57 protein-coding genes and 2 riboswitches (1 of these 59 running past the window's edge) are annotated in these 55,769 nt (G+C 70.8%); of the genes, 35 read left to right on the top strand and 22 right to left on the bottom strand.

All coding sequences use genetic code 11. The features are described from left to right. The 3 genes from ACFPQ9_RS11930 to ACFPQ9_RS11940 all read left to right on the top strand — a co-directional run. The coding region (locus ACFPQ9_RS11930; protein ID WP_380851068.1) for a cytochrome c oxidase subunit I at nt 1–687 on the top strand (687 nt) is incomplete at its 5' end. Further along, the gene (locus tag ACFPQ9_RS11935; protein WP_380851071.1) at nt 684–1,082 is read left to right on the top strand and encodes a cytochrome c oxidase subunit 4; all 399 of its coding nucleotides are present in this window, start codon (nt 684–686) and stop codon (nt 1,080–1,082) included. The genes ACFPQ9_RS11930 and ACFPQ9_RS11935, both read left to right, overlap by 4 nt. Nucleotides 1,083–1,212: 130 nt before the next feature. Then, the gene (locus tag ACFPQ9_RS11940; RefSeq protein ID WP_380851074.1) at nt 1,213–2,475 is read left to right on the top strand and encodes a L,D-transpeptidase; all 1,263 of its coding nucleotides are present in this window, start codon (nt 1,213–1,215) and stop codon (nt 2,473–2,475) included. A gap of 98 nt (nt 2,476–2,573) precedes the next feature. On the opposite strand, the gene ACFPQ9_RS11945 is transcribed toward ACFPQ9_RS11940, so the two are convergent. Next, nucleotides 2,574–2,975: a response regulator gene (locus ACFPQ9_RS11945; RefSeq protein ID WP_380851077.1), complete on the bottom strand. Its 402-nt coding sequence runs from the start codon at nt 2,973–2,975 to the stop codon at nt 2,574–2,576. Between the two features lie 145 nt (nt 2,976–3,120). Here ACFPQ9_RS11945 and ctaE point away from each other — a divergent pair, with 145 nt between their 5' ends. The 6 genes from ctaE to ACFPQ9_RS11975 all read left to right on the top strand — a co-directional run bounded on the left by ctaE (nt 3,121) and on the right by ACFPQ9_RS11975 (nt 10,223). Then, a complete protein-coding gene (ctaE, locus tag ACFPQ9_RS11950; RefSeq protein ID WP_380851080.1) occupies nt 3,121–3,741 on the top strand; it encodes an aa3-type cytochrome oxidase subunit III in 621 nt (206 codons plus the stop codon). 79 nt (nt 3,742–3,820) lie between these two features. Next, entirely contained in the window at nt 3,821–4,633 is an 813-nt protein-coding gene (qcrC, locus tag ACFPQ9_RS11955) for a cytochrome bc1 complex diheme cytochrome c subunit (RefSeq protein WP_380851083.1), read from the top strand. Then, entirely contained in the window at nt 4,630–5,679 is a 1,050-nt protein-coding gene (qcrA, locus tag ACFPQ9_RS11960; protein ID WP_380851086.1) for a cytochrome bc1 complex Rieske iron-sulfur subunit, read from the top strand. Before qcrC ends, qcrA begins: the two co-directional genes overlap by 4 nt. Continuing rightward, nucleotides 5,676–7,313: a cytochrome bc1 complex cytochrome b subunit gene (gene qcrB / locus ACFPQ9_RS11965; RefSeq protein ID WP_380851089.1), complete on the top strand. Its 1,638-nt coding sequence runs from the start codon at nt 5,676–5,678 to the stop codon at nt 7,311–7,313. The genes qcrA and qcrB overlap by 4 nt, the downstream gene beginning before the upstream one ends. Before the next feature lie 140 nt (nt 7,314–7,453). Then, nucleotides 7,454–8,518, top strand: coding sequence for an anthranilate phosphoribosyltransferase (gene trpD, locus ACFPQ9_RS11970; protein WP_380851092.1), 1,065 nt, complete (start codon nt 7,454–7,456; stop codon nt 8,516–8,518). A 75-nt stretch (nt 8,519–8,593) separates the two neighbouring features. Next, nucleotides 8,594–8,710, top strand: a riboswitch (SAM riboswitch). 145 nt (nt 8,711–8,855) lie between these two features. Next, entirely contained in the window at nt 8,856–10,223 is a 1,368-nt protein-coding gene (locus tag ACFPQ9_RS11975; RefSeq protein WP_380851095.1) for an aminotransferase class V-fold PLP-dependent enzyme, read from the top strand. Here ACFPQ9_RS11975 and ACFPQ9_RS11980 read toward each other — a convergent pair. From ACFPQ9_RS11980 to ACFPQ9_RS12010, 7 genes are all read right to left on the bottom strand, one after another. Further along, the gene (locus ACFPQ9_RS11980) at nt 10,178–11,365 is read right to left on the bottom strand and encodes a glycerate kinase (RefSeq protein ID WP_380851098.1); all 1,188 of its coding nucleotides are present in this window, start codon (nt 11,363–11,365) and stop codon (nt 10,178–10,180) included. The two genes, ACFPQ9_RS11975 and ACFPQ9_RS11980, sit on opposite strands and share 46 nt — an antisense overlap. 115 nt (nt 11,366–11,480) lie before the next feature. Further along, nucleotides 11,481–12,893, bottom strand: coding sequence for an SLC13 family permease (locus tag ACFPQ9_RS11985; RefSeq protein WP_380851101.1), 1,413 nt, complete (start codon nt 12,891–12,893; stop codon nt 11,481–11,483). Between the two features lie 57 nt (nt 12,894–12,950). Continuing rightward, a complete protein-coding gene (locus tag ACFPQ9_RS11990) occupies nt 12,951–13,613 on the bottom strand; it encodes a response regulator transcription factor (protein WP_380851104.1) in 663 nt (220 codons plus the stop codon). Continuing rightward, complete coding sequence (locus ACFPQ9_RS11995; RefSeq protein ID WP_380851107.1) at nt 13,610–15,049, bottom strand: sensor histidine kinase; 1,440 nt, start codon at nt 15,047–15,049, stop codon at nt 13,610–13,612. Before ACFPQ9_RS11995 ends, ACFPQ9_RS11990 begins: the two co-directional genes overlap by 4 nt. 121 nt (nt 15,050–15,170) lie before the next feature. Next, entirely contained in the window at nt 15,171–15,446 is a 276-nt protein-coding gene (locus ACFPQ9_RS12000) for a small secreted hydrophilic protein (RefSeq protein WP_380851110.1), read from the bottom strand. Nucleotides 15,447–15,528: 82 nt separating this feature from the next. Beyond that, nucleotides 15,529–15,810 carry an Lrp/AsnC family transcriptional regulator gene (locus ACFPQ9_RS12005; protein WP_269642305.1) on the bottom strand — a complete coding sequence of 94 codons (282 nt, stop codon included), beginning with the start codon at nt 15,808–15,810 and terminating at the stop codon, nt 15,529–15,531. Then, nucleotides 15,807–16,568: a rhomboid family intramembrane serine protease gene (locus ACFPQ9_RS12010; RefSeq protein WP_380851115.1), complete on the bottom strand. Its 762-nt coding sequence runs from the start codon at nt 16,566–16,568 to the stop codon at nt 15,807–15,809. Before ACFPQ9_RS12010 ends, ACFPQ9_RS12005 begins: the two co-directional genes overlap by 4 nt. A gap of 163 nt (nt 16,569–16,731) precedes the next feature. Between ACFPQ9_RS12010 and ACFPQ9_RS12015 the strand changes: the two genes are divergently transcribed. From ACFPQ9_RS12015 to ACFPQ9_RS12035, 5 genes are all read left to right on the top strand, one after another. Then, nucleotides 16,732–16,971 (top strand): hypothetical protein, encoded by a 240-nt coding sequence (locus tag ACFPQ9_RS12015; RefSeq protein WP_062718960.1) that lies wholly within the window; start codon nt 16,732–16,734, stop codon nt 16,969–16,971. A gap of 37 nt (nt 16,972–17,008) precedes the next feature. Further along, on the top strand, nt 17,009–18,352 hold the full coding sequence (locus tag ACFPQ9_RS12020; RefSeq protein WP_380851118.1) for an NYN domain-containing protein: 1,344 nt from the start codon (nt 17,009–17,011) through the stop codon (nt 18,350–18,352). A 211-nt stretch (nt 18,353–18,563) separates the two neighbouring features. Further along, nucleotides 18,564–19,598 carry a C40 family peptidase gene (locus ACFPQ9_RS12025; RefSeq protein ID WP_380851121.1) on the top strand — a complete coding sequence of 345 codons (1,035 nt, stop codon included), beginning with the start codon at nt 18,564–18,566 and terminating at the stop codon, nt 19,596–19,598. Nucleotides 19,599–19,827: 229 nt separating this feature from the next. After that, nucleotides 19,828–20,841 carry a C40 family peptidase gene (locus ACFPQ9_RS12030; RefSeq protein WP_380851124.1) on the top strand — a complete coding sequence of 338 codons (1,014 nt, stop codon included), beginning with the start codon at nt 19,828–19,830 and terminating at the stop codon, nt 20,839–20,841. Nucleotides 20,842–20,873: 32 nt separating this feature from the next. Beyond that, a complete protein-coding gene (locus ACFPQ9_RS12035; RefSeq protein ID WP_380851127.1) occupies nt 20,874–22,067 on the top strand; it encodes a hypothetical protein in 1,194 nt (397 codons plus the stop codon). 16 nt (nt 22,068–22,083) lie between these two features. On the opposite strand, the gene ACFPQ9_RS12040 is transcribed toward ACFPQ9_RS12035, so the two are convergent. Then, nucleotides 22,084–23,319, bottom strand: coding sequence for a glycosyltransferase 87 family protein (locus tag ACFPQ9_RS12040; RefSeq protein WP_380851130.1), 1,236 nt, complete (start codon nt 23,317–23,319; stop codon nt 22,084–22,086). Between the two features lie 120 nt (nt 23,320–23,439). On the opposite strand from ACFPQ9_RS12040, the gene ACFPQ9_RS12045 reads away from it, so the two are divergent. Then, on the top strand, nt 23,440–24,582 hold the full coding sequence (locus tag ACFPQ9_RS12045; RefSeq protein WP_380851133.1) for a glycosyltransferase family 4 protein: 1,143 nt from the start codon (nt 23,440–23,442) through the stop codon (nt 24,580–24,582). Between the two features lie 104 nt (nt 24,583–24,686). Here the strand turns inward: ACFPQ9_RS12045 and ACFPQ9_RS12050 are convergent, their stop codons facing one another. Further along, nucleotides 24,687–26,483: an AMP-dependent synthetase/ligase gene (locus ACFPQ9_RS12050; RefSeq protein WP_380851136.1), complete on the bottom strand. Its 1,797-nt coding sequence runs from the start codon at nt 26,481–26,483 to the stop codon at nt 24,687–24,689. Nucleotides 26,484–26,779: 296 nt separating this feature from the next. On the opposite strand from ACFPQ9_RS12050, the gene ACFPQ9_RS12055 reads away from it, so the two are divergent. The 6 genes from ACFPQ9_RS12055 to ACFPQ9_RS12080 all read left to right on the top strand — a co-directional run bounded on the left by ACFPQ9_RS12055 (nt 26,780) and on the right by ACFPQ9_RS12080 (nt 32,162). After that, nucleotides 26,780–27,577: a metallophosphoesterase family protein gene (locus ACFPQ9_RS12055; RefSeq protein WP_380851139.1), complete on the top strand. Its 798-nt coding sequence runs from the start codon at nt 26,780–26,782 to the stop codon at nt 27,575–27,577. 144 nt (nt 27,578–27,721) lie between these two features. Further along, nucleotides 27,722–28,162 (top strand): SRPBCC family protein, encoded by a 441-nt coding sequence (locus tag ACFPQ9_RS12060; protein ID WP_380851142.1) that lies wholly within the window; start codon nt 27,722–27,724, stop codon nt 28,160–28,162. 283 nt (nt 28,163–28,445) lie between these two features. Next, nucleotides 28,446–29,621 (top strand): ArsA family ATPase, encoded by a 1,176-nt coding sequence (locus ACFPQ9_RS12065; RefSeq protein ID WP_380851145.1) that lies wholly within the window; start codon nt 28,446–28,448, stop codon nt 29,619–29,621. A 57-nt stretch (nt 29,622–29,678) separates the two neighbouring features. Then, nucleotides 29,679–30,185, top strand: a complete 507-nt coding sequence (locus ACFPQ9_RS12070) for a DUF5304 domain-containing protein (RefSeq protein ID WP_380851148.1) — start codon at nt 29,679–29,681, stop codon at nt 30,183–30,185. A gap of 110 nt (nt 30,186–30,295) precedes the next feature. Further along, the gene (locus ACFPQ9_RS12075; RefSeq protein ID WP_380851151.1) at nt 30,296–31,249 is read left to right on the top strand and encodes an ROK family glucokinase; all 954 of its coding nucleotides are present in this window, start codon (nt 30,296–30,298) and stop codon (nt 31,247–31,249) included. A 151-nt stretch (nt 31,250–31,400) separates the two neighbouring features. Further along, entirely contained in the window at nt 31,401–32,162 is a 762-nt protein-coding gene (locus ACFPQ9_RS12080; protein WP_380851154.1) for an endonuclease/exonuclease/phosphatase family protein, read from the top strand. A 19-nt stretch (nt 32,163–32,181) separates the two neighbouring features. On the opposite strand, the gene ACFPQ9_RS12085 is transcribed toward ACFPQ9_RS12080, so the two are convergent. Then, nucleotides 32,182–32,817, bottom strand: coding sequence for a hypothetical protein (locus ACFPQ9_RS12085; RefSeq protein WP_380851157.1), 636 nt, complete (start codon nt 32,815–32,817; stop codon nt 32,182–32,184). Next, nucleotides 32,810–33,589, bottom strand: a complete 780-nt coding sequence (locus tag ACFPQ9_RS12090; RefSeq protein ID WP_380851160.1) for an alpha/beta hydrolase — start codon at nt 33,587–33,589, stop codon at nt 32,810–32,812. Before ACFPQ9_RS12090 ends, ACFPQ9_RS12085 begins: the two co-directional genes overlap by 8 nt. A 195-nt stretch (nt 33,590–33,784) precedes the next feature. Here ACFPQ9_RS12090 and ACFPQ9_RS12095 point away from each other — a divergent pair, with 195 nt between their 5' ends. The 5 genes from ACFPQ9_RS12095 (at nt 33,785) to ACFPQ9_RS12115 (ending at nt 38,691) form a co-directional block, all read left to right on the top strand. Continuing rightward, nucleotides 33,785–34,504: a lysophospholipid acyltransferase family protein gene (locus ACFPQ9_RS12095; RefSeq protein WP_380852353.1), complete on the top strand. Its 720-nt coding sequence runs from the start codon at nt 33,785–33,787 to the stop codon at nt 34,502–34,504. Between the two features lie 22 nt (nt 34,505–34,526). Further along, entirely contained in the window at nt 34,527–35,756 is a 1,230-nt protein-coding gene (gene macS, locus ACFPQ9_RS12100) for a MacS family sensor histidine kinase (protein ID WP_380851163.1), read from the top strand. Beyond that, nucleotides 35,753–36,445 (top strand): response regulator, encoded by a 693-nt coding sequence (locus ACFPQ9_RS12105; protein ID WP_380851166.1) that lies wholly within the window; start codon nt 35,753–35,755, stop codon nt 36,443–36,445. The genes macS and ACFPQ9_RS12105 overlap by 4 nt, the downstream gene beginning before the upstream one ends. Nucleotides 36,446–36,581: 136 nt before the next feature. Continuing rightward, nucleotides 36,582–37,610, top strand: coding sequence for a 6-phosphofructokinase (locus tag ACFPQ9_RS12110; protein ID WP_380851169.1), 1,029 nt, complete (start codon nt 36,582–36,584; stop codon nt 37,608–37,610). A gap of 85 nt (nt 37,611–37,695) precedes the next feature. Next, entirely contained in the window at nt 37,696–38,691 is a 996-nt protein-coding gene (locus ACFPQ9_RS12115; RefSeq protein ID WP_380851172.1) for a 2-hydroxyacid dehydrogenase, read from the top strand. Here the strand turns inward: ACFPQ9_RS12115 and ACFPQ9_RS12120 are convergent. After that, nucleotides 38,643–40,544 carry an anthranilate synthase family protein gene (locus ACFPQ9_RS12120; RefSeq protein WP_380851175.1) on the bottom strand — a complete coding sequence of 634 codons (1,902 nt, stop codon included), beginning with the start codon at nt 40,542–40,544 and terminating at the stop codon, nt 38,643–38,645. The genes ACFPQ9_RS12115 and ACFPQ9_RS12120 overlap by 49 nt on opposite strands. A 92-nt stretch (nt 40,545–40,636) precedes the next feature. After that, complete coding sequence (locus tag ACFPQ9_RS12125; RefSeq protein ID WP_078516689.1) at nt 40,637–40,693, bottom strand: trp operon leader peptide; 57 nt, start codon at nt 40,691–40,693, stop codon at nt 40,637–40,639. Between the two features lie 103 nt (nt 40,694–40,796). On the opposite strand from ACFPQ9_RS12125, the gene ACFPQ9_RS12130 reads away from it, so the two are divergent. Together ACFPQ9_RS12130 and ACFPQ9_RS12135 are read left to right on the top strand one after the other, a co-directional pair. Continuing rightward, complete coding sequence (locus ACFPQ9_RS12130) at nt 40,797–42,149, top strand: class II 3-deoxy-7-phosphoheptulonate synthase (RefSeq protein WP_380851178.1); 1,353 nt, start codon at nt 40,797–40,799, stop codon at nt 42,147–42,149. A 143-nt stretch (nt 42,150–42,292) separates the two neighbouring features. Further along, nucleotides 42,293–42,526 carry a (2Fe-2S)-binding protein gene (locus tag ACFPQ9_RS12135; protein WP_380852356.1) on the top strand — a complete coding sequence of 78 codons (234 nt, stop codon included), beginning with the start codon at nt 42,293–42,295 and terminating at the stop codon, nt 42,524–42,526. 3 nt (nt 42,527–42,529) lie between these two features. Here ACFPQ9_RS12135 and bfr read toward each other — a convergent pair whose 3' ends face one another. Further along, nucleotides 42,530–43,006, bottom strand: coding sequence for a bacterioferritin (gene bfr, locus ACFPQ9_RS12140; protein ID WP_328428326.1), 477 nt, complete (start codon nt 43,004–43,006; stop codon nt 42,530–42,532). Between the two features lie 175 nt (nt 43,007–43,181). On the opposite strand from bfr, the gene ACFPQ9_RS12145 reads away from it, so the two are divergent. After that, the gene (locus ACFPQ9_RS12145) at nt 43,182–43,814 is read left to right on the top strand and encodes a sulfite oxidase-like oxidoreductase (protein ID WP_380851182.1); all 633 of its coding nucleotides are present in this window, start codon (nt 43,182–43,184) and stop codon (nt 43,812–43,814) included. Between the two features lie 40 nt (nt 43,815–43,854). Here ACFPQ9_RS12145 and ACFPQ9_RS12150 read toward each other — a convergent pair whose 3' ends face one another. The 6 genes from ACFPQ9_RS12150 to thiO all read right to left on the bottom strand — a co-directional run bounded on the left by ACFPQ9_RS12150 (nt 43,855) and on the right by thiO (nt 49,606). After that, on the bottom strand, nt 43,855–44,346 hold the full coding sequence (locus ACFPQ9_RS12150; protein ID WP_380851185.1) for a DUF4396 domain-containing protein: 492 nt from the start codon (nt 44,344–44,346) through the stop codon (nt 43,855–43,857). 76 nt (nt 44,347–44,422) lie between these two features. Continuing rightward, complete coding sequence (locus ACFPQ9_RS12155) at nt 44,423–45,316, bottom strand: deoxyribonuclease IV (RefSeq protein ID WP_380851188.1); 894 nt, start codon at nt 45,314–45,316, stop codon at nt 44,423–44,425. Between the two features lie 57 nt (nt 45,317–45,373). Beyond that, nucleotides 45,374–47,314, bottom strand: a complete 1,941-nt coding sequence (pknB, locus tag ACFPQ9_RS12160) for a Stk1 family PASTA domain-containing Ser/Thr kinase (RefSeq protein ID WP_380851191.1) — start codon at nt 47,312–47,314, stop codon at nt 45,374–45,376. A gap of 118 nt (nt 47,315–47,432) precedes the next feature. Next, the gene (locus ACFPQ9_RS12165; RefSeq protein ID WP_380851194.1) at nt 47,433–48,227 is read right to left on the bottom strand and encodes a thiazole synthase; all 795 of its coding nucleotides are present in this window, start codon (nt 48,225–48,227) and stop codon (nt 47,433–47,435) included. A 3-nt stretch (nt 48,228–48,230) separates the two neighbouring features. Further along, the gene (thiS, locus tag ACFPQ9_RS12170) at nt 48,231–48,443 is read right to left on the bottom strand and encodes a sulfur carrier protein ThiS (RefSeq protein WP_380851197.1); all 213 of its coding nucleotides are present in this window, start codon (nt 48,441–48,443) and stop codon (nt 48,231–48,233) included. Further along, a complete protein-coding gene (thiO, locus tag ACFPQ9_RS12175) occupies nt 48,440–49,606 on the bottom strand; it encodes a glycine oxidase ThiO (RefSeq protein ID WP_380851200.1) in 1,167 nt (388 codons plus the stop codon). The genes thiS and thiO overlap by 4 nt, the downstream gene beginning before the upstream one ends. Further along, nucleotides 49,604–49,715: riboswitch (TPP riboswitch) on the bottom strand. It overlaps the preceding gene by 3 nt. Nucleotides 49,716–49,767: 52 nt before the next feature. Between thiO and ACFPQ9_RS12180 the strand changes: the two genes are divergently transcribed. From ACFPQ9_RS12180 to ACFPQ9_RS12205, 6 genes are all read left to right on the top strand, one after another. Then, nucleotides 49,768–50,118, top strand: coding sequence for an avidin-fold protein (locus ACFPQ9_RS12180; RefSeq protein WP_380851203.1), 351 nt, complete (start codon nt 49,768–49,770; stop codon nt 50,116–50,118). 32 nt (nt 50,119–50,150) lie between these two features. Continuing rightward, nucleotides 50,151–51,368: an NAD(P)/FAD-dependent oxidoreductase gene (locus tag ACFPQ9_RS12185; protein WP_380851206.1), complete on the top strand. Its 1,218-nt coding sequence runs from the start codon at nt 50,151–50,153 to the stop codon at nt 51,366–51,368. A gap of 75 nt (nt 51,369–51,443) precedes the next feature. Continuing rightward, nucleotides 51,444–51,809 carry an Rv2175c family DNA-binding protein gene (locus ACFPQ9_RS12190; RefSeq protein ID WP_380851209.1) on the top strand — a complete coding sequence of 122 codons (366 nt, stop codon included), beginning with the start codon at nt 51,444–51,446 and terminating at the stop codon, nt 51,807–51,809. Nucleotides 51,810–52,193: 384 nt separating this feature from the next. Further along, nucleotides 52,194–52,856 carry a thiamine phosphate synthase gene (gene thiE / locus ACFPQ9_RS12195; protein WP_380851212.1) on the top strand — a complete coding sequence of 221 codons (663 nt, stop codon included), beginning with the start codon at nt 52,194–52,196 and terminating at the stop codon, nt 52,854–52,856. A 177-nt stretch (nt 52,857–53,033) separates the two neighbouring features. Then, complete coding sequence (gene metF, locus ACFPQ9_RS12200) at nt 53,034–53,957, top strand: methylenetetrahydrofolate reductase [NAD(P)H] (RefSeq protein ID WP_380851215.1); 924 nt, start codon at nt 53,034–53,036, stop codon at nt 53,955–53,957. 57 nt (nt 53,958–54,014) lie between these two features. Beyond that, nucleotides 54,015–54,965: an SCO2102 family sporulation regulator gene (locus ACFPQ9_RS12205; RefSeq protein ID WP_380851218.1), complete on the top strand. Its 951-nt coding sequence runs from the start codon at nt 54,015–54,017 to the stop codon at nt 54,963–54,965. 19 nt (nt 54,966–54,984) lie between these two features. Here ACFPQ9_RS12205 and ACFPQ9_RS12210 read toward each other — a convergent pair whose 3' ends face one another. Then, nucleotides 54,985–55,769, bottom strand: partial view of a phytoene desaturase family protein gene (locus ACFPQ9_RS12210; RefSeq protein ID WP_380851221.1) — the 3' portion only. 730 nt of this gene lie beyond the right edge of the window; 785 of the gene's 1,515 nt are visible here — the last part of the coding sequence; its start codon lies off the right edge, out of view; the stop codon is at nt 54,985–54,987.

The following is a 55,769-nucleotide window of genomic DNA, read 5'->3' on the forward strand; positions in this document are numbered from 1 at the left end:
ACGATGTGGAAGGGCTCGTTGTCCTTCGAGACACCGATGCTCTGGGCGGTCGGCTTCCTCATCACCTTCACCTTCGGTGGTCTGACGGGTGTCATCCTGGCCTCGCCGCCGATGGACTTCCACGTGTCCGACTCGTACTTCGTGGTGGCGCACTTCCACTACGTCGTCTTCGGCACCGTCGTCTTCGCGATGTTCTCCGGCTTCCACTTCTGGTGGCCGAAGTTCACCGGCAAGATGCTCGACGAGCGCCTGGGCAAGATGACGTTCTGGACGCTGTTCGTCGGCTTCCACGGCACCTTCCTCGTCCAGCACTGGCTGGGCGCCGAGGGCATGCCGCGTCGTTACGCCGACTACCTGGCGCAGGACGGCTTCACCGCCCTGAACACGATCTCGACGATCAGCTCGTTCGTGCTCGGCGCGTCGCTGCTGCCGTTCTTCTACAACGTGTGGAAGACCGCCAAGTACGGCAAGAAGGTCGAGGTCGACGACCCGTGGGGCTACGGCCGCTCGCTGGAGTGGGCGACGTCCTGCCCGCCGCCGCGGCACAACTTCCTCACCCTGCCGCGGATCCGTTCCGAATCCCCGGCGTTCGACCTGCATCACCCGGAGATCGCGGCGCTCGACCAGCTCGAGAACGCGCCTCACGGTGAGAAGGCTCTGGCTGGTGGCAAGGAGGCCGGCAAGTGAAGACTCAGGGCACGATGTTCGCCTGGCTGAGCGTGTTCATCCTCGCCATGGCGATCGTCTACGGCGTCTGGTCGAAGGAGCCGGCCGGTACCACGGCCCTCTTCCTGGCCTTCGCACTGTGCATCATGATCGGCTTCTACCTGGGCTTCACGGCCCGGCGGGTCGACGCGGGCGCGCAGGACAACAAGGAAGCGGACGTCGCGGACGACGCCGGCGAGATCGGGTTCTTCAGCCCGCACAGCTGGCAGCCGCTCTCCCTCGGGATCGGCGGCGCGCTCGCCTTCCTGGCGGTCGCGGTCGGCTGGTGGCTGCTGTACTTCTCCACCCCGCTGATCCTGATCGGTATCTGGGGCTGGGTCTTCGAGTACTACCGCGGTGAGAACCGCACCCAGTAGCACAAGCTGAGCTCACGGGAGCCCGGACACTCCGCCAGGAGTGTCCGGGCTCCGTCATGTGCCGTAATCGATGTCACCCGTACGTGTCGTCCGGCGCGCCGCCATTGACGTTGCTTCCTAGCGTGAAGCCATGAGCAAAACACCGAGCAAGAGCACCGTCCTGGGCTGCACGCTCCTGCTGATCGCGCTCGGCGCGAGCGCCGCCGCGTGCAGCAGCGACGGCGATCCGCTGTCCGCGGAGCCGTACGACGCGGCCGGCCAGATCGCCTTCAACGGCCCCTCGGGCGACGGCGAGAAAGCCGACCCCGACAAGCCGCTGGAGATCACGGCGTCGAGCTCCGACGGCCGGATCACCGACGTCACGGCCAAGGACGCCGCAGGACGCTACGTCACGGGCGAACTCTCCGCCGACGGCACTCGGTGGCACAGCACCTCCCCGCTGGCCGCCAACGCCCGCTACACCGTCCGCGTGAGCACCGAGGACGAGGACGGCGCCCCCGGCCGCAAGGTCCTCACCTTCGACACCAGCAAGCCGACCAGCAAGAAGCACCTGAAGGTGACGTTCGGCCCCAAGGCGGGCACGTATGGCGTCGGCCAGCCCATCACGGCCGAGCTGAGCCGGCCCGTCAAGGACCGGAACCAGCGGGCGATCGTCGAGCGGTCCCTGCGGGTCGACTCCGTCCCCGCGGTGGACGGCAACTGGCACTGGGTGGACGACAAGAAGCTCCACTACCGGCCCAAGGAGTACTGGCCCGCGGGCGCCACCGTCCAGGCCCGCAGCGACCTGGAGGGCATCCGGATCAGCGACCGCCTCTGGGGCGGCAAGGGCAAGCCCCTGAAGGTCACCATCGGCGACCAGGTCATAGCCGTCACGGACGCGTCCACGCACCAGTTGACGCTCTACCGCAACGGCGAGGAGGTGCGGTCCATACCCGTGACCACGGGCAAGCCCGGCTTCGAGACCCGCAACGGCGTCAAGGTGATCCTGGGCAAGGAGTACTTCGTACGGATGCGCGGCACCAGCATCGGCATCGCCGAGGGTTCCTCGGAGTCGTACGACCTACCCGTCTACTACGCCACCCGGGTGACCTGGAGCGGCGAGTACGTCCACGCCGCCCCCTGGTCGGTCGGCTCCCAGGGCTACGCCAACGTCAGCCACGGCTGCACCGGCATGAGCACCGCCAACGCCGAGTGGTTCTTCGACAACGTGCGCGAGGGCGACATCGTCAAGGTCGTCAACTCGTACGGCAACACGATGGAACCGTTCGGCAACGGCTTCGGCGACTGGAACCTGGACTGGAAGAAATGGCGCAACGGCAGCGCCTTGGTGGCCGGCACACCCGATGGCCCGAGCCCTGCGGAACGAGCCCGTCTGAGGCCGCAGAGCGTCTGAGTCGACCGGGCGGCGGAGCCGACCCGGCAGGGGCGCGGGGAACTGCGCGAACAGCCCCCACCGCCCGCAGCCGCACGATAACGTGCTGAACCGAGCTCTTAGGCGCTCTGCAGCCTCTTCGTGCGCAGCAGCGACGCCAGGGCCTGCGCGAACTCCACGGGCTCCACAGGGAGCGTCACAGCCGCCTCGGCCCGGCTCCACGTGGCCAGCCACGCGTCCTGGGGCCGCCCGATGAGCAGCAGCACCGGCGGGCAGTTGAACACCTCGTCCTTGATCTGCCGGCAGACCCCCATGCCGCCCATGGGCACGGCCTCACCGTCCAGGACGCAGACGTCGATCCCGCCCTTGTCCAGCTCCTTGACGACCGCTGAGGGGGTCGCGCACTCCACGAACTCCACCACGGGGACGTCCGGAGCGGGCCGTCGCCCGGTCGCCAGCCGCACCTGCTCGCGGGTGTTGGAGTCGTCGCTGTAGACCAGCACCGTGGCGGTCGGCTGCATGCTTCCTCCGAGACGTCAGTGTCGAACGGAAAGACCCGATGCGGCGGATGCTACTCCCTTGAACACCACGTCAACACCGGTTCGAACGGCCAAGACACTCCGAACGGCACCCCCCGGAGTGAGGGCGGGATAAGCGACCGACATAATGTCGGTCGTGGCGACAGCAACGACAGTAGAAACCGGGCACGCGCACCCGTCGGTCAACCGGCCGAACCTCACCAGCGTCGGAACCATCATCTGGTTGAGTTCCGAGCTGATGTTCTTCGCGGCCCTCTTCGCGATGTACTTCACCCTGCGATCGGTGACGGGACCCGAGTTCTGGAGTGAGAAGGCCGAGGCCTTGAACTTCCCGTTCTCGGCGACGAACACCACGATCCTGGTGCTCTCCTCCCTCACCTGCCAGCTCGGCGTCTTCGCCGCCGAGCGCGGTGACGTGAAGAAGCTCCGGGGCTGGTTCATCGTCACCTTCATCATGGGTGCGATCTTCATCGGCGGTCAGGTGTACGAGTACACCGAGCTGGTCCGGCACGAGGGCATCTCGCTCTCGTCCGACCCGTACGGCTCGGTCTTCTACCTGACCACCGGCTTCCACGGACTGCATGTGACGGGCGGACTCATCGCCTTCCTGCTGGTCCTCGGCCGTACCTATGCGGCCCGGAGGTTCACGCACGAGCAGGCGACCGCCGCGATCGTCGTGTCCTACTACTGGCACTTCGTCGATGTCGTCTGGATCGGCCTCTTCGCCACGATCTACATGATCAAGTAGCCGGGCCCGATCCCGCGCGCGTTCCACAACGCACCTAACAGAAGCATCGACGCAGAAGATCCTGACACCGGGGTAATCCGTGAAAAAGCTCTCCGCACGACGACGCCATCCGCTGGCGGCGGTCGTCGTCCTACTCCTCGCGCTGGCGTGCACGGGGGGGCTGTACGCCGTGTTCGCTCCCGCGGACAAGGCGCAGGCCGAGGAAACCGCCCAGTCCCTCACCATCGAGGAGGGCAAGAAGCTCTACACCGTCGGCTGCGCCAGCTGCCACGGAACCGATGGTCAGGGCACCTCCGACGGCCCGAGCCTGGTGGGCGTCGGCGCTGCCGCCGTCGACTTCCAGGTCTCGACGGGCCGTATGCCGGCCGCCACCTCCCAGGGCGCCCAGGTCCCGGCGAAGAAGAACATCTACTCGCAGGCCGAGATCGATCAGCTCGCGGCGTTCGTCGCCTCGCTGGGTGCGGGTCCGACCGTCCCCACCGAGGAGCAGTACGGCCCGGAGGGAGCGGACATCGCCAAGGGCGGTGAGCTCTTCCGGAACAACTGCGCCCAGTGCCACAACTTCACCGGCAAGGGCGGCGCGCTGACGAAGGGCAAGTACGCCCCGAGCCTCGAGGGTGTGGACCCCAAGCACATCTACGAGGCCATGCAGACCGGCCCGCAGAACATGCCGTCCTTCCCCGACACCACGCTGTCGGAGCAGAACAAGAAGGACATCATCGCGTACCTGCACGCGGTCAACAGCGACGAGACGGTCAACCCGGGTGGTCTGGAGCTGGGCGGCCTCGGGCCGGTCAGTGAGGGCCTCTTCTCCTGGATCTTCGGTCTCGGCGCCCTGATCGCGGTCGCCATCTGGGTCGCCGCTCGGACCGCAAAGGCCAGGAAGTCATGAGTAGCCAAGACATTCCAGACGAGAACCTGCCGGCTGGGCAGGACGCCACCATCGCGGTAGCGGACGAGAAGGACCCCTTCGCCGACCCCGGACTGCCGCCCCACGAGCACCGGATCCAGGACGTCGACGAGCGGGCCGCCAAGCGGTCCGAGCGCACGGTCGCCCTGCTGTTCACGGTCTCGATGCTCGCCACCGTCGGCTTCATCGCCTCCTACGTGGCGATCCCGCACGACAAGTCGATCTTCGTCTTCCCGATCGGTCACCTCAACGCGCTGAACTTCGCGCTGGGTCTGACCCTCGGTGCGGCGCTCTTCTGCATCGGCGCGGGCGCGGTCCACTGGGCCCGCACCCTGATGTCCGACGAGGAGGTCGCGGACGACCGGCACCCGATCGCGGCCGAGCCCGAGGTCAAGGCCAAGGTCATGGCCGACTTCAAGCAGGGCGCCAAGGAGTCGGCGCTGGGTCGGCGCAAGCTGATCCGCAACACGATGTTCGGTGCGCTGGCCCTGTTCCCGCTCTCCGGTGTCGTCCTGCTGCGTGACCTCGGTCCGCTGCCCGGGACCAAGCTGCGCCACACCCTGTGGTCCAAGGGCAAGCTGCTCGTCAACATGAACACCAACGAGCCGCTGCGTCCCGCGGACGTCGCGGTCGGCTCCCTCACCTTCGCCAAGCCGGAGGGTCTCGAGGAGCACGACCACGACTTCCAGAACGAGATCGCCAAGGCGGCCCTGATGATCATCCGGCTCCAGCCGGACGACATCAAGGACAAGCAGGAACTCGACTGGTCCTACCAGGGCATCGTCGCGTACTCGAAGATCTGCACCCACGTCGGTTGCCCGATCTCCCTGTACGAGCAGCAGACGCACCACGCGCTCTGCCCCTGCCACCAGTCCACCTTCGACCTCTCCGACGGCGCCAAGGTCATCTTCGGCCCGGCCGGTCACCCCCTGCCGCAGCTGCGCATCGGTGTGAACGACGAGGGCTACCTCGAGGCGCTCGGCGACTTCACGGAGCCCGTCGGTCCTGCATTCTGGGAGCGCGGATGAGCACTACAGAGACCACCGAGTCCCGCTCTCGCGGGAAGGCGCCGGCCGGCGAGCGCGTCGCCGACTGGGCCGACGGCCGCCTGGGGATCTACTCCCTGGCCAAGGCCAACATGCGCAAGATCTTCCCCGACCACTGGTCGTTCATGTTGGGTGAGGTCTGCCTCTACAGCTTCATCATCATCATCCTCACGGGTGTGTATCTGACGCTGTTCTTCCACCCGTCGATGAACGAGGTGGAGTACCACGGCTCCTACGTCCCGCTCCAGGGACAGCTCATGTCGGAGGCGTTCAGCTCCACGCTGCACATCTCCTTCGACGTGCGCGGTGGTCTGCTGATCCGGCAGATCCACCACTGGGCCGCGCTGATCTTCCTCGCGGGCATGTTCGTGCACATGATGCGCGTGTTCTTCACGGGCGCGTTCCGCAAGCCGCGTGAGATCAACTGGCTGTTCGGCTTCCTGCTGTTCGTCCTGGGCATGTTCACCGGTTTCACCGGCTACTCGCTCCCGGACGACCTGCTCTCCGGCACCGGTGTCCGCTTCACCGAGGGCGCGATCCTGTCCATGCCGATCGTCGGCACGTACATCTCGTTCTTCCTCTTCGGCGGAGAGTTCCCGGGCGTCGACTTCGTGGCCCGGTTCTACTCGATCCACATCCTGCTGCTGCCGGGCATCATGCTCGGTCTGGTGGTCGGCCACCTGATCCTGGTCTTCTACCACAAGCACACGCAGTTCGCGGGCCCCGGAAAGACCAACAAGAACGTCGTCGGCATGCCGCTGCTGCCGGTCTACATGGCCAAGGCCGGAGGCTTCTTCTTCCTGGTCTTCGGTGTCATCGCGGTGATCGCGGCGATCGCGCAGATCAACCCGGTCTGGGCCATCGGCCCCTACCGGCCGGACATGGTCTCCACCGGTGCCCAGCCCGACTGGTACATGGGCTTCGCCGAGGGTCTGGTCCGGTACATGCCGGGCTGGGAGGTCAACTTCTGGGGTCACACGCTGGTTCTCGGCGTGTTCATCCCGCTGGTGCTCTTCGGTCTGGTCCTGGCGGCGATCGCGCTCTACCCGTTCATCGAGTCCTGGGTCACCGGCGACAAGCGCGAGCACCACATCCTGGACCGCCCGCGCAACGCCCCGACGCGTACCGCGTTCGGCGTCGCCTGGGTCACGGTGTACATGATCGGTCTGGTCGGCGGTGGCAACGACCTGTGGGCCACCCACTTCCACCTGTCGATCAACGCGGTCACCTGGTTCGTCCGGATCAGCTTCTTCGCCGGACCGGTCCTCGCGTTCATCATCACCAAGCGCATCTGCCTCGGCCTGCAGCGCCGGGACAAGGACAAGGTGCTGCACGGCCGCGAGTCGGGCATCATCAAGCGCCTGCCGCACGGTGAGTTCATCGAGGTCCACGAGCCGCTCAGCCAGGACGCGCTGTACACGCTCACCGCGCACGAGCAGTACAAGCCGGCCGAGATCGGCCCGACCGTCGACGAGAACGGCGTCGAGCGCAAGGTGAAGGGCTCCCAGAAGCTCCGCGCCAAGCTCAGCCGGTCCTACTACGGCGAGGACGGCCAGATCCCCAAGCCGACGGTCGAGGAGTACAAGGAGATCACGAGCGGCCACGGCCACCACTGATCACTGTCAGCGCCACGCCACGGCAGAAGGGCCCCGTCCGGTCTTCGGACGGGGCCCTTCTCCGTGTCCCGGGGCTGGATAGGGTGGACCTGTTGAGACTCTCGTCCCGCACTGCGGGACGCCTGACCCTGGAGCGGCTTATGAGCGCTGTGACCCCCGCTGGAGGCGACACCGCGGCGGGCCGCTCCTGGCCCCTGCTGCTGAACGGTCTGCTGGACGGCCGGGACCTGTCCGCCGACGACACCGCGTGGGCGATGGACCTGATCATGCGCGGCGAGGCGACGGACGCGCAGATCGCCGGGTTCGTGGTGGCGCTGCGGGCCAAGGGCGAGACGGTGCAGGAGATCACCGGGCTCGTCCGCACGATGTACGAGCACGCGAACGTGATCGAGGTGCCGGGGCGGACCGTCGACATCGTCGGCACCGGCGGCGACGGCGCGAAGACCGTCAACATCTCCACCATGTCGGCGATCGTCATCGCCGGCACCGGCGCGAAGGTCGTCAAGCACGGCAACCGCGCCGCCTCGTCGGCGTCGGGCGCCTCGGACGTACTGGAGAAGCTCGGCGTCAATCTGGAGCTGCCCGTCGGGCGGGTCGCGCAGGTCGCCGAGGAGGCCGGGATCACCTTCTGCTTCGCGGTGAAGTTCCATCCCTCGCTGCGCCATGTGGCCGCGGCGCGCGGGCAGTTGGGCATCCGGACCACCTTCAACGTGCTCGGTCCGCTGACCAACCCGGCGAAGGTGCGGGCCCAGGCGGTCGGCGTCGCCGACCCGCGCATGGCGCCGATCGTCGCGGGCGTCTTCGCCGAGCGCGGCAACTCCTCGCTGGTGTTCCGCGGCGACGACGGCCTCGACGAGCTGACGACCACCGCCACCTCGCGGGTGTGGGTCGTGCGCGACGGCAAGGTGACCGAGGAGGCCTTCGACCCGCGCGACGTCGGCATCGAGCTGGTGCCCGTGGAGGCGCTGCGCGGCGCCGACGCGTCCTACAACGCCGAGGTCGCCCGGCGCCTGCTGGACGGCGAGACGGGCCCGGTGCGCGACGCCGTACTGCTGAACTCGGCCGCGGCGCTGGTGGCGCTTGAGCCCGGCGACGGGCCGCTGACGGAGCAGATCCGGGCCGGCATGGCGAAGGCGGCGGAGTCGATCGATTCGGGGTCCGCGAAGCGGACGCTGGAGCGGTGGGTCGCCGCCAGCAACAGCTAGGCCGCAGGGGATGTCGTCCCGCGATCCGGACACGGGTTGCGGGACGACGATCATTTCACGTACGTTCCTGTACCAGGTCATGAGTGACAGTCATGAGGCCCCGGCCGACTGTCCGGCAACCCTCCGTCCGTGGCGGGGTGCCCCGGGTGAAGACCAGGCCGTAGGCAGCGAGGTCTACGGCAAGCGCGGGCCCCTCTCGACACCAGGGGTCCTGGTCGTTCGAGGGAGTCTTCCGTGAGCAAGCGAATGCGATAGGGCCGCTGAGCCCCGCCTCCGCGCACCTTCCTTCTCTTTCTTCGCATGCCCTCAACGCGCATGCCTCTCACGGGAGTTCGCCATGTCTGTCGCCACCGCTGCCGCCGTTCAGTCCATTTGTGCTCCGCTGCCCGTTCTGGGGCGGGATGTCACCGTCCCGCTCGTCACAGGCGGCGAGGTCACCTACGCCGCGCTCGACTACGCCGCCAGCGCCCCCGCCCTCCAGCGCGTCTGGGACGACGTGGCCGCCTACGCGCCGTACTACGGCAGCGTCCACCGCGGAGCCGGCTACCTCTCCCAGCTCTCCACCGACCTGTTCGAGAACGCCCGCCGCACGGTCGCCGAATTCCTCGACTGCCGGGACGACGACCAGGTCGTGTTCACCCGGTCCACCACCGACTCGCTGAACCTCCTGGCCGCCGCCCTCCCGGCCGACTGCCAGGTCTTCGTGTTCGAGACCGAGCACCACGCCTCCCTGCTGCCCTGGCGTGACGCCGGCGTCACCTACCTCGACGCGCCCCGCACCGCCCGCCAGGCCGTCGAGACCCTGGAGCGCGCTCTCGCCGACCGTGACCCCTACGGCCCGGCCCTGGTCTGCGTCACCGGCGCCTCGAACGTCACCGGCGAGCTGTGGCCGGTGCGGGAACTGGCCGCCGCCGCGCACGCCCACGGCGCACGGATCGTCCTGGACGCCGCCCAGTTGGCCCCGCACCACGCGGTCGGCATCCGTGACCTGGACGTCGACTGGGTCGCCTTCTCCGGCCACAAGCTGTATGCCCCCTTCGGCTCCGGTGTGCTGGCCGGCCGCGCCGACTGGCTGCGCGCGGCGGAGCCGTACCTCGCGGGCGGCGGCGCCAGCCGCAAGGTGACCCGGCGCGAGGACGGCGGCGTCGACGTCGAGTGGCACGACAGCGCCGCCCGGCACGAGGCGGGCTCCCCGAACGTCATCGGCGCCTACTCCATCGCCTCCGCCTGCAAGGCCCTCACCGAGGCCGGCTTCGACGAGCTCGTGGCCCGTGAGCAGTACCTGATCGAGAAGGTCAGGTCCGGCCTCGCCGAGGTGCCCGAGGTGCGGATCCTCTCCCTCTTCGGCGACGACGCCCCGCGCGTCGGCGTGATCTCCTTCGTCGTCGCGGGCTGGAACAGCTCCCACTTCGCCGCCGCCCTCTCCGCCGAGTACGGCATCGGCGTCCGCGACGGCCTGTTCTGCGCCCACCCGCTGGTCCGCACACTCCTCGGCAGCGACCCGCAGGCCCAGGGCGAGTGCGGTGCCCCGGAGGCGGCTCCCGGCGAGAAGTCCCTCAACGCCATCCGCGTCAGCTTCGGCGCCGGGACGCCGGACGAGCACGTCGAGCGGTTCGTGAACGCCGTCAAGGAGCTCGTGACGGACGGCGCGAAGTGGAACTACCGCACCGAGGACGGCCGTTGCGTGCCGGACACCTCCGCGTGAGCCGGTAGCCGGGCGCCCAGCAGGATCATCCGCAGGGCGCGTTCGGTGGCGTCCGTGAGCAGTTCGGAGGCCCGCACCAGGGCCTCCGCCAGGGCCATCGGCGCGGGCAGGATGCCGCTGAACGCGTCGACGCCGGGCACGTCGTGCGCGCCCTCGCCCAGCGTGCCCGCGAGCGCCAGCACCGGGCGGCCGTACAGCTTGGCCCGGCGGGCCACCTCGGCCGGGACCTTGCCGTGGGGTGTCTGGCGGTCCAGGGCGCCCTCGGCGGTGACGACCAGGTCGGCGCGTGCCAGACGGGCGTCCAGGTCCAGATGGTCCAGGAGCACATCGAAACGGGGGAGCAGGCGGGCGCCCAGCGCGGCGAGCCCGGCGCCCAGCCCACCGGAGGCCCCGGTGCCGGGGCCGTGGCGCAGGTCGGCGCACCCCAGATCGCGGGTCAGGGCGTCCGCCCAGTTCTCCAGCCCCGCCGACAGCTCCTCCACCTGCGCGGACGTCGCCCCCTTCTGCGGACCGAAGACACGGGCCACGCCGCGCTCACCGCAAAGAATGTTGTACGGGTTGCAGGCGACCAGCAGCTCGACGTCCCGCAGCCGCGGGTCCAGGCCGGCCGGATCGATGCGAGCGAGTCGCGTCAACTCCCGCCCACCATACGGAAGTTCAAACCCATCGGCGTCCAGCAGCCGCGCGCCGAGCGCCTGGAGGGCTCCCGCGCCCCCGTCGGACGTACCCGAGTCACCGCAGCCGACCAGGATCCGCTGTACGCCCGTGTCGAGCGCGGCGCGGATCAGCTCGCCGACGCCGTACGTCGTCGTTGCCCCCGGATCGCGCAGGGCGCGGGGCACGAGGGACAGCCCGGCCACCGCCGCCATCTCCACGACCGCCGTGTCCCGGGAGCGAAGCAGCGCGAAGTGGGTGCCGACCGGTTCGCCGACGGGGCCGGTGGCGGGCAGCGCGACGAGCCGCCCACCGGTCACGGCGGCCAGGGTGGCAGCAGTGCCCTCGCCCCCGTCCACCAACGGAATCACGTCGATGAGAGCCTCCGGCAACACCCGCCGCACACCGTCAGCGATGGCATCGGCAGCGGCTTGGGCGGACAGCGACTCCTTGAATCCACTGGGGGCGACGACGACGCGGCTCAACATCAGAGGGCTCCTAACCAGGTCAGAGAACTGCAACGCCCTCTTTCTCGGGGGCGCGGGGAACTGCGCGACCAGCCACGACGGCGCAGCAGACAACCGACAACCGATCGCGGCACTCTCATCTCGTCACCGGCACACCCAGCACCGGCCACACCACAACGGCGAACAGCAGAACCAACCCGGCAGTCAGCGGAGCCAAGACGGCAGACAGCCGCAACAGATCACGCGGGGTATAAGTCGGCGTCCCGGGAAGGTCGGAAAAGAGAGTCACCGGCTTCGCGGAAGCCGGCAGCGTATGGCAGAACCCCGCCGCCGCAGTCGACGCAAGCGCCGCAGCCACCGGATTCACCCCGGCCCCCACAGCCGCCGCGACCACCAACGGCACCAGCACCGACGATCGGGCGGACCGCGACTGAAGGACCAGATGGGCCGCCGTACTGACCGCGATCACCACGCCCAGGAACAGCAGCGGACTGACGCCCACCGGAAGCCCCGCCACCAGCCACTTCGCCGCCCCGGAATCGGCCAGCGCCACCCCCATCGCCATCGTCGCCGCCATGAACAGCAGCAGCGCCCAGGGCACAGTCCCCAGCGCATCCTTCAGACGCACCGTCCCGAGCGCCGGCGAGGCCGCCACCACCGCGCCGATCAGCGCCACGACCGCGGGCGGCACCCGGTGCAACGGCTCGCTGCACCACAGCAGCACCACCGTCCCCAGCAGCAGCGCGCACCGCTTCTCGGCCTGCGACCAGGGCCCGGCGACCGGGCGCTCGCTGTGCTCCTGGATCTCGGCGGCGGTGATGCGCACCGCCCCTTTGCGATCCGCCCGCCGGGTCGTGGTCAGGAGTACGGCCTCGGCGGCCAGATGGGAGGACGCCACGGCGAGCGGCAGACCCAGCAGCAGCCACTCGGTGAAGCCGATCCGGTCACCCGTGGCCTGCCACAGCACCGACACGGTGATCAGATGCGCGCCCGCCCCGATCAGGGTCGCCACCGCCGACAGCAGGATCACGGTCGGGAACAGCAGCGCCAGCATCACGACCAGTCGGCGTCGATCGGCCAGCGCCTTCGCCAGCGCCAGGAACACCGGCAGCGCGAGGGCCGCGCGCCCCGAGGTGGCCGGCACCGCGAACGCCGTGACGACCAGCGCGGCGGTGGTCAGATGCACCAACTGCCGCACCGTGCGCGCCCCGCCGACCAGGAACGCCGCCGCCCGGCCCGAGAGCCCCGTCCGGGTCACCGCCGCCGCCAGCACGAAGGCGCAGATCAGCAGCCACACCGTGGAGTCGCCGAGGGTGCCGAAGAGCGTGTCGCTGCTGATCACCCCGGTCACCGTGAGCGCCAGCCCGGCGCCGAGCGCGATGTATGTGTCGACGGGCGTGGCGATCCAGGCACAGGTCGCCAGGGCGAACACGGCGAGGGTGAGGCGGGCGTCGCCGCCGAGCCCCGTGAAGTTGCCGGGCACCGCGAGCAGCGCGCACAGCGACAGCGCCCCGCACAGGGTCGCGAGGAGACGGAGGTTCAGGGTCACGTCATCGAGGGTTCACCTGAGCCGTGAGCCCTCGATGAGCGGTACATGAAGGGGACTTCACGCGGGCAGCCGGTACCCCACGCCGCGTACCGTCTCGACCCGCTCGGCACCGAGCTTCTTGCGCAGCGCCCGCACGTACACGTCCACGATGTTGGAGCCGGGGTCGAAGTCGTAGCCCCACACGTGCGACAGGATCTGCTCGCGGGACAGTACCTGGCCCGGATGCCTCAGGAACAGCTCCAGGAGCACGAACTCACGGGCCGTCAGATCGACCGTCCGTTCCCCGGAACGGGCCCGCCGGGTGCGCAGGTCCAGGGTGAGCGGGCCGGACCGCAGCACCGTCACCTCGGGCGCCCGCGCCGCCGTACGCAGTCGCAGCCGTACCCGGGCGAGCAGTTCCTCGAAGCGGAACGGCTTGGTCATCCAGTCGTCGGCGCCGCCCTCCAGACCGGCCACCGTGTCCCGTACGGAGTCCCGCGCGGTCAGTACGATCACCGGGACCGTCACCCGGGCCTCGCGCATCTCGCGCAGCACCGTGAAGCCGTCCCGGCCGGGCAGGCCGATATCGAGGAGCACCAGGTCGAAGGCGCCTGTGACGGCGTACTCGTACGCCGCCTCGCCGTCGCCGACGACCGTGGTGGTGAAGCCGTTGGAGCGCAGCCCCTTCTCCACGAAGGAGGCGATGCGCTCCTCGTCCTCCACGATGAGGATCCGGTTCATGTCTGCCCCTCTCCCAGTGCCAGTACGAAGGTGGCGCCGCCGCCCTCCGTGGCGCGCAGCCGCACCCGGCCGCCGTGCGCCTCGGCGATGGCCCGGACGATCGACAGTCCGAGCCCGGCACCGGAGCCCCGGGCGCCGCGCCGGGACGTGCCGCGCCGGAACCGTTCGAAGATCAGGTCGGCGTCCTGCGCCTGGACACCGCACCCGGAGTCGGCGACGTACAGCTCGATGGCGGTCCCCTCGGCACGGGAGCCGATCCTCACCGCCTGCCCGGGCGCGGTGTGCTGCACGGCGTTCTGGGCGAGCTGGACCATCGCCTGGGTGATCCGCTGGGCGTCCAGCTCGGTCTCGACGTCGGCCACCTCGGCGAGCTGCCAGTCCCGCTCGCCGAGGGTGCGGGCCTTGACGTAGACGTCGGCGGTGAGCTCGGCGAGCTGCACCGGCTCCGGGGCGACGAAGTCGGGGCGCTCGGCCTTGGCGAGCAGCAGGAGGTCCTCCACGATGCGGCTCATCCGGTCCAGTTCCTCGGTGACCAGCCGTATCGTCTCCTCGCGCTCGGCCGGATCGTCGCCCATCAGCTCCAGATGGCCCCGCACGATGGTGATCGGCGTGCGCAGCTCGTGCCCCGCGTCGTCGACGAACTCCCGCTGGGCGGCGAAGGCGCGCTCCAGCCGGTCGAGCATCGCGTTGAAGGTCTCCGCGAGCGCGGCGATGTCGTCGCGTCCGTGCACCGGGATACGGCGGGTGAGGTCCTGCTCGGTGAGCTGCGCGGCCGCGGTGCGCACCAGCCGTACGGGCTTGAGGATCCGGCCCGCGACCGCCCAGCCGATACCGGTCGTCAGCAGCAGGGCGACGCCGGAGATGGCGAGCAGGATGCGGAACTCCTCGTTCACTGCGGCCTGCTGGCGCCCGGGGTGGAAGGCGACGACGAACGCGGCCTCGGTCTCGCCGCCCGCCCGCGCGACGGCGACCTTCGCCCAGCGGATCTCGCCGGAGGACCGGTCGAGGGTGCCCGTGGAGTCGGGGGAGTCGAAGATACGGCGGCGGGCGGCGGCGTCCTCGTGCAGCGGCACGGCCACCGGGATCTCGCGCGGCTGGATGATCTGGGCCGGGGTGGCGCCCGCCCGGCCCACCAGGCCGATCAGCTCCTCGTCGGGGTCGGCGTACTGCCGTACCAGGAACTCGCGCAGCAGCCGGGAGGGGTCGGTGAACGGCCGGCCCGTCTCGGGGTCCACGCCGCGCTCCTCGAAGTTGGCGAACTCGCCGGCCTCCTGCGCGAGCAGCCCGTCGGCCCGGTGATCGACGTCCCGCAGCAGGATCGACCGCGTGGTCGTGGCCACGGACACCAGCCCCACGGCCATCACGAACAACAGCCACAACAGAATGCGAACCCGCGCGGAAACCCGCCGACGCGCGGGGTTGGAGGGCGTTGCCATAAACACCGTTCCTCACAGCCGCGCCCGATAGGCGGCGCAGCCGCCTTCAAGGGGCGCGGGGAACTGCGCGACCAGCCACAGCGAACCCGCAGACGGACGATCACGGCTCTGGGCAACGCCCTCAGCCTTCGTCGCCGGCCTCACCACGATCGTCGTCATCGTCGTCGTCACCCGCGGAGCCGTCGGTCACCGGCGGACGCGAGACGACCTCGTCACTCGGCGTCGGCGTAGGCGCGGACCGGCTGGGCGTCGGCGTGGGGGAGCCGCTGTCCAGCTCCACCCGGGACGGCACCTCCGGCGACTTCGGCTGGTCGGTGAGGGCGAAACTGGTCGCGGCGATGCCCAGCGGGATCGCCACGACGGCGGCGAGGGCCGCGATCCGGTGCGTGAAGGCCATACGGGCGATCCTGCCCACCGCTTCCGGCGCTCAGGATGAGCCCAGGATGAAGAACTCCTCATCCTGGACGGCGCCCCCGGCGTCAGCTGTCCAGGCCGATGGCGAACGCGGCCTCGATGTCGTGCTGGGAGTAGGTGCGGAACGCCACGTGCGTGTCGGTGCCCTCGACGCCGGGGATCTTGCTGATCCGGCCGGGGATGACCTCGGCCAGCTCCTCGTGCTCCTTCACCCGCACCATGGCGATCAGGTCGTAGGTGCCGGTGACGGAGAAGACCTCGGTCACGTTCTCCAGCGAAGCGATCCGCTCCGCGATCTCGGGGATCCGGTCCACGCTGGTCTTGATCAGGACGATCGCGGTGATCACGGCTGGTTCTCTCCCTCGGGGGCCGGAGCTGGGGCGGCTTTCACTCTAGTGGGCCGCCCGAACCGGGCCCACGCGTAGCCGAAGCCCAGGCCGAAGCCGACCAGGTGCGCCAGATACGCCACGCCGGGCCCCTGCGCCGCCCGCCCGGCCGCCACCCACTGAAGGGCTGCCCAGAAGGGCAGCACGACCCAGGCCGGGAAGCGCAGCGGCAGGAAGAGCAGGAACGGCAGCAGGCTTGTCACCCGCGCTCCGGGGAAGAGGAACAGGAACGCGCCGAGGACGGCCGAGATCGCCCCGGACGCGCCGACCAGGGACTGAGTGGAGTCGTCGTTGGCGGCGGCGTAGCCCAGCAGGGCCAGATAGCCGCAGCCGAGATAGAACAGCGTGAACTGGACGCGGCCCATCCGCTCCTCGGTCATCGCGCCGAAGACGTAGAGGAAGAGCATGTTGCCGAGCAGGTGCACCCAGCTGCCGTGCACGAACAGGGCCGTCGCCGGAGTCAGGGCGGCCCGGGGCGCGCCCTCGAACAGTTCCGCGGGCACCACTCCCCAGTGGTGGAAGTAGGCCCGCTGAGCCGCGAGGAGCTCCTCGCCGGAGCCGTACGCCGGATTGAGTCCCGCCGCCGGGCTCAGGAGGAAGAGCAGGCAGCACAGGGTGATCAGCCCGTATGTCACCGGCGCCGACGACCCGACGGCCACGCGTCCTGCGGCCCTGCCGAACCGAGCCCGGAAATGCGCCACGCTCCAGTTGCCGATCATGAACACAGAGCATGGCGTAACGGGACGCACTCGCACAGACCGCCTCGCCGCCGTGGACGGACGGGCGGCGAGTACCCGCCAGGCCGTAGGGTTACGAGCCACACGCGCCGGAGCCCGGCGCGTCGCCGACAATAGAAGTCCTACAGGAAAGAGCGCAGTCACGATGACGGTTCCCCTGCCGACCGACACGACGCGGTGGCGCTGCACCCTCTGCGGCAACCTCACGCGCTTCGACGTGACGCGTTCGTCCAGGGTCGTGGAGTACATGCACCTCGATCTGGCCGGCGAGCCGAAGGTCGAGGAGCGCGAGGTGCTCAGTGAGACGATCGAGTCGGTGCGCTGCCGCTGGTGCAATGCGGTGGACAAGGTGGAACTCGTGGACAGGCCGGGTGCCGGCTCCTGACGGGAGCCGGCCCCGCACACGTATTGGGGTGTGACGGATGGTGGAGACACAAGGCGGGGGGCCGGGCGACGGCGCCGCCGAGGTGCTCGACCGTCCGCTGCCCGACGGCGTACGGCGCAAGGTCGTACAGATCGTGTCCGACGGCTTCGGCGGGCTCACGGTCGGCGAACTGCCCGCGCAGCTGCGCCAGTACGCCAGGTTCGCGCCCAACCGGCGGGCCAAGTTCGCGGGCAACGCGATGGCCGCCGCGCTGGAGACCGATCCGCTGTTCCGCCAGCGCATCGGGGAGAAGCTCAGAGAGGCCCAGCCGGAGCTCACCGGCGCTCTCGACTCGGGATCGGCCCCTCCGGCCGCGGATCCGCTGGACGTGGCGGCCGCGGCCTATGTTCTGCGCCCCACCGGCTGGGTCAAGCTGGTCACCGCGGCCGGCGAGGAGGCCCAGCGGGCCGATGCCGAGCGCGCCGACGACGAGGCCCGCGCCGAGCTGGAGCGGCTGCGCGAGGAGCTCGACCACGCCCGGGAGCAGACCCGGCACGAGACCGAGCGGCTGCGCACCGAGTTGGACGCGGCGAAGAAGGAAGCCGAATCGCTTCACCGGAAGCTGCGCTCCGCCCTCAGTGACGTCAAGCGCGGCGAGGCCGCCCTGCGCAAGGTGCAGAACGAGATCGAGACCGTGCGCGCCGAGGGGCACACCCAGGTCTCCGCGGCCGAGAGCGAGACCCGCCGGCTCAAGGCGCGGCTCGGGGAGGCCGAGGCCGCCCTGGAGGCCACGCGCAGAGCGGCACGCGAGGGGCGCAGTGTCGAGGACATGCGCGTCCGGCTGCTTCTGGACACCCTGCTGGACGCCACCCAAGGGCTGCGCCGGGAGCTGGCGTTGCCGCCGGTCTCCGTACGCCCCGCCGAGACCGTGGACGCGGTCGAACCGGGACGAATGACCCCGAAGGACATCGCCGCGCGGGCCCTGTCCGAGAACGATCCGGCCATCCTCGACCAGCTTCTCGCCCTGCCGCAGGCCCACTTGGTGGTCGACGGCTACAACGTCACCAAGACCGGCTATCCCCAGATGCCCCTGGAGAAGCAGCGCCTCAGGCTCCTCGGGCAGCTCTCGCAGCTCGCCGCGCAGACCGGCGCCGAGGTGACCTGTGTCTTCGACGGGGCCGAACTGGCGGCGCCGGTGCTGCTCGCGCCGCCGCGCGGCGTACGGGTCCTGTTCTCCAAGCCGGGCGTGACCGCCGACGAGCTGATCCGCCAGCTGGTGCGCGCCGAGCCGCCCGGCCGTCCGGTCATCGTCGCCTCCACCGACCGCGAGGTCGCCGACGGAGTGGCACGCGCCGGCGCACGACCGGTGGCTTCTGCGGTGCTTCTGAAGCGCCTGTCCTGAATCGGGCAACGTGCACGGGCAACGCCCGAATTGGCCCGGTCGTCACGCAACGTAGCGTCAACCGCGCATCACACCATGTGAGTTGTGTGTAAAGAATGATGTGTGTGACGAGATTTTTCCTGTGAGGATTTGATCTGATCACAAGAGGGTCACTAGGGTCTGGCGTCGAACCTCCGAGCGGGTGATCACTCACAAGAAGGGTTTCACCTCAGTGGCGTCCCACCGTCGACCGAAGCAGCCGAGCCGAGCACGTGTGACCGTGCTGACCACAGCGGCGGCTGCAGCCGTGGCCATCAGTTCGCAGGCGGCCAACGCTGCCCCCAGCGAGAAGCCGAGCAAGGACGAGGTCAAGGCCAAGGTCGACAAGCTCTACGAGGAGGCCGAGCAGGCCACCGAGAAGTACAACGGCGCCAAGGAGAAGCAGGAGAAGCTCCAGAAGGAGATCTCCACCATCCAGGACAACGTGGCCCGCGGTCAGGAAGACCTGAACGAGCTGCGTGACTCCATGGGCCTGGCCGCCGCCGCCCAGTACCGCACGGGCAGCATCGACTCCTCCCTCCAGCTGTTCCTGTCGTCGAACCCCGACGACTACCTGGACAAGGCGTCCACCGCCGACCAGCTCAGCGCCCAGCAGGTCGAGTCGCTGAAGAAGGTCCAGGAGAAGCAGCGCGAACTCGCCCAGCAGCGCGCCGAGGCCGCCGAGAAGCTCAAGGACCTCTCCTCCACCCGCGCCGAACTGGGCAAGAAGAAGAAGCAGGTTCAGGGCAAGCTCGCCGAGGCCCAGAAGCTCCTCAACTCCCTGACGGCCGCCGAGAAGGCCGCACTCGCCGCCGAGGAGTCCCGCGCCAGCCGTTCGGCCGCCGACCGGGTCGACCTCGGCAACACCGGTGCCGCCTCCGGCCGCGCCATGGCCGCCTTCCAGGCCGCCCAGAGCGTCATCGGCTCGCCCTACGTCTACGGCGCCTCCGGCCCGTCCTCCTTCGACTGCTCGGGCCTGACCTCCTGGGCCTTCGCCCAGGCCGGCGTCTCCATCCCGCGCACCTCGCAGGCCCAGGCGACCTACGGCACGCAGATCTACAGCCAGTCCGAGCTCAAGGTCGGCGACCTGGTCATCTTCTACGGCGACCGCCACCACGTCGGCTTCTACGCGGGCAACGGCCAGATCCTGCACGCCCCGCGCACCGGCACGGTCGTGCGCTACGAGTCGATCAACAACATGCCGTTCCAGTTCGGCGTCCGCATCTGATCCCGGCTGGACGCCTGCAAGATCAACACAGGGTGCCGCCCGAACGAGCGAATTACGGAACCCCCGCCTGACCCCACGCCCCGCCGATGACCTGCGTCAGAGGCGGGGCGTCACTTTGTGTGTCCGGCACGGTCGTTGGTCGGCGCCCCCGCACGGAGCTACTGTCTGCCGCGTTTCCCCGACGCCGGGGAAATGGTCCTGTCCGCCAGCGGAAGGAGAGCGGCTTCCCGTGGGGTCCCATCGTCGCCTTGCATCGCCCGGGTTCGACCGTGGCGCCAACGCAGCGCTCTGCGTCATGTCCGCCGCCGCCGCGGCCTTCGGGGTCACACCGGCCACGGCCGCGCCCCAGGACGACACCAGGGCCAAGGTCGACAAGCTCTACGAGGAGGCCGAGAAGGCCACCGAGGCCTACAACAAGGCCGACGAGCGCGCCGACGGCCTCCGCGAGCAGGTGAACCGGGCCCAGGACCGCATCGCCCGGCAGCAGGAGCACATCAACTCCAAGCGGGACGTGCTCGGTTCGCTGGCCGGCGCCCAGTACCGCTCCGGCGGCCTCGACCCCTCCCTCGCCCTGCTGCTCTCCGACGACCCCGAGGACTACCTCGACAGGGCCGCCGCGCTCGCCCGTATCACCGCGCACCAGGCCGCCCAGCTCAAGGAGCTCCAGGACGCCATGCGCGCGCTGGCCCAGGAGCGTGCCGAGGCGGCCGGGAAACTCGTCGAGCTGGAGAAGAGCCGCAAGGCCGTCGCCGCCCACAAGCGGACCGTCGAGCGCAAGCTCGCCGAGGCCCGCAGACTCCTCAACTCCCTGACGGAGAGCGACCGCGCCGCCTACGACCGGGCCTCGCGCTCCGGCCGGACGGACCTGCCCGACTTCGGCAGCGCCGTCCCGGCCTCGGGCCGGGCGGCGGCCGCCGTCGCCGCCGCCCAGTCCGCGCTGGGCAGACCGTACATCTGGGGCGCCAACGGGCCCTCCGGCTTCGACTGCTCGGGCCTGATCCAGTGGTCGTACGCCCAGGCCGGCGTCTCCCTGCCGCGCACCTCGCAGGGCCAGCGGTACGCCGGCCGGCAGGTCCCGCTCTCCGAGGCCCGCCCCGGCGACGTCGTCACCTATCGCTCCGACGCCAGCCATGTCGGGATGTACATGGGCAACGGCCAGGTGATCCACGCGCCCTACCCCGGCGCACCCGTGCGTTACGACCCGGTGGGCATGATCCCCGGGGCGACGGTCACCAGGGTCTGACCTCCGCGCCCACGCCGCCGTACGATCGGGAAGTGGCTGGTCGAAGGCGGGCGTCGGGAACGCGAGTCGTCCTCGCCGTCTGCCTGCTGCTCGTCGCACTGGTGGGCTGCGGCGGGCGGCCCGCGACCGACAGTGCCCGGGCCGAGGTGCAGAGCCTCCTGGACCGGCGGGCCACCGCGCTCCTGGACCGGGACGAGGCCGCCTATCTGCGCACCGGTGCGCGGGGCTGGTTCGGCGATCTGCGCGCGGTGCCCCTCGCCGACTGGTCGTACCGACTGACCGGGCTGCGCCGCACCGGCGACTCCGCCGTCGCCGACGCCGAGCTGCGCTATCGCGTCGAGGGCTACGACCGGGCTCCCGTCCGGGTCGGCCGCACCCTGCGCCTGGAGCCGGACGCCCAGGGCCACTGGTACGTCGCCTCGGACCGGCCCGCCAAGGGCTCCGCCGAGCAGTTGTGGGACCAGGGCGAGGTCGCGGCCGTACGCGGTCAGGACAGCCTCGTCCTGGGCGTCGGGCAGTCCGCCGCCCGGCTGCGGGCGTACGCGCGGCTGGCCGACCACGCGGTGCCGGCCGTGGCCCAGGCGTGGGGCACGGACTGGGCCCGGCACGTCGTCGTCCTGGTGCCGGGGTCGCTGAGCGACATGGCGGGGCTGCTCGGTGCGCCGGAGTCCTCCTACCGCGGGATCGCCGCGGTCACCACCGGCGAGACCGGCGCACGGGCCGGTGCCCCCGCCGACCGGATCATCCTGAACCCCGACGCGTACGGCGTCCTCGGCGGTACCGGCAAGCAGGTCGTCCTCACCCACGAGACCACGCACGTCGCCACCCGCACCCACACCACCGCCGCCACCCCGCTGTGGCTCTCCGAGGGCTACGCCGACTGGATCGGCTACCTCGGCAGCGGCCGCTCCCCGTCCCAGGCCGCCCCCGAGCTGCGGCGGGCGGTGGCCGAGGGCCGGGTGCCCGACAGTCTGCCGCTGGACGCGGACTTCGGCTTCGCCGGCGACGCGACCGAGCTGGCCCAGGCCTACGAGGGCGGCTGGATGGCCTGCCGCATGATCGCCGACCACTGGGGCGAGGTCAGGCTCGCCGAGTTCTACCGCGCCGTCGGCGGCCACGAGCGCCGGGCCGGGGCGGTCGAGGGCGCGCTGAAGGAAGTGCTCGGGACCTCGCTGGAGGAGTTCACCGCCCAGTGGGGCGAGTATCTGCGGGCACAACTGGGCTGAGGCGGCGGGCCGGGGCTCAGGACGGCAGGGACGTTTCCCTCGGGCGGCTGGGCTGTGCGGGGACGGGGGCGGAGGCGGTGCGGGTGACCGTCGAGCGCCACAGCACGCGGGCCGCGAGGACGGTGGCGAGGACCAGCAGGCCGTTGCGCAGGAACAGCAGGGCGACGCCGGGACCGTTGCTCGCGACGACGTGCGAGAACCAGACAGGGAACTCCAGGACCGTGGCGAGACAGGCCGCCAGGACCAGCGCCACCGGGAGCCGCATCCGGCTCTCCCGGAAGCACAGGCACACCGCCGCGAGGCCGACCAGCCACACCATGTACTGCCGGCTGATCACCCGGCTCGTCGTCGTGAACATGAGCACCGCCACGAACGCCGCGTCGGCGAGCGTGTGCGCCTCGAACCGCCGCGCCCGCAGCCGCCACAGCAGCAGCCAGCCGAAGGCCAGCCCGCTCAGACCCAGGGCGGCCGCGCTGACGAGTCCGACGTACGGGCCGAGGAACTCCACCGAGCCGTAGTTCAGCAGCACCTGGCCGTCCCAGCCGTACTGCCGGGCCACATGGAAGACCAGCCCGCCCAGCGACTCCACCTCGGTGCCGCGGTCGCGCTGGAAGGTCAGGAAGGCGAAGGCGCCCGGCATGGCCAGCGCGAACACCGCCGCCAGGGCACCGGCGCACAGCGCGGCCCAGGCCCAGGCGGCGCGGTTGCGGGCCGCGATCAGCAGCAGCACCGGCCACACCTTCAGCATCGCCCCGACGGCCGCCAGAGCGCCCATCAGCCGCGGATGGCGGGCGCCCGCGACCAGCGCGGCCACGGCGACGGCGGTGACCATCACGTCGTAGCGCGCATACACGGTCGGCCCGAGCAGCGCCGCGCCCGTCACCCACACCCAGGCCCCGCGCAGGGTGCGCTCCGGGCGCAGGCCGGCGTACAGCAGGAGCAGCAGGACGGCCAGGTCGGCGCTGAACGCCAGGACGAAGAACGCCGACGGATAGTCCAGCCAGAAGACCAGCGCGGGGGAGAGTATGGCGAGCGCCCCGGCGGGCGGGTACTGCCAGGTGACGTCGTGCAGCGGGAAGGTGCCGGTGCGCAGCACCTCGTACCAGCCCTGGTAGATGACCGAGACGTCGCTGGTGACGTCCGGGCCCGGGAAGACGTACACCTTGAACACGAAGAGCAGCAGGACGACCCTGGTCAGGCTCCAGACGCCGAGAAGCCACGCCAAGGACCGCCGCGTGCCCGTCGTCTCCACCGGATCCCCTGCCGTTCGATTCCCGTCTTGAGTGGAACATGATGTCCTGTCCGGCTGTGTGCGGGCCACCAACGTGGCCGGGCCCGGCTGTGAACGGCTGCTTCGGTAAGGTCTGCGGCGATGCACAAGACCCTGATCGTGACCAACGACTTCCCGCCCCGTCCCGGCGGTATCCAGGCGTTCCTGCACAACATGGCGCTGCGGCTCGACCCGGAGCGCCTCGTCGTCTACGCCTCGACCTGGAAGCGGGGCCACGAGGGAGCCGAGGCCACCGCCGCCTTCGACGCCGAGCAGCCCTTCACGGTCGTACGGGACCGTACGACGATGCTGCTGCCGACGCCCGGGGCGACCCGGCGGGCGGTCGGGCTGCTGCGCGAGCACGGCTGTACGTCGGTGTGGTTCGGGGCCGCGGCACCGCTCGGCCTGATGGCGCCGGCGCTGCGGAAGGCGGGCGCCGAGCGGCTGGTGGCCACGACCCACGGCCACGAGGCGGGCTGGGCCCAGCTGCCCGCGGCCCGGCAGCTGCTCGGGCGGATCGGGGAGGCGACGGACACCATCACCTACCTCGGCGAGTACACGCGCTCGCGGATCGCGACCGCGCTGACGCCCGAAGCGGCCTCCCGGATGGTGCAGCTGCCGCCGGGGGTCGACGAGAAGACCTTCCATCCCGGATCGGGCGGCGACGAGGTGCGGGCGCGGCTGGGGCTGACGGACCGGCCCGTCGTGGTGTGCGTGTCCCGGCTGGTGCGGCGCAAGGGGCAGGACACCCTGATCCGGGCTCTGCCCAGGATCCTGGCAGCCGAGCCGGAGACCGTGCTGCTGATCGTCGGGGGCGGGCCGTACGAGAAGGACCTGCGCAGGCTGGCGCAGGACACGGGCGTGGCCGGCGCGGTCCACTTCACCGGACCGGTGCCCTGGTCCGAGCTGCCCGCGCACTACGGCGCCGGTGACGTCTTCGCCATGCCGTGCCGGACCCGGCGGGGCGGTCTGGACGTCGAGGGGCTCGGGATCGTCTACCTGGAGGCCTCGGCGACGGGGCTGCCGGTCGTGGCCGGTGACTCGGGCGGCGCGCCCGACGCGGTGCTCGACGGGGAGACCGGCTGGGTGGTGCGCGGCGGCTCCCCGGAGGAGGCCGCCGACCGCATCATCACGCTGCTGGGAGACCCGGAGCTGCGCGCTCGGATGGGGGAGCGGGGCAGGGAGTGGGTCGAGGAGAGGTGGCGCTGGGATCTACTGGCGGAGAGGCTACAAACGCTGCTGTAGTGCAACGCCCCGCTTTTGGCTTTTAGGGGCGCGGGGAACTGCGCGACAAGCCACAACGAACCCGCGGCCGCCAACACAGAACACCCGGCACCCCTCTGGGCGCACTACTTGGCGTAGATCGCCTCGATCTCGTCCGAGTAGTCCTTGGCCACGACGTTGCGCTTCAGCTTCAGCGACGGCGTCAGATGGCCCGAGTCCTCGGTGAACTGGGCGGGCAGGATACGGAACTTCCGCACCGACTCCGCCTTCGACACCGCGGCGTTGCCGTCGTCGATCGCCGACTGGATCGCGGCCAGCAGGTCGGCGTCCTCGCGCAGCGACGCCGCGGTGGAGCCGGCCGGCTTGCCGTGCTCGGCGCACCAGCGCTCCAGGAACTCCTCGTCGATGGTGACGAGCGCACCCACGAACGGCCGCCCGTCGCCGACCACCATGCACTCCGCGACCAGCGCGTGCGCCCGGATACGGTCCTCGATCACGGCCGGGGCGACGTTCTTGCCGCCCGCGGTGACGATGATCTCCTTCTTGCGGCCGGTGATGCGCAGGTAGCCGTCCTCGTCGAGGGTGCCGATGTCACCGGTGTGGAACCAGCCGTCGGCCAGCGCCTCCTCGGTCGCGCCCGGGTTGTTCCAGTACTCCTTGAACAGGTGCTCGCCGTGCAGCAGCACCTCCCCGTCGTCCGCGATGCGCACCACGGAACCCGGCAGCGGCTGACCGACCGTGCCGATCTTCTGCCGGTCCCAGGGGTTGAACGCGGTCGCGGCGCACGACTCGGTCAGGCCGTAGCCCTCCAGGACCGTGAAGCCGATGCCGCGGAAGAAGTGCCCGAGCCGCTCGCCCAGCGGGGCGCCGCCGGAGATGGCGTACTCGCCCCGGCCGCCGAGCACCGCGCGCAGCTTGCTGTAGACCAGCTTGTCGAAGACCTTGTGCTTGATCTTCAGACCGAAGGCCGGGCCGGACGGGGTGTCCAGGGCCTTGCTGTAGGCGATCGCCGTGTCCGCGGCCTTGTCGAAGATCTTGCCCTTGCCGTCGGCCTGGGCCTTGGCGCGCGCCGAGTTGTAGACCTTCTCGAAGACGCGCGGCACGCCCAGGATCAGTGTCGGGCGGAACGAGGCCAGCTCGTCGGTGAGGTTCTTGATGTCCGGGACGGTGCCCAGCTTGATCGGCGCCATCATCGGCGCGACCTGCACCAGACGCCCGAAGACGTGCGCCAGCGGCAGGAAGAGCAGCACCGAGCACTCGCCGGTGCGGAACAGCGGCCGCAGCCGCTCGACGATGTTGCCGCACTCCGCGAAGAAGCTGCGGTGGGTCAGCACACAGCCCTTGGGGCGGCCGGTGGTGCCGGAGGTGTACACGATCGTCGCCGGGTCGTCGGCCTTCGCCAGTGAGCTGCGCTCCTCGACGGCCGCGTCGCTGATGTCCTGGCCGAGCCGGCCCAGCTCCTCGACGCCACCGGCGTCGATCTGCCAGACGTGCTTCAGCGCGGGCAGCCGGTCGCGCACCGACTCGACGGCGGCGGTGTGGCCGTCCAGCTCCGTGATGATGGCGGTCGCGCCCGAGTCGCCGAGGATCCACTGCACCTGCTCCGGCGAGCTGGTCTCGTACACCGGCACGGTGACCGCGCCGGCCGACCAGATCGCGAAGTCGAGCAGCGTCCACTCGTAGCGGGTGCGGGACATCAGGCCCACCCGGTCGCCCGGCTGGACGCCCGCGGCGATGAGCCCCTTCGCGGCCGCGCGCACCTCGGCGAGGAACGTGGTGGCCGAGACGTCCTGCCAGGCACCGCCCACCTTGCGGGCGATGACGGCCACGTCCGGGTGCTGCGCGGCGTTTCTGCGGACGATGTCGGTCAGATTCCCGTCCGCAGGGACCTCGTACAAAGCCGGAAGGCTGAACTCGCGCAAGACTGCTGCTCCTCATAGGGCGCCGGCGCCACGACGTTGTGTGATGCGACGGTGCGGTCCAAGGCTCGGGCAAGTGCTCACGGATTCACATGTTGAAATCCAGAGCACGACTGGACCGACCGGACGTTACCCGCCGGTATGGCTTCTTCGACAGGGGGTCCCGGCGAGATGTTCGCTGCGTCACACGGATTGGTGTTTCTGCGCGCACAGTAGTCGAGCGCTCTGACGACTGGCCAGTAACCATCGGTTCGGCCGCCACTGTTCACGTTTGCCGCACACCTTTACCCTTGATCGCCATGGCACCGACACCGACGGGAAACCGGACGACCCGCGTTCATGTGGTCAGCGACGTGCACGGCAATGTCCGCGATCTGGCCAGGGCCGGCGCGGGCGCGGACGCCCTGATCTGCCTGGGTGACCTGGTGCTGTTCCTGGACTACGCCGACCACTCGCGCGGCATCTTCCCCGACCTGTTCGGGGTCGAGAACGCCGACCGCATCGTGGAACTGCGCACCGCCCGCCGCTTCGAGGAGGCACGGGAGTTCGGGGCGCGGCTGTGGGCCGGGATCGGCGCGGACCGGGCGACGGCGATCGAGAAGGCGGTGCGCAAGCAGTACGCCGAGCTGTTCACGGCGTTCCCCACACCGACGTACGCCACCTACGGCAATGTCGACATGCCGCCCCTGTGGCCGGAGTACGCCGGGCCGGGCACGACGGTGCTGGACGGGCAGCGGGTCGAGATCGGCGGCCGGACCTTCGGCTTCGTCGGCGGCGGGCTGCGCACCCCGATGCGCACGCCGTACGAGATCAGCGACGAGGAGTACGCGGCCAAGATCGAGGCGGTCGGCGAGGTGGACGTGCTGTGCACGCACATTCCGCCGGAGGTCCCCGAACTCGTCTACGACACGGTGGCCCGGCGCTTCGAGCGCGGCAGCAAGGCGTTGCTGGCGGCGATACGCCGGACCCGTCCCCGCTACTCCCTTTTCGGACATGTCCATCAGCCGCTGGTGCGGCGGATGCGGATCGGGGCCACGGAGTGCGTGAACGTGGGGCACTTCGCGGCGTCCGGCACGCCATGGGCGCTGGAATGGTGAGTGAATTCGGGTGCCATGGACGCTTTCGCGACGATGGCGCAGGTGGGGGTGGAGTCGGCCGGTCGGGCGCGCGGTAGCCTTCACGCTGCGCACGCGTGCGCACCACGACTTCCTGACCGGCCCGCATCTGGAGGAGCCACGGCGATGGCGGAACACACCAGCTCGAGCATCACGATCGAGGCGGCACCGGCCGACGTGATGGGGGTGATCGCCGACTTCGCCCGCTACCCGGACTGGACCGGCGAGGTGAAGGAGGCGGAGGTCCTCAAGACCGACGGCGAGGGCCGGGCCGAGCAGGTCCGTCTCGTCATGGACGCCGGGGCGATCAAGGACGACCAGGTGCTGGGTTACACCTGGACCGGTGAGAACGAGGTGTCCTGGACGCTGGTGAAGTCCCAGATGCTGCGGTCGCTGGACGGCTCGTACATCTTGAAGCCGGCGGGCGCGGGATCGACCGAGGTCACGTACCAGCTGACGGTCGACGTCAAGATCCCGATGCTCGGGATGATCAAGCGCAAGGCCGAGAAGGTCATCATCGACCGGGCGCTGGCCGGGCTGAAGAAGCGGGTCGAGTCGGGCAAGTAGCGGCCACTCGCCGTGGGGGTTGCGGTGGGTTGCCGGGCGCGGGTCCGTCGCGGCCGGTCCCGCCCCGCGGCGGAGCCGCAGATCGATGCCGCCCCGCGCCCCTGAGGGTGTTGCGGCTCAGTCGGCCGATAGCCACCTAGCCTGCGGGCAGTCGTGCCGCTCGGGGCGGCACGGGTGGGCGCAGGCGGCACCCCGCAAGCGCGGGCGAGCGTACCCACCCCCGCCCGCAGTGCCCAGCACCGCGAAACAGGGCCGAACCCGGCGTCCGTTACGGTTCAATCCCATGCGCACCATCCTGATCACCGGCCCGGGCGGCAGCGGTCGTACGACAGTCGCCGCCGCCACCGCGCTCGCCGCCGCCGGTGAGGGCACCCGCACCCTCGTCCTCAGCGCCGACCGCACCGACACCCTGGGCGCGGCGCTCGGTGCGGCCACCGGCCCGGCCCCTGCCCGGGTCGCCGAGAACCTCACCGCCTGGCGTCCCGACGCCGCCACCGGATTCCGGGACGACCTCGCCGCCTTCCAGGAACGCGCCACCACCGCCCTCGACCTCCTGGGCGCCTCCCGGCTCGACCCGGAGGAGGTCACCCCGCTGCCCGGCGCCGAGGAACTCGCGCTGCTGCGGGCGCTGCGGGACGCCGCGCTCGCCGAGGCCCACGACCTGCTCGTCGTCGACCTGCCCGCCACCCCGCACGCCCTCGCCCTGCTCTCCCTCCCCGAGGAACTGCGCCGCTATCTGCGCCGCCTCCTCCCGCCCGAGCGGCAGGCGGCCCGCGCGCTGCGGCCCGTCCTCGGCCGGCTGGCCGGGGTGCCGATGCCCGCGGAGTGGCTGTACGAGACCACCGCCCGCTGGGACGTCGAGCTCGCCGCCGTCGAGGCCGTCCTCGCCGACCGCGACACCGTCGTACGGCTCATCGCCGAACCCGGCCCCGGCGGCGCCGACGCCGTGCGCGCCGCCGCTCTCGCCCTCGCCCTGCGCGGCCTGCGCCCCGACCTGCTGATCGCCAACCGTGTCCTGCCGGAGACGGAGGCCGCGGCCGGCAGCTGGCTCGCCGGACCCGTCGCCCAGCAGCGCAAGGCCCTGGAGGAGTGGGGCGAGACGTACGACGTCCACGGCGTCGCGCACCTCGGGCGCGACCCGCGTGGCGCCGACGATCTCGCCGCGCTGGCCACGCCCGCCGTCAACGCCACGTCGTCCACCGTCGAGTGGCCCGTCACCGACCGGCTCGCCGAGGACGGCGTGCTGGTCTGGCACATCCCGCTGCCCGGCGCCGCCCGCGACGAACTCGACCTCATCCGGCGCGGCGACGAACTCGTCGTCACCGCCGGACAGTTCCGGCGCATCGTGCCGCTGCCGTCCGCCCTGCGCCGGTGCGCCGTGGCGGGGGCCGCGCTGCGCGACGGCGAGCTGCGGATCCGGTTCGCGCCGGATCCGGACCTCTGGCCGCGGTCCCGGTGAAGCAGGTACGGCCGTTCGGGTAACGTCGGAGAGACGAACCGTAGTCAGGAGTCCGTCATGAGCGAAGAGCTCCCCCCGTCCGACGCCGCCGAGCCCGAGGCCGTCGACGAGGCACGGGCGACCGACGCCGACGCCTGGGCGACGGCGTGCGCCGAGGACCTCGCGGCGGAGAAGGCCCGCCGCCGCGCCCAGCACGGCCCGCCGCCGGGCTCGGCCGCCGAGGAACTGCGCAAGCTCGTCGACACCGTCGCGGACAAGCTCTCGACCCTCCAGTCACCGCTGCTCGGCGCGGTCGCCGGACCCGCCGCCCAGCAGGTGGTCAAGCAGGTCGTGGAGCAGGCCAAGGCCGCCGTCGAGCCCGTCATCGAGCGCAACCCGGATGTCTTCGACCACCTGGCCGCGGCCGGCAACGAACTCCTCGCCGCCTACCGCTCCGCGGTCCAGAACCAGGAACAGCGCTGGACGAGCGGTGCGAAGGACGCCCAGGAGCTGGACGAACTCGACGACGACAAGCACGACCCCGGCGAGGGCACCGGCCCCGGCCAGCGCATCGACTTGGACTGACGCGTCAGACTCCCTCCCTGGGGTCGTCCGTCGGGCGGACAACGAGAACCCGGCCCGATGGCCTCGGGTACGGTTGGCCGTAGCGGGGCTCGACCGAAACTGAGGGATTCATGGGACTCACCATCGGCGTCGACATCGGCGGTACCAAGATCGCGGCCGGTGTGGTCGACGAGGAAGGCAACATCCTCTCGACCCACAAGGTGCCGACCCCGGGCACGCCCGACGGGATCGTGGACGCCATTGCCTCCGCCGTCGAGGGAGCACGGGCCGGGCACGAGATCGTCGGCGTGGGCATCGGAGCGGCCGGCTATGTGAACCGGCAGCGCTCCGAGGTCTACTTCGCGCCGAACATCGACTGGCGCAACGAGCCGCTGAAGCAGAAGGTCGAGGCCCGCGTCGGACTCCCGGTCGTCGTGGAGAACGACGCCAACGCGGCCGCGTGGGGCGAGTACAAGTTCGGCGCCGGCAAGGGCCACCGCAACGTCATCTGCATCACGCTGGGCACCGGCCTCGGCGGCGGCATCATCATCGGCAACAAGCTGCGCCGCGGGCACTACGGCGTGGCCGCCGAGTTCGGCCACATCCGCATGGTCCCGGACGGCCTGCTGTGCGGCTGCGGCAGCCAGGGCTGCTGGGAGCAGTACGCCTCCGGCCGCGCCCTGGTCAGGTACGCCAAGCAGCGCGCCAACGCCACCCCGGAGAACGCCGAGATCCTGCTCGGACTGGGTGACGGCAGCCCCGACGGCATCGAGGGCAAGCACATCTCCATGGCCGCCCGGCAGGGCGACCCGGTCGCCGTCGACTCCTACCGCGAGCTCGCCCGCTGGGCCGGCGCCGGCCTCGCCGACCTGGCCTCCCTGTTCGACCCGTCCGCCTTCATCGTCGGCGGCGGCCTCTCGGACGAGGGCGAACTGGTCCTCGACCCCATCCGCAAGTCCTACAAGCGCTGGCTGGTGGGCGGCAACTGGCGCCCGGTCGCCGACGTCATCGCCGCCCAACTCGGCAACGAGGCGGGCCTGGTGGGCGCGGCGGACCTGGCCCGGGAGCCCGACCCGATCATGTAGCGCGTATCACCTCTCAAGACGCGGCAACTGCAACTCCTCAGGGGCGCGGGGAACTGCGCGACCAGCCACAACGCACCGGCAGTCGCACACGAGCCTCGCGCCCCGAGCCATTGGGCGCCCCCAACCCGGGTCCCGGCGTAAATTGACCGGCATGGCAACGTCCCCCTCGGCGCTCCCCACCTCCCGCACCGAACCCGACGGCTCCGCAGTCATCCGCGTCCTCAGCTACAACATCCGCTCCATGCGCGACGACACCGACGCCCTCGCCCGCGTCATCCGCGCCTGCGCCCCCGACCTGGTCCTGATCCAGGAAGCCCCCCGCTTCTTCCGCTGGCGCAAGAAACTCGCCCGCCTGGCCCGCGCGACGGACCTCGTCGTCCTCACCGGCGGAGCAACGGCCGCGGGCCCGGCGATCCTGTGCGATCTGAGAGCCACCGTGGAGCGGACGGAGGACGTGCTCCTCCCGCTCACCCCCGGACTCCACCGGCGCGGCTTCGCCACCGCCGTGGTCCGCTTCGGCGGCGCCCGCCTCGGCGTGCTCAGCTGCCATCTCTCCCTGCAGCAGGACGAGCGCCTCGAACAGGGCGGCATGCTCCTGGACCGTCTCGCCGGCCTGGGCACGGAGCACGCCATCGCCGGCGGCGATCTCAACGACCGCCCCACCGGCCGCACCTTCCGCCTCCTCGCCGACAGCCTCCAGGACTGCTGGGCCACCGCCCCCTGGGGCAGCGAGTACTCCTCGACCCCGGCCGACCCGCACCAGCGCATCGACGCGATCTTCGCCACGAAGGGCATCGAAGTGCTCGGCTGCGGTGTCCCGACCGGCCGGGCAGGGGTGACGCAGACAGACCTGAGGGCGGCCACGGACCACCTTCCGGTCCTGGCCGCCCTCAGAGTCCCGGCAGCTCAGTAGGTGCGACGGGCTCAGCAGGTCAGACGACGGCGCCGCGGCCGGGGTCGTCGTCGTCCTCGTCGTCGGTCTTCATCCGCATCACCAGCGTGGCGAACCCGCCCAGGAACCCGCCGATGCCCAGGGTGGCCAGCCACCACGTCATCTCCCAGCCGAACAGCACGGCGAGCAGCAGCAGGACCGGCCCACCGACGACCGCGAGCCAGGCGAACTTCGCCGTCGCGTCGGCGGCCGGCAGGGGCGGCGGCTCCGGCGGCACGAAGTGACCCTCGTCATCGGGTTCGAAGTCGTCCTCGGACGGCTCGGCCACGCTGTAGTCGCGCGGTCCGACGCCGGGCGCGAAGGACACCGAGCTGCCCAGCGGCCCGGCCGGCTTCTCCTCGCCGGGCTCGTCGGACTGCCGGCCGGCCGGGGCGCTCTCGCCCTTGTCGCCCTGGGGCTCCGGGGCCGCCGCGCCGCTCGTCTCGCCGTTCGGCTCGGTCTCCAGCAGCGCCAGGTCCTCGACCGACTTGAAGGGCTTCGCGCCCGGCGGATCCTTCGGTTCCTCGCCGAACCCGGCGACGATCGCCGCCCAGGCGGCGTCCTCGTCGAACGGGACGTGCTGCTCCTCGGGATCGCTGTCCTCGCGCCTCTCGCGATCGGAGTCGTGCTCAGCCACGTGTGGTCGTCCCTTCCTTGCCGACGCCGGTCGCGAGCCGGTCGATGAATCCGAGGCTCTCCTCGAAGATCCGGTCCGCATCATGGTCCAACGTCGCCACGTGATAGCTCTGTTCCAGCACGATCTCCGTTACGTCTGTGGAGGACACCCGGCTCAGGATCCGGGCCGTGTCCATGGCGGGCACGGTGTGGTCCTGCCTGCTGCGCAGCACCAGCAGTGGCTGGGTGACCTGCGGCAACTCGCCGTCGACCAGCCGGAAGAAGGTCCGCAGGGAGTGCGCCGAGTGCAGCGGCACCCGGTCGTACCCGAGCTCGACGGAGCCTTCCTTGGCGATGTCGCTGACGATCCCCGGCGCCGTGCGGACGAGGTGCCGGGAGACCGGGAGGGTGTACGCGAACAGGCCGTGCACCTTGTTCGCCGGGTTGACGACCATGACCCCGGCCACGTCGTCCCCGCGCTTCGCGGCGAGCCGCAGGGCCAGGGCGCCGCCCATGGACAGACCGGCCACGAAGACCCGCGCGCAGCGGTCGCGCATCGCGCGCAGCTCGCGGTCCACCTCGGCGTACCAGTCCTGCCAGCCGGTGAGCCGCATGTCCTCCCAGCGGGTGCCGTGCCCCGGCAGCAACGGCAGCGAGACGGTGAGCCCGTGCTCGGCCAGGTACTCCGCCCAGGGGCGCAGCGACTGCGGGGAACCGGTGAAGCCGTGGCAGAGGAGGACCCCGACCTCCCCGCCCTCGCGGCGGTACGGCTCGGCTCCAGGAAGGACCGGCACCTTACGGTCTCCTGTTCGTGAGAAGGACGACATGGACGAGAGCTACGACGTGAACCCACGCGGCGGAGCCGCGTGCCGATAGAGCCAGGTGTGCTTCACCGTACGCGACCGCACTGACACCGACCAGGGCCGTCGGGCTCATTGACGGTGCCCCGGGTTAAGGTCTGATCGACACACACAGGAGGCACTCGGTTGTTGTACGGCACGATGAAGGTGGCCATCGGGGGACCGTTGAAGGTCGCCTTCCGGCCCTGGGTGGAGGGCCTGGAGAACATCCCCGCCGAGGGCGCCGCGATCCTGGCGAGCAACCACCTGTCGTTCTCCGACTCGTTCTTCCTGCCCGCGGTCCTCGACCGCAAGGTGACCTTCATCGCGAAGGCCGAGTACTTCACCACCCCCGGCGTCAAGGGCCGATTGACGGCGGCCTTCTTCAAGGGCGTCGGCCAGCTGCCGGTGGACCGTTCCGGGGGGCGTGGCGCGGGCGAGGCCGCCGTCAGGAGCGGCATCGAGGTCCTGGAGCGCGGCGAGCTGTTCGGCATCTACCCCGAGGGCACGCGCTCGCCCGACGGCCGGCTCTACCGGGGCAAGCCCGGCGGCCTCGCGCGCGTGGCGCTCGCCACCGGGGCACCGGTCATCCCGGTCGCCATGATCGACACCGAGAAGATCCAGCCGCCCGGCAAGGTCGTGCCCAAGCTCATGCGGCCCGGCATCCGGATCGGCGAGCCCCTCGACTTCAGCCGCTACCAGGGCATGGAGCACGACCGCTTCGTGCTCCGCGCGGTGACCGACGAGGTCATGTACGAAATCATGAAGCTCTCCGGCCAGGAGTACGTCGACATGTACGCGACCGCCGCCAAGCGGCAGATCGCGGAGGCGGCGAAGGCGGAGAAGGAACAGGCGAAGAAGTCGACGTAGCAACAACTCGGGGGGTGGGGGCATGGCCAAGCGTGAGCGGGTCATGAGGATGTCCGTGGAGCAGCCACTGTGGCGCGCGCTCGCCGGCTACCGCGTGCTGACCATGGTGTACGCCATCGGGCTCTTCGTCAGCGCCTACGACGAGGTCGCCCACCCCTGGGTGTCCATCAGCTACCTCGCCGTACTCGCCGTGTGGACGCTGGCCACCCTGCCCCGCATCGCGAACGCCGCCAGCTGCACCAAGCGCTTCCTGGCCGCGGACCTCACCATCGCCCTGACCGGCATCCTGCTCACGCGCATCGCCGAGTCGCCCGAGCGGATCGACGCCGGCTCCCCGACCCTGCCGTCGATATGGACGGCGGGCGCCGTGCTGGCGTTCGCCATCAAGGGCGGCTGGCGCTGGGCCGCGTTCGCCTCCACGCTGGTCGCCGCCGCCAACCTGATCCACCGCTCCGGCGTACCGACCCGCGACACCGTCCACATGGTGCTGCTCGTCTGGATCGCCTCCATCGCCATCGGCTACGTCGTCGAGGTCGCCCGCGCCTCCGAGCGCACCCTGGCCCGCGCCCTGGAGATCGAGGCGGCGACCCGGGAGCGGGAGCGGCTCGCCCGGGACATCCACGACAGCGTGCTCCAGGTGCTGGCCATGGTGCAGCGGCGCGGCGCCGTCATCGGCGGCGAGGCGGCCGAGCTGGGCCGGATGGCCGGCGAGCAGGAGGTGGCGCTGCGCACCCTGGTCTCCGGCGGCCTGGTACCCGTGTCGCGGGTGTCGGAGGACGCCGCCGAGGGCGCCGTCGTACGGGCCGTGGACGAGCCGGACGACTCCGACGGTGCCGTCGACCTACGGGCGCTGCTCGCCCCGTACGCGGGCGCGAAGGTCAGCCTCGCCGAGCCGGGGGCACCGGTGCCGCTGGCGCCGGCCGCCGCGCGGGAGCTGTCGGCGGCCGTCGGCGCCGCCCTGGACAACGTCCGCAAGCACGCCGGCGACGACGCGCGCGCGTGGATCCTCGTCGAGGACGAGCCCGGCGAGGTGATCGTCACCGTGCGGGACGACGGGCCCGGCATCCCCGAGGGCCGGCTCGCGCAGGCCGAGGGCGAGGGGCGGCTCGGCGTCGCCCTGTCGATCCGGGGCCGCCTGCGGGAGCTCGGCGGCAGCGCCGAACTGATCTCGGTGCCGGGCCAGGGCACCGAAGTGGAACTGAAGGTACCCAAGGCCACCAGCGCTTCACGGGGGAAGGCGGAGCAGCGATGACGGACACCACGAGCGAACAGCGGGAACCGATCAAGGTCATGGTGGTCGACGACCACCCGATGTGGCGCGACGCGGTCGCCCGCGACCTGGCCGAGTCCGGCTTCGACGTGGTCGCCACGGCGAGCGACGGCGACCAGGCCGTACGCCGCGCCAAGGCCGCCGCCCCCGACGTCCTGGTGCTCGACCTCAACCTGCCCGCCAAGCCCGGCGTCCAGGTCTGCAAGGAACTCGTCGGCCACAACCCGGCCCTGCGCGTCCTCGTCCTGTCCGCGAGCGGCGAGCACGCCGACGTCCTGGAGGCCGTGAAGTCCGGTGCCACCGGCTATCTGCTGAAGTCGGCGTCCACGGAGGAACTGCTGGACGCGGTGCGCCGTACCGCCGTCGGTGACCCGGTGTTCACGCCGGGCCTGGCCGGACTCGTCCTCGGCGAGTATCGCCGGCTCGCCTCCGAACCGGTGCCCGCCGCCCAGGACGCCGACCAGCCCGGCGCCCCGCAGCTGACCGAGCGCGAGACCGAGGTGCTGCGGCTCGTCGCCAAGGGCCTGAGCTACAAGCAGATCGCCGAGCGCCTGGTCATCTCCCACCGCACGGTGCAGAACCACGTCCAGAACACCCTCGGCAAACTCCAGCTGCACAACCGGGTCGAACTGGTGCGATACGCCATCGAGCGCGGCCTCGACGACGAGTGATCCACCGTCGTCCGCTTGACGGTGCGTAAACCGGACACCCGGCCATTCACCGGAATTGCCGTTCCGACCCATCCCGTTGTGACCTGGCTCACCATTAGCGTGGCCTCACCAGGCAACCGCGGCGAAGGGACTTTCCATGCGGGTCGGAGTACTGACCGGAGGCGGCGACTGCCCCGGTCTCAACGCCGTCATCCGGGCCGTCGTCCGCAAGGGCGTGCAGGAGTACGGCTATGACTTCGTCGGCTTCCGGGACGGCTGGCGAGGTCCGCTCGAGAACGACACCGTCCGTCTCGACATCCCCGCCGTGCGAGGCATCCTGCCCCGCGGCGGCACCATCCTCGGCTCCTCGCGCACCAACCCCCTGAAGCAGGAGGACGGCATCCGGCGCATCAAGGAGAACCTCGCCAAGCAGGAGGTCGAGGCGCTCATCGCCATCGGCGGCGAGGACACCCTCGGCGTCGCCGCCCGACTGTCCGACGAGTACGGCGTGCCCTGCGTCGGCGTGCCGAAGACCATCGACAACGACCTGTCCGCCACCGACTACACCTTCGGCTTCGACACCGCCGTCGGCATCGCGACGGAGGCCATCGACCGGCTGCACACCACCGCCGAGTCCCATATGCGCGTCCTGGTCTGCGAGGTGATGGGCCGTCACGCCGGCTGGATCGCCATCCACTCAGGGCTCGCCGGCGGCGCCAACGTCATCCTCATCCCGGAGCAGCGCTTCGACGTCGACAAGGTCTGCGCCTGGATCACCTCCCGCTTCAAGGCGTCGTACGCCCCGATCGTGGTCGTCGCCGAGGGTGCCATGCCCAAGGACGGGGAGATGGTCCTCAAGGACGAGTCGCTGGACTCCTTCGGGCACGTCCGGCTGTCCGGGGTCGGCGAGTGGCTGGCCAAGGAGATCGAGAAGCGCACCGGCAAGGAGGCCCGTACGACGGTCCTCGGGCACATCCAGCGCGGCGGCACCCCGAGCGCCTTCGACCGCTGGCTGGCCACCCGTTTCGGGCTGCACGCCATCGAGGCGGTCCGTGACCGCGACTTCGGCAAGATGGTCGCGCTGCGCGGCACGGACATCGTCCGCGTCCCGATCGCGGAGGCCACGGCCAAGCTGAAGACGGTGGATCCGAAGCTGTACGAGGAGGTCGGGGTCTTCTTCGGCTGACCGTACGGATCGGCTGCTTTCCGCCCGGCGGCACGGGGTCATGGGCCGTATATTCGGCCCATGACCCTATGAAGCGGGAGCAGCCTTGGAGATTCTCGCCTTCGGCGTGCAGGCGGACGAGAAACCCCTGATCGAGCAGGCCTTCCAGGGCCACCACGAGGTCCGCTGCCTGGACGTCTTCCTCAACGAGGACACCGCCCCCATCGCGGTCGGATACGAGGTCGTCTGCACCAGCGTCAACTGCGACCTCGGCAACCACGTCCTGCAGACCCTCGCGGCCGGCGGCACCCGGATGGTCGCCCAGCGCTCCACCGGCTTCAACAACATCGACCTCAAGGTCGCCGAGCGCCTCGCGATGACCGTCGCCCGAGTCTCGTCCTACTCGCCCTACTCCGTGGCCGAGTTCGCCTGGACCCTCGCCATGGCGGTCAACCGCCGTATCGTGCGCGCCTCCACGCGCACGCGTGACTTCGACTTCCGCCTCGACGGTCTGATGGGCCGCGACCTGCACGGCCGCACCGCCGGCGTCCTCGGCACCGGAAAGATCGGCGAGGCCTTCGCCCGCATCGCCCACGGCTTCGGCATGAACCTGCTCGGCTGGGACGTCGCCGAGAACCCCACCTGTATGCAGCTCGGCATGCGCTACGTCGCCAAGGAACGCCTTCTCGCCGAGTCCGACCTGGTCAGCCTGCATGTGCCGCTGATGCCGGAGACCAGCCGGCTGATCGACGCCGACGCCCTGAAGGCGATGAAGGACGACGCGATCCTGATCAACTCCAGTCGCGGCGGCCTCATCGACACCGCGGCCCTCGTCACGGAACTGCGCGAGGGCCGCTTCACGGGTGTCGGTCTCGACGTCTACGAGTCGGAGGCCGGGCTCTTCTTTCTCGACAAGTCGCTCCAGGCCGTCGACGACGACACCCTGGCCCGCCTCGTCACCTTCCCGAACGTCCTGGTCACCTCGCACCAGGCGTACTACACCGAGGACGCCGTCGGCCAGATCGTCGAGACCACCCTGCGCAACGTCCTCGACTACAAGGCGGGCCGCCGCTCGGAGAACGTGCTGGTGCCCCGCAGCTGATCCACCAGATCGCGGACGACGGCGGCGCCGTTCAGCGTCAGGACCGACTCCGGGTGGAACTGCACCCCGGCGAAACCGGGCCCGCGCACGGCGTGCACCTCCCCGTTGGCGGCGCGGCTGACCTCGACGCCGTGCCCGGCGAGCTCCGCCCGAGCCTCGTCGTCGCAGCGCGCCACGAAGCTGTTGTAGAAGCCGACCGTCTCCGGCCGCCCGAACAGGTCGATCGTCGTCTGCGCGCCCTGGTAGGGCACTTCCTTGCGCACGAGGTCCAGCCCCAGCTCGGCCGTGATCAGCTCATGGCCTAGGCAGACGCCGAGCACGCCGTGCCCGTGGCCGGCGATGACCTCGGCCGCGAGGTCGCGCAGCAGCCGCATCTTGGGGTCGGCCAGATCGCGCGGATCACCGGGGCCGGGGCCCAGCACGACCGGCCCCGCGTGCCCGAGCACCGCTTCCCGCAGCCCGGGCTCGTCGTAGCGCCGCACGGTCACCTCCAGGCCGCTGGAGCGCAGCACATGGGCCAGCATCGCCGTGAAGGTGTCCTCGCCGTCCACGACCAGGGCATGGCCCGTCAGGGACGCGGACCGCTCCTGCATCCGCAGCCAGAAGGGCGAGAGCGAGGCCCGGCGCCCGTCGAGCGCGGCACGCACGCGTGCGTCGTCGGCGAGACGTACGCGCGTGTGCTCCTCCCGCGGCCGGCCCGGCCGTACACCCAGGGCCGCCAGCACACCCGCCGCCTTCGCGTGCGTCTCCGCGACCTCGCTAGCCGGGTCCGAGCCGCGCACGAGGGTCGCGCCGACCGGCACCTTCAGCCGGCCGTCGGCGTCGATGTCGGCGGTGCGGATGAGGATGGGGGAGTCGAGGGTCTGCGCCCCGACAGATTTCTCCCGCCCGCCACCCGCGTACCGGCCGATGAGCGCCAGCGCACCCGCGTAGTACCCGCGTCCACCGACCTCGTGCCGCTCGATGACCCGGCAGGCGTTCTGCACCGGCGACCCGGTCACGGTCGCCGCGAACATCGTCTCCTTGAGGACCTCCCGTACGTCCAGCGACGACTTCCCGCGCAGCTCGTACTCGGTGTGCGCGAGATGCGCCATCTCCTTCAGCCGGGGGCCGATGACGACCCCGCCCATGTCGCCGACCGTGCACATCATCTTGAGCTCCTCGTCGACGACCATCGACAGCTCCTCGATCTCCTTGCCGTCGGCGAGGAACTCGAGCAGATGCTCGGCGGTGGGCCCCTCGGCCGGGTAGCGGTACGTCCCGCTGATCGGGTTCATGACGACGGTGCCGCCGGACATCCGCACGTGCACCTCGGGGCTCGCTCCCACCAGCGTGCGCTCCCCGGTGTCCACGACGAACGTCCAGTACGCGCCCCGTTCGCCCACCAGCAGCCGTCGGAACAGGGCCAGCGCGTCGGCGCGTCCGAACCCCGCGATCTCACCTTCGTAGGTCCGCCGGATCACGAAGTTGGCGCCCTCGCCCCGCCCGATCTCGTCCCGCAGCACCCGCCCGACGATCTCCGAGTACTCCTCGTCGGCCACGTCGAAGCCGCCGCCCTCGACGCGCACGTCGTGCGACGGGAGCTGCTCCAGCGCCTCGGCCAGCGGGATGGCGTACGACTCCTGCGGGGTGAGGACCGACAGGGGAGTGCCGTCGTCGCGGACGTCGAAGCCGCGCTCGCGGATCTGCCGGAAGGGGACCAGCGCCAGGCCGTCCTCGGGGAGGTCGGCGAGGCGGTCGTACGTGGATACCGGGCCGATCAGGACCTCGATCAGATCGTGGTCGTGGCCCGGGGTGCGGCGGCGCAGCAGGGCGAACGGGCGGGGATCGTCGAGCAGGTCTGGCAGCTGCATGGGTCCGTTTTCCTTCTCACTGGGAGGAACGGACCCCGGACACACCGAAGGCCGCCCCTCGGGCGGCCTTCGCGAAGTTTTCGTACGCGCAGTCAGCGGGCCGCCGGATGAGCGGTCCACCACCAGTTCTGGGTCGAGTGCGCGAACATGCCCCGCACCCTACCCCAAGGTCCGGTGTCCGAGTCGTGTACCCCGTGTCTCAATTGCTGGGCATGGGGCAGGACGCCCGACACGACCCCGTAATGTTGAGGCGTGACCGTGAACGCTAAGACCAGCACGAGTGCTGGCAACACCTGGCGAGACCTGCCCGCGGCGCAGCAGCCCGAGTACCCCGACACCGAGGCTCTGCGCGCAGTCGTTGCGGAGCTGGAGTCGTATCCGCCGCTCGTCTTCGCGGGCGAGTGCGACCAGCTGCGCGCCCGGATGGCGGCCGTCGCCAAGGGAGAGGCGTTCCTCCTCCAGGGCGGCGACTGCGCCGAGGCCTTCGACGCGGTGTCCGCCGACCACATCCGCAACAAACTCAAGACCCTCCTCCAGATGGGCGCCGTGCTGACGTACGCCGCCTCGGTGCCGGTCGTGAAGGTCGGCCGCATCGCCGGCCAGTACTCCAAGCCGCGCTCCAAGCCGACCGAGACCCGCGACGGCGTGACCCTGCCGACCTACCGCGGCGACTCCGTCAACGGCTTCGACTTCACCGAGGCCGCCCGCATCCCGGACCCCGAGCGCCTGAAGCGGATGTACAACGCGTCCGCCTCCACGCTCAACCTGGTGCGCGCCTTCACCACCGGCGGCTACGCCGACCTGCGCCAGGTGCACGCCTGGAACCAGGACTTCGTGAAGTCCTCCCCGTCCGGCCAGCGCTACGAGCAGCTCGCCCGCGAGATCGACCAGGCGCTGAACTTCATGCACGCCTGCGGGGCCGACCCGGAGGAGTTCAGGACGGTCGAGTTCTTCTCCTCGCACGAGGCGCTGCTGCTCGACTACGAGTCCGCGCTGACCAGGGTCGACTCCCGCACGGGCCAGCTGTACGACGTCTCCGGGCACATGGTGTGGGTCGGTGAGCGCACCCGGCAGCTGGACGGCGCGCACATCGAGTTCGCCTCGAAGATCCGCAACCCGATCGGCATCAAGCTCGGCCCGACGACGACGGCCGAGGAGGCGCTGCAGTACATCGACCGCCTCGACCCCGAGCGCGAGCCGGGCCGGCTGACCTTCATCGTCCGCATGGGCGCCGACAAGATCCGCGACTGTCTGCCCGAGCTGGTCGAGAAGGTCACGGCGTCCGGCGCCACGGTGGCCTGGGTGACCGACCCGATGCACGGCAACACCTTCGAGGCGGCCTCCGGTCACAAGACCCGCCGCTTCGACGACGTGCTCGACGAGGTCAAGGGCTTCTTCGAGGTCCACAAGGGCCTCGGCACCCACCCGGGCGGCATCCACGTCGAGCTCACCGGTGACGATGTCACCGAGTGCGTGGGCGGCGGCGACGAGATCTTCGTCGACGATCTGCACCAGCGCTACGAGACGGCGTGCGACCCGCGGCTCAACCGCAGCCAGTCCCTCGACCTGGCGTTCCTCGTCGCGGAGATGTACAGGGACCAGTGACGGGGTTGCCTGTTACGGCGGCATGAGTGGGGCGCGGATCACATTCGATCCGCGCCCCACAGCACTTTTGCCGTTCCTGCGAGCCGGGTAAGGTTAGGTTAGCCTCACCGATCAAGGGGATGGCACATCGATCCCGCCGGGAGGTGAACCGCGTGTACGTCTGCAGTTGCTTCGGCATCACCGAGCAGCAGGTCAAGAAGCACGCGGAGGACGGTGCCTGCACTCCCCGCCAGATAGCTTCGGCCTGCAAGGCGGGCACGGACTGCGGGTCGTGTGTACGCCGCATCCAGGCAATCCTGGGCCGGGGCGCGTGCCCGCGCCGTGAGCTGGCCGACCAGGGCAAGCCGATGCTCACCGATCTGGCGGACGCGGCCTAGGCCTCAGCTCGGCTGCTCGATCTGCTGCGCGATGTAGAGCGCCTCACCGAGCTTCTCGATCAGTTCGAGCTGGGTGTCCAGATAGTCGATGTGGTGCTCCTCGTCCTCGAGGATCGACTCGAAGATGTTCGCCGACGTGATGTCGCCCTTGGTACGCATCACCTCGATGCCGCGCTTGAGGCGGTCGATCGCCTCCACCTCGACCTGCCGGTCGGCCTGGAACATCTCGGTCACCGTCTGGCCGACCCGGACGTGGAACAGCCGCTGGTAATTGGGCAGGCCGTCCAGCATGAGGATGCGTTCGGTCAGCTTGTCCGCGTGCTTCATCTCATCGATGGACTCTTCACGCGTGTACTTGGCGAGCTTGGTCCAGCCTTTGTTGTCCTGGATCCGGTAGTGCAGCCAGTACTGGTTGATCGCGGTGAGCTCGCCGGTCAGCTGCTCGTTCAGGAATTCGAGGACCTCGGGGTCGCCCTGCATCGCAGAGGCTCCTTCCAAGCGGGGGAACTGGCAGGTTGCGCCGCATGATTGCACCGGCGGGAAAGATCGTCCAGTAAGTCTTCACTTAGTAAGTAAGTGCATGCTTAGTCCTGTTTGGAGTGGTTTACGGAGGGTGGGGTCAGGTGCACTGCTTCGGGTCTGTCAGGATGGAGTCATGGGTCAGCCGGTGGAGCGCGAAAGCGGAGCAGCAGCACACTCCGAGCTTCCGCCGGGGCAGCGGGTGCAGCGTGGCTGGCCGGTCACGCACTACGGCCCGGTCCCGAAGTTCCGGCCCGAACGCTGGGAGTTCAGGGTGTTCGGGGCCACCGCCGACGGCGAGAAGCACTGCTGGACCCATGAGGAGTTCGCGGCCCTGCCGTACGCATCCGTCGTCGCCGATCTGCACTGCGTCACGAAGTTCAGCATGCTCGGCGCGGAGTGGGGCGGCATACCGGCCCGGACCATCCTGGAGATCGCTCCGCCCGCGCCCGCGGTCACTCATGTGATGGTGTGGGCCGAATACGGCTTCAGCTCCAACCTCCGCCTCGCCGACTTCGCCTCCGAGCGCACCATCTTCGCCACTCACAAGGACGGCGAACTGCTCACGGCGGAGCACGGCTTCCCCCTCCGTCTGGTCGTCCCCCATCTGTACGCCTGGAAGGGGCCCAAGTGGGTCCGGGGCGTGGAGTACATGACTGCCGATCGCCGCGGCTTCTGGGAGGAGCGCGGCTATCACAACATCGGCGATCCATGGCGGGAGCAGCGCTACTCGTACCAGGAGGAGCCCGGGGACGGCCCCGAGCTCTGACTCCTGGTCCCCGCGGCGGGGTTCAGTGGTACTCCGGTGTTCAGTGGTACTGGTGGACCACCGCGTGGCCCTTGCCGCGGCCGATCATCCACTTGTTGACCGGCGTGGTGAGGACGAAGGCGACACCCAGCGCGATCGCCAGCACCCACCAGAACAGCGGGTCGGTGAGCCCGGCGTCCATGGCGCCCGGCCACAGGACGATCACACCGTTGTCGACCAGTTCCATCACGGCGATGGACAGGGTGTCCGCCGCCAGCGCCACCTTCAGCGCGGCCCGCAGGCCGACGCCCGCCTTCAGTACTCCGCGCAGGGTGAGGGCGTAGCCGAAGAAGAAGGCCAGGACGATCGCCAGGATCAGGGTCGGTACGTTGCCCCAGCCGAGCGCGGTGCCGATCACCATGCCCAGCACCTCGCCGATGGCACAGCCGGTGAGGCAGTGCAGGGTCGCCTGGACGGCCACCGCCCAGCCGCCGGCGGCCGCCGCCTGCTGATGCTGATGGTGATCGTGTGCCGTGTGTGCTTCGTGCTGCATCACTGTCCCCAATGTCAGGTCACGGTTCCTGCACCGAGCAAGAACCGTATACCCCCCTGGGGTATTCCGTAACAGGCTATGAATCCCGGAGTTTTTTCAACCGCTCCACGTCCGCCGCGTGCCCTTCCTTCCCGCCGGGCGTCTCGATGATCAGCGGTACGCCCTCGGTGGCCGGGTGCGTCATCAGCGCCCGGAACGGGTCCTCCCCGATGTGACCTGCGCCGATGTTCTCGTGTCTGTCCTTGTGGGCGCCGACGACGTCCTTGGAGTCATTGGCGTGGATCAGCTTCAGCCGGCCCTCGCCGACGGTGTCCACCAGCAGGTCCAGGGTCTGGTGCATGCCGGACGGGCCGGTCAGGTCATGGCCGGCGGCGAAGATGTGGCAGGTGTCCAGGCACACGCCCAGCTTCGGATGGGCGTCCAGCGCCTCGAAGTACGGCCCGAAGTCCCAGGTGCGCGAGCACAGCGAGAAGCCCTGGCCCGCCGTCGACTCCAGCAGCAGGAACGGGTCGTCGTCGTGGGTCAGCTCGTCGAGCAACGGCAGCATGTGCTCCCGCACCTGGTTCAGGGCCACCGAGCGCTCCCGGCCGCCGGTCGCGCTGCCCGTGTGCACGACCACGCCCAGCGCGCCGATCTCCCGCCCGCGGCGCAGCGAGTGCCGCAGCGACTCCACGGACTTCTCGACGGTCGCCTCCGTGTGCGAGCCGAAGTTGATCAGATACGGCGCGTGCACATACGCCGGGATCGACTCGGCCTCGCACACCGCGCGGAACTCCTCGTCCTGCCGCGGATTCCCGACGGGCGTGGCCCAGCCGCGCGGGTTGGCGACGAAGACCTGGACCGTCTCGGCCTTGAGGTCGTGGGCGTAGGTGAGCCCGACGGAGGCCAGGCCGCCGGCCACGGGGACATGGCCGCCGACGGGGTTGCGGGAGGGGCCCGTGCGGGCGGTTCCGGACTGCTGCTTTGTCACCCGTTCAGGGTGTCATGCGGTCCTGGCCGCCCGATCACCGGTTAATGCGGGCTCAGGTCACCGGATCGTGATGGTGATCGTGGAGCCCTTCGGGGCCGTCTCGCCGCCCTCCACGGACTGCTCCTTGACCGTGTCGCCGAACAGGCCCAGCAGACCGCGGTCCTCATCGACCTCGAAGCCGGCGCCCTCCAGCGCCGCCTTGGCGTCGTCGACGCTGTCGCCGACCACGTCCGGAACCTCGATCATCTCGGGGCCCTTGGACAGCGTGAGCGTCACGGTGTCGCCCTCCGCGGCCTGCTTGCCCTCCCCGGGAGACTGCTGCGCGACCTTGCCCGCGCCGAACTCGGAGTTGACCCGTGCGGAGGCGATCTTCACCTTCAGACCGGCTTCCTGCAGCTCGGCCCTGGCGTCGGCCGGGTCCTCGCCGGTGACGTCCGGGATGTCCACCGGGCTGCCCTTGCTGACGAACAGCTTGACCGCGGAGCCGGAGCGGACCTCGGTACCGGTCCCGGGTTCCGAGGAGAGCACGGAGCCCCGGGTGACGTCGTCGTTGAACTCCCGGGTCACCATGCCCGGTTGGAGACCGCTCTCCTTCAGCTCGGCCCTCGCCTTGTCCAGCGGATAGCCCTCGACGTCGGGCACCTTCACCGTCTCCGGGCCGGCCGAGATGACCAGCTTCACGGAGTCGTTGTGCCGTATGCGGGCGCCCGTGGCCGGGTCCGTGCTGATGACGGTGCCGCGCTTGACGGTGTCGCTGTAGGCGCGCTCCACCTTGCCGACATCGAGCCCGGCCTCCTCCAGCCGGTCCTTCGCCTGCGCCTCGGTCTTGGACAGCAGCGGCGGGACCTGGGTGAACTGACCGGAGTTGATGTACCAGATGCCGACACCGAGGCCGAGGGCCAGCAGGACGGCGGCGACTATGACGAACGGCCCGCGCGGCCGGCGCGGAGCACCCGCCCGGCGGCCGGGCGGCGGCGGAGGCGGCGGGGTCTCCAGCCGGCTGGTCCGGTTGAAGTTGACCTCGGGCTCGTCCCCGTTGACCGGCAGCGGCCGCTGGATATTGAGACCGCGCGGGATGACGCTCGTACGGTCGTCGGAGTTGCTGTGCTGCGCGGAGAGCGCCTGCGGCGGCATCGCGTCCAGCTGGTCCGTGCTCAGCGCGGCACGCGTCTCACGGGCCTGCGCGAGCAGCGCCACGGCGTCGTACGGCCGGATCTGCGGGGAGCGCGCGGTGGCCGACGCGACCAGCTCGTCGAGCTCGTACGCCAGCCCCGGGACGATCGCCGAGGGCGGCGGAACGTCCTCGTGCAGGTGCTTGTAGAGCACCACGGCGGGGGAGTCCCCGTCGTGCGGCTTCTCGCCGGTGAGCATCTCGTAGAGGACGACACCGCACGCGTACACGTCGACCCGGGCGTCCGCCGTGCCCGGCTGCTCTATCTGCTCGGGCGCGAGATAGGAGACGGTGCCGAGTACGGCACCGGTGGTGCTGGTCACGGTGTCCACGGAGCGTACGAGGCCGAAGTCGGCGACCTTGACCCGCCCGTCATCCCCTATGAGGACGTTCTCCGGCTTCATGTCCCGGTGCACGAACCCGGCGCGGTGCGCGGCGCCGAGCGCGGCGAGCACCGGCTCCAGGATGTCGAGGGCGGCCCGGGGCTGCAGCGCGCCCCGGTCGCGCAGCACGTCACGCAGCGTGCACCCGGCCACGTACTCCATGGCGAGATAGACGTACGACCCGTCGGTGCCCTGGTCGAAGACCTGCACGACATTGGGGTGCGCCAGCCGGGCGACGGACTTCGCCTCCCGGATGAACCGCTCGACGAACGCCCCGTCGACCGCCAGCGCGGGGTGCATCACCTTGAGCGCGAGCACGCGGTCCAGGCGGGTGTCCAGGGCCCGGTAGACCGTGGCCATCCCGCCGACCGCGATCCGCGCGTCCACGCGATACCGGCCGTCGAGCACCTGCCCGACCAGAGGGTCCTGAAGGGTCGTATCCACGCAGGTGAGTGTACGAGCCGACACTGACAGGCCCGCCCGTTCGTCCGAGATAGGGGCGGGACTGAAGCCGACCTGTGACGGACGCCTCATGGAACGACGGGCTTCATCGAACGTGCGTTCAGAACGCGGGTCGTTCCGGATCCAGTCGTGCCATGCCGTCCACCGGGGACGACGCCTCCGCGAAATGGCGCTTCGGAATCCGCCCCGCCCGGTACGCCAACCGCCCCGCCTCCACGGCATGCCTCATGGCGTCGGCCATGAGCACCGGCTCCTGCGCCCGCGTCACGGCCGAGGCGAGCATCACGCCCGCGCACCCCAGCTCCATCGCGAGCGCCGCGTCGGACGCCGTACCGGCACCCGCGTCCAGGATGACCGGCACGCGCGCGTGCTCCACGATCAGCTGGAAGTTGTGCGGGTTGCGGATACCGAGCCCCGACCCGATGGGGGAGCCGAGCGGCATGATCGCCGCGCAGCCGGCGTCCTCCAGCTTCCGCGCCAGCACCGGGTCGTCGTTCGTGTACGGCAGCACCGTGAACCCGTCGTCCACCAGCGTCTCGGCGGCGTCCAGCAGCTCGATCGGATCGGGCAGCAGCGTCCGCTCGTCGGCGATGACCTCCAGCTTGATCAGATCCGTACCGAGCGCCTCGCGCGCGAGGCGGGCCGTCAGCACGGCCTCCCCGGCGGTGAAGCACCCCGCCGTGTTCGGCAGCACCCGGATCCCGAGCTTCTCCAGCACGGACAGCACCGAGCCGTGCACCGACGCGTCGACCCGCCGCATCGCGACGGTCGTCAGCTCCGTCCCGGAAGTGACCAGCGCCCGCTCCAGGACGTCCAGGCTGGGCGCTCCGCCCGTGCCCATGATCAGGCGGGACGTGAAGGACGTACCGCCGATGACAAAGGGATCGTCGGCCATGGTTCAGCCTCCTTGGACGGCGGTGAGGACCTCGACGCGGTCTCCCTCGGAGAGGGGCGTCGACGGCCACTGCGCGCGCGGGACGACGGTTTCGTTGAGGGCGGCGGCCACTCCGGAGGGCGCCGTGGTGACGGACGAGACGAGCGTGTCCAGAGCCGTGCCCGGCTCGATGGGCCGGCGCTCGCCGTTGACCGAGATGATGACCTGGACGCTCATGCGGGCTGCTCCGTGAGTGCGGCGGGAGTGAAGCGCCGGGGCGTGAACGCGCGGGCCTCTTCGGGAAGTTCACCGGTGGCCAGGACCTGCGCCATGGCGTCCCCGGTGACCGGCGTGAGCAGCACGCCGTTGCGGTAGTGACCGGTGGCCAGCGACAGCCCGGCCAGCTCGGTCGGGCCGAGCAGCGGTGCGTTGTCGGGGGAGCCGGGACGCAGACCCGCCCGCGTCTCCGTGAGCGGCAGTTCGGTGATGCCCGGCACCAACTCGTGGGCGTCGCGCAGCAGCTCGTACACGCCGCCCGCGGTCACCGTCGTGTCCCAGCCCAGCTCCTCACTCGTCGCCCCGACGACCAGCTCCCCGTTCTCGCGCGGCACCAGGTACACCTGGCTGCCGCGCACCACGGCCCGCACGGTCCGGCTCAGGAACGGCGCGAACCGCTGCGGCACGGTCAGCCGCAGCACCTGCCCCTTCACGGGACGCACGGGCGGCAGTACGGCGTCGGGCAGGCCCGCGAGCCGGCCGCTGAGGCTGCCGGCCGCGAGGACCACCTGGTCGGCGGCCAGCGTGGTGCCGTCCGTCGTGGTGACTCCGGCGACCCGGTCCCGTGCGACGTCGACGCGCTCGGCCCATGCGCGGTGCAGGACCACGCCCGCCCGCTCGCACGCGACCACCAGGGCCGCCGCCAGCCGCCGCGGGTCGATCTGGTGGTCCCCGTCCACCCGCAGCCCGCCGCGCACGCCCGGCGCGAGCATCGGCTCCAGACGCCGGCACTCGCGCCCGGACAGCCACTCGGAGTCCAGCCCCGACCGGCGCTGCAAGGCATGCAGTTCGCGCAGATGGGCGCGGTCGTCGGCGTCCAGCGCGACGGCGAGGGTGCCGCACCGGCGGTAGCCGAGGTCGAGGCCGGTGACCTCGGTGAGCTCCGCCGCGAAGTCCGGGTAGCGGCGGGCCGAGGCGAGGTTCAGGCCGAGCAGGGTCTGCTCGCCGTAGTGCAGTTCCGTGACGGCGGCCAGCATGCCCGCGGCCACCTGGGCGGCCCCGCCGCCCGGCTCGGGGTCCACGACGGCCGTCGTGAACCCGCGCCCGGCGGCCCGCCACGCCGTGACCAGGCCGATGATTCCGCCCCCTATGACGAGGACGTCTGACGTTCGCGTACGCGACATGGGCGTCCAGCCCCTCCCTTCGCCGGCATGACCCGGATCAGGTTCGTACGGTCGGAGGCCGCCAGCCTCCCTCTCAGCCCGGTGCGTCCGGGCTCCCGCGAGTGCTCTACGTTGGCCACCCTAGCCCGCCGCCCCAAGTATCAGTAAGGGAGCCTCACCGCATGGCCCGCTCGCTGGACGGACTCGTCCTCGCCCCCGTCACCGATCAGGCCCCAGGTCAGGTGGGTACGCGCACCCGGTTCACGTACCACGAGAACGACGGCGAGATCTGGGCCGAGTACGCCGGCGGGGACGTCGTACGCGGGCACCTCGTGGGCACCCGGGACGGCGACCGGCTGGACTTCCGGTACGTGCAGCTGAAGCGGGACGGGACGACGTCGTCGGGCCACTGTGTGTCGGTGGTGGCCGAGCTGCCCGACGGGCGGGTGCGCCTTGACGAGACCTGGGAGTGGGAGTCGCAGCAGGGCAGCGGCACCAGCGTTGTGGAGCAGGTCACCGAGCACGACTCCTGACTGACAAATAGTCAGTTGTCTATGGTGATCAGGTGAGCGAGCAGACGACGCAGTCGCAGCGGTCCGTGGTCGTCGCCGGCGCCGGCATGGCCGGTGTGCAGACGGCGGTGGCCCTGCGCGAACAGGGCTTCACCGGAACCGTCACGCTGATCGGCGCCGAGCCCCACCAGCCCTACGACCGGCCGCCCCTGTCCAAGGCCGTGCTGCTCGGCAAGGCCGAGGGTTCCGCCTTCGACGTCGACTTCGAATCCCTCGGCATCGACCTGTGGCTGGGACGCGAGGTCCTGGGCGTGCGCGTCGCCGACCGCGAACTGGACACCGAGGCCGGGCCCGTCCCCTACGACGTGCTCGTGCTGGCCACCGGCGCCGAACCGATCCGGCTGCCGGGCGCCGAGGGCGTGCCCGGCGTGCATCTGCTGCGCACCCTGGACGACGCCGAGCGGCTGCGCCCGGTGCTCGCCCGGCAGCACGACATCGTGGTCGTCGGCGCGGGCTGGATCGGCGCCGAGTTCGCGACGGCCGCGCGCGAGGCGGGCTGCGCGGTGACGGTCGTGGAGGCCGCCGACCGGCCGCTCGCCGGGGCACTGCCCGCGGAGGTGGCCGCGCCGATGACCGCCTGGTACGCCGACAGCGGGACGGTACTGCGCACGCACACGCGCGTGGCGCGCGTCGAGCCCGGCGCGGTGATCCTCGACGACGGCACGCGCGTGCCCGCGGACGCCGTCGTGGTCGGCATCGGGGCCCGGCCCGCCACGGCCTGGCTGGCCGGCTCCGGCATCGAGCTCGGCGAACACGGTGAGGTCGTGGCCGACGAACGACTGCACACCTCGGTACCGGACGTCTACGCGGTCGGCGACTGCGCGTCCTTCCCCTCCGGGCGCTACGGTGAGCGGCTGCTGGTCCACCACTGGGACAACGCCCTCCAGGGCCCGCGCACGGTCGCCGCCAACATCCTCGGCCAGACCCTCGCGGTCTACGACCCGGTGCCGTACTTCTGGTCCGAGCAGTTCGGCCGCTTCGTCCAGTACGCCGGCCACCACGCCGCCGCCGACACGATGCTGTGGCGCGGCGACCCGTCGGGCCCGGCCTGGTCGGTCTGCTGGCTGCGGGACGACCGCCTCGTCGCCCTGTTGGCGGTGGGCCGGCCGAGGGATCTCGCGCAGGGGCGGCGGCTGATCGAATCGGGCACGCCGATGAACGCCGAGCTGATGACGGACCCGGCGAGGCCGCTGAAGGCGGCCACGGCGTAGTGCGTCGCGGCGACGCCCGTCCCGGGTGGACCGGCCTGACTTCCGACTGTCAGTGCCAGATGGCAGGCTTGTTCCGTGACCGAGATTGACGCAAAGACTGATGCTCTCGTCCCCGCCTGGCTCACCCTGCCCGACATCGCCGAACAGCTCGGCGTCGAGGTGACCCGCGTCCGGCAGCTGGTCAAGGAGGGCCAGCTCATCGCCGTACGCCGTGGTGAGAACCGTGCGCTGCACGTCCCTGCCGCCTTCATCGACGGAGACAGGGTCGTCAAGGGCCTGTCCGGGACCCTGACGCTCCTGAGGGACGACGGCTTCACGGACGAAGAGATGCTGGAGTGGCTCTTCACGCCCGACGAGAGCCTGCCGGGCACCCCCGCGCAGGCCCTCAGTGAGAACCGCGGCACGGAGGTGAAGCGCCGCGCCCAGGCGCTCGCCGTCTGATCCGAAGCACGCCATACGCGCGAAGGGCGCGCATCCGAATACCGTCCGGCGTACAGGCCGGGGCTCTGGGCCGCGGTCGCGGTCGAGTGCGGCCGTGTCCGTGTCCAGGGGCTTCGGCCGACTGCGAAGGTGCGGCCGCGTCCCTGTCCGGAGGGCTTCGGCCCACTCCGAAGGTGCGGGGCGCGCGGTGGCAGTAGCTGCCGCGCGCACCCGTCCGCGACCCCCGGCGGTCTCCGGTCGGACCGGCCGCCGTGCGAGGACCGCGCGCAGAGGGCGGCGCTCACCGTGCCGCCGACTCCGGCTACCGTGTGCCACCGTCCGGCAACCGCCCGACCTCACCGGCCGGCCCCACCCGCCCGGCAACCCGATCACAGGGGGCACCGCATGTCCGACACCGTCACCGCAGGCACCGCCCGCGCGCAGCTCGCCGACGCCCGGCTCTACCTCTGCACCGACGCCCGTAAGCGGCAGGGCGACCTCGCGGAGTTCCTGGACGCCGCCCTGGCCGGTGGCGTCGACATCGTGCAGCTGCGGGACAAGGGCATGGAGGCGGCCGAGGAGCTGGAGCATCTGAAGGTCTTCGCCGACGCCTGCGCCCGGCACGGCAAGCTCCTCGCGGTCAACGACCGGGCCGACGTGGCCCACGCCGCCGGCGCCGACGTCCTGCACCTCGGCCAGGGCGACCTTCCGGTCCCCGCCGCCCGCGCGATCCTCGGGGACGACATCCTGATCGGCCGCTCCACGCACGCCGACCCGGAGGCCGACGCGGCCGCCGCCCAGGAAGGCGTGGACTACTTCTGCACCGGCCCGTGCTGGCCCACCCCCACCAAGCCCGGCCGCCACGCCCCCGGCCTCGACCTGGTCCGGCACACCGCCGCGCTCGGCACCGACCGCCCCTGGTTCGCGATCGGCGGCATCGACCTCGGCAACCTCGACCAGGTGGTGGAGGCGGGCGCCCGCCGTGTCGTCGTCGTACGGGCGATCACCGAGGCCGACGACCCGGCCGCCGCGGCGGCGGAGTTCGCCAAGCGGCTGCGACAGGCGTAGCCGCCGTTGGGGTGTGTCTCACCCAGTGGGCAGCCGTGCCGCTTCCCTGTGGCGCGATCCCCGTATTGGGCCGTTGTTCGGCCCTGGTTTGTCCAAGGCGTGGACAACCACCGGACAATTCGGGCAAATGTCCAGCGTCCGGTTGGGGGACGGGTGCCCCCTGGCTAACCTGCGAGTATGGCCCTCGGCACCGCATCCATCAGGTCGGACCACGCTCGTACCGTGCGCGAGATGCTCGCGACCGGCAAAACGACGTATTCCTTCGAGTTCTACGCGCCCAAGACCCCGAAGGGCGAGCGGAACCTGTGGAACGCGCTGCGCCGGGTCGAGGCCGTCGGACCCGACTTCGTCTCCGTGACCTATGGCGCGGGCGGTTCCACCCGCGCCGGCACGGTCAAGGCGACCGAGGCGATCGCCTCGGACACCACGCTCACCCCGATCGCCCACCTCACCGCCGTCGACCACTCGGTGGCCGACCTGCGCAACATCATCGGCCAGTACGCCGACGCCGGGATCCGCAACATGCTGGCGCTGCGCGGCGACCCGCCCGGCGACCCGCTGGGCGACTGGGTGCGGCACCCTGAGGGCCTCGCCTACGCCGCCGAGCTCGTCGAGCTGATCAAGGCGTCCGGCGACTTCTGCGTGGGCGTCGCCGCCTTCCCGGCGATGCACCCCCGCTCCGACGACTGGGACACCGACGTACGTCACTTTGTCGACAAGTGCCGTGCGGGTGCGGACTATGCGATCACGCAAATGTTCTTCGAACCCGAGGATTACCTGCGGTTGCGCGACCGTGTCTCGGCCGCCGGCTGCGACACCCCGATCATCCCGGAGATCATGCCCATTGCCAGCGCGAAGACGCTGGAGCGGATCCCCTCGCTCACCAACGCGGGCTTCCCGGCCGCCCTGAAAGAGCGGATCCTCACAGCAAAGGACGATCCGGCGGCTGTACGCTCCATTGGCATCGACTTCGCCACGGAGTTCTGCGCGCGGCTGTTGGCCGAGGGAGTGCCCGGTCTGCACTTCATCACGCTCAACAACTCCACGGCGACGCTGGAAATCTACGAGAACCTGGGCTTGCACCATCCCCCGCAGGCCTAGACCGGCCGTCCTGACATACGTCACACTGCGTAGGCGGCCACTGGGAGAGGGGCGTACATGGGCTGGACGGTCCTCTACATCGCGTTCGGCATCGTCGCGCTGTGGCTGCTCGGCGAGGTGCTGTTGCAGTACAAGGCGCGGCTGCGCTGGCGACTGCTCGCCTTCGTCGGCTTCCTCGGCGTCGTGGTCGGGGTGCTGATCCCGTCGGTCATCGTCATCGGCCTGGGCGCCGCCGCCTTCGCGATCGGCCAGACCTACGTCACGCTGTCGTTCCGCCGCGGCTTCTCGGCGGGCTGGGCGGTCTCCGCGCCGGCCCTGGGCCCCCTCGGCAACAAGCGCCGCCGCGACGAGCACGACCGCCAGGAGCCCACTCTGGAGGTCTCCGACCTGGAGGCGTCCGAGAGCGGATACGCGGGCCACGACGGTGCCTACGGTCAGGACGGCGTCGGATACGGCGACGACTACGACCGTGACGACGTCTTCACGCCCACCCGCGGTGGCCAGCCCACGCCCGCGGAGTCGACCGCCGTCTACGAGCCGCAGCCCATGCCGGAGGACACCGGCTCGTACGGCATATACAGCGACGCCGCCTATGCCGCCGCCGCCAACCAGAACTACGCCGCCGCCGGCCAGCCCCAGGACCAGTACGCGACGGCCGACCAGAGCTACGGGTACGACGCCTACGCCGGCTACGACCAGCAGCAGTACGGCTACGACCCGGGCGGTCAGCAGCAGTACGCCGCCTACTCCGACCCGTACATCGGCACCCAGACCTACGACGGCGCCTCCTACGACGCCTACGGCCAGCAGCAGTACGCCCAGCAGGGCTACGGCCAGGACCAGTACGCCACCGGCGGCTACGGCGAGACCCCCTCCAGCGGCGTCTGGGTCCCGCAGCAGCGCACCGACGAGGCCTACGGCGGCGAACTCCCGCCGGAGCAGCAGTACCCGTACCAGGGCAACGGCCAGCAGCAGGGTCAGGGGTACGACGAGCAGTACCGTTTCTGACGGTCCGCGCGGCCGGAGATCACTGTGAGCCCTGGAAGTCCGGCCCCTCCAGGATCAAACCGGCCACCAGCGCGCCCGACATGCCCGCGTGCGGGAGGCCCCCTCCGGGGTGGGACCAGCCGCCGACGGTGAACAGGCCGGACACGGCCGTGCTGTTCGACGCGTGCAGCAGACGTCCTTCGGCCGCCGCCAGTGCCGGCGCCGGAACCGCTCCGCCTGCCGCGCCGGTCGCCTCCGCGATGTCGGCCGGGGTGCGCACCTCGTGCCACAGGAGACGGTCGCGCAGATCGGGCACCGCCCGTTCGGCCACGGCGATCATGTCGGCGGCCTGCCGCTCGAAGACCTCCGGCCGGTCCTCCTCGGGCCGCGTGGGCAGCGTCGACGTGAGCGTGATCGCCTCATGACCGGCGTCCGGAACCAGCGCCGGGTCGTCGGGCCGCAGGACGGTGACCGTGGGCCGCGTGGCCATGCCGCCATTGCCACCGAACAAGGCGTCCAGTTCGGTCTCGCGGTCCTCCGCGTGCACCACCGTGCGGTGCACCGTGCCCTCCGGCCGGCCACCGCGCAGCGCCAGCAGCACCGTCAGCCGACTCGCCGCCCGGCGCTGGGGCGCGACCTCGCCCACGCCCTCGGCGCGCACCGCCGTACCGCGCATCAGACGGTCCAGCACTCCGGGAGCGACCCCGGAGACCACGAAGTCGGCCTCCTCCATCGTCCGGTCGGCCAACTCCAGCCCCGCCGCCCGTCCGTCCTTCTCCAGGATCCCGGTGACCTCGACCCCGAAGTGGAACTCGACCTTCCTGG

This window comes from Streptomyces coerulescens (assembly GCF_042657965.1).
GTDB classification, from domain to species: Bacteria; Actinomycetota; Actinomycetes; order Streptomycetales; family Streptomycetaceae; genus Streptomyces; species Streptomyces coerulescens.

Bases quoted from the DNA above. Each gene is read 5' to 3' on its own strand.
- ACFPQ9_RS12010 (WP_380851115.1), bottom strand. From the start codon at position 16,568: ATGATCGGCAACTGGAGCGTGGCGCATTTCCGGGCTCGGTTCGGCAGG.
- ACFPQ9_RS12205 (WP_380851218.1), top strand. From the start codon at position 54,015: ATGGGCTGGACGGTCCTCTACATCGCGTTCGGCATCGTCGCGCTGTGG.
- ctaE (WP_380851080.1), top strand. From the start codon at position 3,121: ATGTCGGTCGTGGCGACAGCAACGACAGTAGAAACCGGGCACGCGCAC.
- ACFPQ9_RS12165 (WP_380851194.1), bottom strand. From the start codon at position 48,227: ATGGCCGACGATCCCTTTGTCATCGGCGGTACGTCCTTCACGTCCCGC.
- ACFPQ9_RS12070 (WP_380851148.1), top strand. From the start codon at position 29,679: ATGAGCGAAGAGCTCCCCCCGTCCGACGCCGCCGAGCCCGAGGCCGTC.
- ACFPQ9_RS12045 (WP_380851133.1), top strand. From the start codon at position 23,440: ATGCACAAGACCCTGATCGTGACCAACGACTTCCCGCCCCGTCCCGGC.
- ACFPQ9_RS12055 (WP_380851139.1), top strand. From the start codon at position 26,780: ATGGCACCGACACCGACGGGAAACCGGACGACCCGCGTTCATGTGGTC.
- ACFPQ9_RS12000 (WP_380851110.1), bottom strand. From the start codon at position 15,446: ATGGCCTTCACGCACCGGATCGCGGCCCTCGCCGCCGTCGTGGCGATC.
- ACFPQ9_RS11945 (WP_380851077.1), bottom strand. From the start codon at position 2,975: ATGCAGCCGACCGCCACGGTGCTGGTCTACAGCGACGACTCCAACACC.
- ACFPQ9_RS12080 (WP_380851154.1), top strand. From the start codon at position 31,401: ATGGCAACGTCCCCCTCGGCGCTCCCCACCTCCCGCACCGAACCCGAC.
- bfr (WP_328428326.1), bottom strand. From the start codon at position 43,006: ATGCAGGGCGACCCCGAGGTCCTCGAATTCCTGAACGAGCAGCTGACC.
- ACFPQ9_RS11975 (WP_380851095.1), top strand. From the start codon at position 8,856: ATGTCTGTCGCCACCGCTGCCGCCGTTCAGTCCATTTGTGCTCCGCTG.
- thiE (WP_380851212.1), top strand. From the start codon at position 52,194: ATGTCCGACACCGTCACCGCAGGCACCGCCCGCGCGCAGCTCGCCGAC.
- ACFPQ9_RS12020 (WP_380851118.1), top strand. From the start codon at position 17,009: ATGGTGGAGACACAAGGCGGGGGGCCGGGCGACGGCGCCGCCGAGGTG.
- ACFPQ9_RS11940 (WP_380851074.1), top strand. From the start codon at position 1,213: ATGAGCAAAACACCGAGCAAGAGCACCGTCCTGGGCTGCACGCTCCTG.
- ACFPQ9_RS12180 (WP_380851203.1), top strand. From the start codon at position 49,768: ATGGCCCGCTCGCTGGACGGACTCGTCCTCGCCCCCGTCACCGATCAG.
- metF (WP_380851215.1), top strand. From the start codon at position 53,034: ATGGCCCTCGGCACCGCATCCATCAGGTCGGACCACGCTCGTACCGTG.
- ACFPQ9_RS12110 (WP_380851169.1), top strand. From the start codon at position 36,582: ATGCGGGTCGGAGTACTGACCGGAGGCGGCGACTGCCCCGGTCTCAAC.
- thiS (WP_380851197.1), bottom strand. From the start codon at position 48,443: ATGAGCGTCCAGGTCATCATCTCGGTCAACGGCGAGCGCCGGCCCATC.
- thiO (WP_380851200.1), bottom strand. From the start codon at position 49,606: ATGTCGCGTACGCGAACGTCAGACGTCCTCGTCATAGGGGGCGGAATC.
- ACFPQ9_RS12150 (WP_380851185.1), bottom strand. From the start codon at position 44,346: ATGCAGCACGAAGCACACACGGCACACGATCACCATCAGCATCAGCAG.
- macS (WP_380851163.1), top strand. From the start codon at position 34,527: ATGGCCAAGCGTGAGCGGGTCATGAGGATGTCCGTGGAGCAGCCACTG.
- ACFPQ9_RS12145 (WP_380851182.1), top strand. From the start codon at position 43,182: ATGGGTCAGCCGGTGGAGCGCGAAAGCGGAGCAGCAGCACACTCCGAG.
- qcrB (WP_380851089.1), top strand. From the start codon at position 5,676: ATGAGCACTACAGAGACCACCGAGTCCCGCTCTCGCGGGAAGGCGCCG.
- qcrA (WP_380851086.1), top strand. From the start codon at position 4,630: ATGAGTAGCCAAGACATTCCAGACGAGAACCTGCCGGCTGGGCAGGAC.
- ACFPQ9_RS12065 (WP_380851145.1), top strand. From the start codon at position 28,446: ATGCGCACCATCCTGATCACCGGCCCGGGCGGCAGCGGTCGTACGACA.
- ACFPQ9_RS11990 (WP_380851104.1), bottom strand. From the start codon at position 13,613: ATGAACCGGATCCTCATCGTGGAGGACGAGGAGCGCATCGCCTCCTTC.
- ACFPQ9_RS11995 (WP_380851107.1), bottom strand. From the start codon at position 15,049: ATGGCAACGCCCTCCAACCCCGCGCGTCGGCGGGTTTCCGCGCGGGTT.
- ACFPQ9_RS12015 (WP_062718960.1), top strand. From the start codon at position 16,732: ATGACGGTTCCCCTGCCGACCGACACGACGCGGTGGCGCTGCACCCTC.
- ACFPQ9_RS11980 (WP_380851098.1), bottom strand. From the start codon at position 11,365: ATGTTGAGCCGCGTCGTCGTCGCCCCCAGTGGATTCAAGGAGTCGCTG.
- ACFPQ9_RS12105 (WP_380851166.1), top strand. From the start codon at position 35,753: ATGACGGACACCACGAGCGAACAGCGGGAACCGATCAAGGTCATGGTG.
- trpD (WP_380851092.1), top strand. From the start codon at position 7,454: ATGAGCGCTGTGACCCCCGCTGGAGGCGACACCGCGGCGGGCCGCTCC.
- ACFPQ9_RS12120 (WP_380851175.1), bottom strand. From the start codon at position 40,544: ATGCAGCTGCCAGACCTGCTCGACGATCCCCGCCCGTTCGCCCTGCTG.
- ACFPQ9_RS12075 (WP_380851151.1), top strand. From the start codon at position 30,296: ATGGGACTCACCATCGGCGTCGACATCGGCGGTACCAAGATCGCGGCC.
- ACFPQ9_RS12060 (WP_380851142.1), top strand. From the start codon at position 27,722: ATGGCGGAACACACCAGCTCGAGCATCACGATCGAGGCGGCACCGGCC.